General features: G+C 44.4%; 56 protein-coding genes and 1 tRNA gene. 12 read left to right on the top strand and 45 right to left on the bottom strand.

Going from position 1 to position 57,069, the window contains the following annotated elements:
* Positions 1 to 253: 253 nt before the first annotated feature.
* The 4 genes from modC to AB4133_RS07810 are packed head-to-tail and all read right to left on the bottom strand — an operon-like array spanning position 254 to position 4,337.
* On the bottom strand, positions 254 to 1,360 hold the full coding sequence (gene modC, locus AB4133_RS07825) for a molybdenum ABC transporter ATP-binding protein ModC (RefSeq protein WP_372224175.1): 1,107 nt from the start codon (positions 1,358 to 1,360) through the stop codon (positions 254 to 256).
* Entirely contained in the window at positions 1,357 to 2,055 is a 699-nt protein-coding gene (modB, locus tag AB4133_RS07820) for a molybdate ABC transporter permease subunit (protein WP_017060110.1), read from the bottom strand. Before modB ends, modC begins: the two co-directional genes overlap by 4 nt.
* Positions 2,056 to 2,814, bottom strand: coding sequence for a molybdate ABC transporter substrate-binding protein (gene modA, locus AB4133_RS07815; protein WP_372224174.1), 759 nt, complete (start codon positions 2,812 to 2,814; stop codon positions 2,056 to 2,058).
* 56 nt (positions 2,815 to 2,870) lie between these two features.
* A complete protein-coding gene (locus tag AB4133_RS07810) occupies positions 2,871 to 4,337 on the bottom strand; it encodes a cobyric acid synthase (protein ID WP_017069093.1) in 1,467 nt (488 codons plus the stop codon).
* Positions 4,338 to 4,615: 278 nt separating this feature from the next.
* On the opposite strand from AB4133_RS07810, the gene AB4133_RS07805 reads away from it, so the two are divergent.
* Positions 4,616 to 4,993, top strand: coding sequence for a YgiW/YdeI family stress tolerance OB fold protein (locus AB4133_RS07805; RefSeq protein ID WP_048608277.1), 378 nt, complete (start codon positions 4,616 to 4,618; stop codon positions 4,991 to 4,993).
* A 98-nt stretch (positions 4,994 to 5,091) separates the two neighbouring features.
* Complete coding sequence (locus AB4133_RS07800; protein ID WP_017060115.1) at positions 5,092 to 5,616, top strand: hypothetical protein; 525 nt, start codon at positions 5,092 to 5,094, stop codon at positions 5,614 to 5,616.
* Positions 5,617 to 5,753: 137 nt separating this feature from the next.
* On the opposite strand, the gene AB4133_RS07795 is transcribed toward AB4133_RS07800, so the two are convergent.
* The 4 genes from AB4133_RS07795 to AB4133_RS07780 all read right to left on the bottom strand — a co-directional run bounded on the left by AB4133_RS07795 (position 5,754) and on the right by AB4133_RS07780 (position 10,616).
* Positions 5,754 to 7,361, bottom strand: coding sequence for an ABC-F family ATPase (locus AB4133_RS07795; protein ID WP_080582218.1), 1,608 nt, complete (start codon positions 7,359 to 7,361; stop codon positions 5,754 to 5,756).
* A gap of 324 nt (positions 7,362 to 7,685) precedes the next feature.
* Positions 7,686 to 8,372, bottom strand: coding sequence for an ATP-dependent zinc protease (locus AB4133_RS07790; protein WP_017069095.1), 687 nt, complete (start codon positions 8,370 to 8,372; stop codon positions 7,686 to 7,688).
* Between the two features lie 11 nt (positions 8,373 to 8,383).
* On the bottom strand, positions 8,384 to 9,568 hold the full coding sequence (locus AB4133_RS07785) for an amino acid aminotransferase (RefSeq protein ID WP_017060118.1): 1,185 nt from the start codon (positions 9,566 to 9,568) through the stop codon (positions 8,384 to 8,386).
* 211 nt (positions 9,569 to 9,779) lie between these two features.
* Entirely contained in the window at positions 9,780 to 10,616 is an 837-nt protein-coding gene (locus AB4133_RS07780) for an AraC family transcriptional regulator (RefSeq protein WP_017070518.1), read from the bottom strand.
* A 169-nt stretch (positions 10,617 to 10,785) separates the two neighbouring features.
* Between AB4133_RS07780 and AB4133_RS07775 the strand changes: the two genes are divergently transcribed.
* Positions 10,786 to 12,213: an MATE family efflux transporter gene (locus tag AB4133_RS07775; protein ID WP_372224173.1), complete on the top strand. Its 1,428-nt coding sequence runs from the start codon at positions 10,786 to 10,788 to the stop codon at positions 12,211 to 12,213.
* Positions 12,214 to 12,342: 129 nt separating this feature from the next.
* Here AB4133_RS07775 and nrdG read toward each other — a convergent pair whose 3' ends face one another.
* Both nrdG and nrdD read right to left on the bottom strand, forming a co-directional pair.
* Positions 12,343 to 12,813, bottom strand: a complete 471-nt coding sequence (gene nrdG, locus AB4133_RS07770; protein WP_372224172.1) for an anaerobic ribonucleoside-triphosphate reductase-activating protein — start codon at positions 12,811 to 12,813, stop codon at positions 12,343 to 12,345.
* A gap of 155 nt (positions 12,814 to 12,968) precedes the next feature.
* Positions 12,969 to 15,089 carry an anaerobic ribonucleoside-triphosphate reductase gene (gene nrdD / locus AB4133_RS07765; RefSeq protein ID WP_102394372.1) on the bottom strand — a complete coding sequence of 707 codons (2,121 nt, stop codon included), beginning with the start codon at positions 15,087 to 15,089 and terminating at the stop codon, positions 12,969 to 12,971.
* Between the two features lie 303 nt (positions 15,090 to 15,392).
* Here nrdD and AB4133_RS07760 point away from each other — a divergent pair, with 303 nt between their 5' ends.
* Entirely contained in the window at positions 15,393 to 16,268 is an 876-nt protein-coding gene (locus AB4133_RS07760) for an endonuclease/exonuclease/phosphatase family protein (protein ID WP_017064569.1), read from the top strand.
* A gap of 163 nt (positions 16,269 to 16,431) precedes the next feature.
* Here AB4133_RS07760 and AB4133_RS07755 read toward each other — a convergent pair whose 3' ends face one another.
* The 5 genes from AB4133_RS07755 to AB4133_RS07735 all read right to left on the bottom strand — a co-directional run bounded on the left by AB4133_RS07755 (position 16,432) and on the right by AB4133_RS07735 (position 20,448).
* Complete coding sequence (locus AB4133_RS07755) at positions 16,432 to 16,863, bottom strand: DUF6691 family protein (protein WP_372224171.1); 432 nt, start codon at positions 16,861 to 16,863, stop codon at positions 16,432 to 16,434.
* Positions 16,863 to 17,324: a YeeE/YedE family protein gene (locus AB4133_RS07750; RefSeq protein ID WP_010429747.1), complete on the bottom strand. Its 462-nt coding sequence runs from the start codon at positions 17,322 to 17,324 to the stop codon at positions 16,863 to 16,865. The genes AB4133_RS07755 and AB4133_RS07750 overlap by 1 nt, the downstream gene beginning before the upstream one ends.
* Positions 17,325 to 17,533: 209 nt before the next feature.
* Positions 17,534 to 18,766, bottom strand: coding sequence for a glycosyltransferase (locus AB4133_RS07745; protein ID WP_371720924.1), 1,233 nt, complete (start codon positions 18,764 to 18,766; stop codon positions 17,534 to 17,536).
* Positions 18,767 to 18,863: 97 nt separating this feature from the next.
* Entirely contained in the window at positions 18,864 to 19,328 is a 465-nt protein-coding gene (locus tag AB4133_RS07740; protein ID WP_372224212.1) for a GNAT family N-acetyltransferase, read from the bottom strand.
* A gap of 22 nt (positions 19,329 to 19,350) precedes the next feature.
* Positions 19,351 to 20,448 carry a ketoacyl-ACP synthase III gene (locus AB4133_RS07735; protein ID WP_102333615.1) on the bottom strand — a complete coding sequence of 366 codons (1,098 nt, stop codon included), beginning with the start codon at positions 20,446 to 20,448 and terminating at the stop codon, positions 19,351 to 19,353.
* 122 nt (positions 20,449 to 20,570) lie between these two features.
* Between AB4133_RS07735 and trxC the strand changes: the two genes are divergently transcribed.
* Positions 20,571 to 21,005, top strand: a complete 435-nt coding sequence (trxC, locus tag AB4133_RS07730) for a thioredoxin TrxC (protein ID WP_017060125.1) — start codon at positions 20,571 to 20,573, stop codon at positions 21,003 to 21,005.
* Between the two features lie 102 nt (positions 21,006 to 21,107).
* Here trxC and AB4133_RS07725 read toward each other — a convergent pair whose 3' ends face one another.
* Both AB4133_RS07725 and AB4133_RS07720 read right to left on the bottom strand, forming a co-directional pair.
* Positions 21,108 to 22,787, bottom strand: coding sequence for a GMC family oxidoreductase (locus AB4133_RS07725; protein ID WP_136978230.1), 1,680 nt, complete (start codon positions 22,785 to 22,787; stop codon positions 21,108 to 21,110).
* Positions 22,780 to 24,384 carry a long-chain fatty acid--CoA ligase gene (locus tag AB4133_RS07720; protein ID WP_372224170.1) on the bottom strand — a complete coding sequence of 535 codons (1,605 nt, stop codon included), beginning with the start codon at positions 24,382 to 24,384 and terminating at the stop codon, positions 22,780 to 22,782. Before AB4133_RS07720 ends, AB4133_RS07725 begins: the two co-directional genes overlap by 8 nt.
* Before the next feature lie 369 nt (positions 24,385 to 24,753).
* On the opposite strand from AB4133_RS07720, the gene AB4133_RS07715 reads away from it, so the two are divergent.
* Positions 24,754 to 25,779, top strand: a complete 1,026-nt coding sequence (locus AB4133_RS07715) for an AraC family transcriptional regulator (RefSeq protein ID WP_372224169.1) — start codon at positions 24,754 to 24,756, stop codon at positions 25,777 to 25,779.
* A gap of 57 nt (positions 25,780 to 25,836) precedes the next feature.
* Here the strand turns inward: AB4133_RS07715 and AB4133_RS07710 are convergent, their stop codons facing one another.
* Positions 25,837 to 26,076, bottom strand: a complete 240-nt coding sequence (locus AB4133_RS07710; protein ID WP_017060129.1) for a hypothetical protein — start codon at positions 26,074 to 26,076, stop codon at positions 25,837 to 25,839.
* Here AB4133_RS07710 and AB4133_RS07705 point away from each other — a divergent pair.
* The gene (locus AB4133_RS07705; protein WP_029235229.1) at positions 26,048 to 27,199 is read left to right on the top strand and encodes an MFS transporter; all 1,152 of its coding nucleotides are present in this window, start codon (positions 26,048 to 26,050) and stop codon (positions 27,197 to 27,199) included. The two genes, AB4133_RS07710 and AB4133_RS07705, sit on opposite strands and share 29 nt — an antisense overlap.
* 136 nt (positions 27,200 to 27,335) lie before the next feature.
* Here the strand turns inward: AB4133_RS07705 and AB4133_RS07700 are convergent, their stop codons facing one another.
* Entirely contained in the window at positions 27,336 to 28,229 is an 894-nt protein-coding gene (locus AB4133_RS07700) for a helix-turn-helix domain-containing protein (RefSeq protein ID WP_136978232.1), read from the bottom strand.
* 50 nt (positions 28,230 to 28,279) lie between these two features.
* Here AB4133_RS07700 and AB4133_RS07695 point away from each other — a divergent pair, with 50 nt between their 5' ends.
* Entirely contained in the window at positions 28,280 to 29,677 is a 1,398-nt protein-coding gene (locus tag AB4133_RS07695; protein ID WP_372099386.1) for an MATE family efflux transporter, read from the top strand.
* Between the two features lie 108 nt (positions 29,678 to 29,785).
* On the opposite strand, the gene AB4133_RS07690 is transcribed toward AB4133_RS07695, so the two are convergent.
* Positions 29,786 to 30,181 carry a nitrous oxide-stimulated promoter family protein gene (locus AB4133_RS07690; RefSeq protein WP_017060975.1) on the bottom strand — a complete coding sequence of 132 codons (396 nt, stop codon included), beginning with the start codon at positions 30,179 to 30,181 and terminating at the stop codon, positions 29,786 to 29,788.
* A gap of 3 nt (positions 30,182 to 30,184) precedes the next feature.
* The gene (locus tag AB4133_RS07685; RefSeq protein WP_136978234.1) at positions 30,185 to 30,700 is read right to left on the bottom strand and encodes a GNAT family N-acetyltransferase; all 516 of its coding nucleotides are present in this window, start codon (positions 30,698 to 30,700) and stop codon (positions 30,185 to 30,187) included.
* 97 nt (positions 30,701 to 30,797) lie between these two features.
* Here AB4133_RS07685 and AB4133_RS07680 point away from each other — a divergent pair, with 97 nt between their 5' ends.
* A complete protein-coding gene (locus AB4133_RS07680; RefSeq protein WP_017060973.1) occupies positions 30,798 to 31,007 on the top strand; it encodes a DUF2986 domain-containing protein in 210 nt (69 codons plus the stop codon).
* Between the two features lie 138 nt (positions 31,008 to 31,145).
* Here the strand turns inward: AB4133_RS07680 and AB4133_RS07675 are convergent, their stop codons facing one another.
* The 9 genes from AB4133_RS07675 to AB4133_RS07635 form a co-directional block, all read right to left on the bottom strand.
* Positions 31,146 to 32,069, bottom strand: a complete 924-nt coding sequence (locus tag AB4133_RS07675) for an ABC transporter substrate-binding protein (protein WP_372224168.1) — start codon at positions 32,067 to 32,069, stop codon at positions 31,146 to 31,148.
* A gap of 2 nt (positions 32,070 to 32,071) precedes the next feature.
* Positions 32,072 to 32,947, bottom strand: coding sequence for a metal ABC transporter permease (locus AB4133_RS07670; protein WP_065206162.1), 876 nt, complete (start codon positions 32,945 to 32,947; stop codon positions 32,072 to 32,074).
* Complete coding sequence (locus tag AB4133_RS07665; RefSeq protein ID WP_017070975.1) at positions 32,947 to 33,681, bottom strand: metal ABC transporter ATP-binding protein; 735 nt, start codon at positions 33,679 to 33,681, stop codon at positions 32,947 to 32,949. Before AB4133_RS07665 ends, AB4133_RS07670 begins: the two co-directional genes overlap by 1 nt.
* Positions 33,681 to 34,616 (bottom strand): metal ABC transporter solute-binding protein, Zn/Mn family, encoded by a 936-nt coding sequence (locus tag AB4133_RS07660; protein WP_372224167.1) that lies wholly within the window; start codon positions 34,614 to 34,616, stop codon positions 33,681 to 33,683. Before AB4133_RS07660 ends, AB4133_RS07665 begins: the two co-directional genes overlap by 1 nt.
* Positions 34,617 to 34,656: 40 nt before the next feature.
* The gene (locus AB4133_RS07655; protein ID WP_372224166.1) at positions 34,657 to 35,211 is read right to left on the bottom strand and encodes a DUF6162 family protein; all 555 of its coding nucleotides are present in this window, start codon (positions 35,209 to 35,211) and stop codon (positions 34,657 to 34,659) included.
* On the bottom strand, positions 35,208 to 35,543 hold the full coding sequence (locus tag AB4133_RS07650; protein WP_017062543.1) for a hypothetical protein: 336 nt from the start codon (positions 35,541 to 35,543) through the stop codon (positions 35,208 to 35,210). The genes AB4133_RS07655 and AB4133_RS07650 overlap by 4 nt, the downstream gene beginning before the upstream one ends.
* A 116-nt stretch (positions 35,544 to 35,659) precedes the next feature.
* Entirely contained in the window at positions 35,660 to 36,496 is an 837-nt protein-coding gene (locus tag AB4133_RS07645; protein WP_017062544.1) for a DUF4198 domain-containing protein, read from the bottom strand.
* A gap of 118 nt (positions 36,497 to 36,614) precedes the next feature.
* On the bottom strand, positions 36,615 to 37,133 hold the full coding sequence (locus AB4133_RS07640; protein ID WP_017062545.1) for a DUF2271 domain-containing protein: 519 nt from the start codon (positions 37,131 to 37,133) through the stop codon (positions 36,615 to 36,617).
* Positions 37,134 to 37,204: 71 nt separating this feature from the next.
* On the bottom strand, positions 37,205 to 37,834 hold the full coding sequence (locus tag AB4133_RS07635) for a PepSY-associated TM helix domain-containing protein (protein ID WP_017062546.1): 630 nt from the start codon (positions 37,832 to 37,834) through the stop codon (positions 37,205 to 37,207).
* A gap of 343 nt (positions 37,835 to 38,177) precedes the next feature.
* Between AB4133_RS07635 and AB4133_RS07630 the strand changes: the two genes are divergently transcribed.
* Complete coding sequence (locus tag AB4133_RS07630) at positions 38,178 to 38,498, top strand: hypothetical protein (protein ID WP_372224165.1); 321 nt, start codon at positions 38,178 to 38,180, stop codon at positions 38,496 to 38,498.
* Between the two features lie 129 nt (positions 38,499 to 38,627).
* Here AB4133_RS07630 and AB4133_RS07625 read toward each other — a convergent pair whose 3' ends face one another.
* The 7 genes from AB4133_RS07625 to AB4133_RS07595 all read right to left on the bottom strand — a co-directional run bounded on the left by AB4133_RS07625 (position 38,628) and on the right by AB4133_RS07595 (position 45,838).
* Positions 38,628 to 39,806, bottom strand: a complete 1,179-nt coding sequence (locus AB4133_RS07625; RefSeq protein ID WP_372224164.1) for a tetratricopeptide repeat protein — start codon at positions 39,804 to 39,806, stop codon at positions 38,628 to 38,630.
* Positions 39,803 to 40,423 (bottom strand): energy transducer TonB, encoded by a 621-nt coding sequence (locus AB4133_RS07620; protein WP_008219721.1) that lies wholly within the window; start codon positions 40,421 to 40,423, stop codon positions 39,803 to 39,805. The genes AB4133_RS07625 and AB4133_RS07620 overlap by 4 nt, the downstream gene beginning before the upstream one ends.
* Before the next feature lie 19 nt (positions 40,424 to 40,442).
* On the bottom strand, positions 40,443 to 40,847 hold the full coding sequence (locus AB4133_RS07615) for a biopolymer transporter ExbD (RefSeq protein ID WP_004739212.1): 405 nt from the start codon (positions 40,845 to 40,847) through the stop codon (positions 40,443 to 40,445).
* Positions 40,844 to 41,404, bottom strand: a complete 561-nt coding sequence (locus tag AB4133_RS07610; protein ID WP_010429842.1) for a MotA/TolQ/ExbB proton channel family protein — start codon at positions 41,402 to 41,404, stop codon at positions 40,844 to 40,846. Before AB4133_RS07610 ends, AB4133_RS07615 begins: the two co-directional genes overlap by 4 nt.
* Positions 41,404 to 42,780 carry a MotA/TolQ/ExbB proton channel family protein gene (locus AB4133_RS07605; RefSeq protein WP_372224163.1) on the bottom strand — a complete coding sequence of 459 codons (1,377 nt, stop codon included), beginning with the start codon at positions 42,778 to 42,780 and terminating at the stop codon, positions 41,404 to 41,406. Before AB4133_RS07605 ends, AB4133_RS07610 begins: the two co-directional genes overlap by 1 nt.
* On the bottom strand, positions 42,780 to 43,547 hold the full coding sequence (locus AB4133_RS07600) for a DUF3450 domain-containing protein (protein ID WP_102333605.1): 768 nt from the start codon (positions 43,545 to 43,547) through the stop codon (positions 42,780 to 42,782). The genes AB4133_RS07605 and AB4133_RS07600 overlap by 1 nt, the downstream gene beginning before the upstream one ends.
* Positions 43,548 to 43,741: 194 nt before the next feature.
* Positions 43,742 to 45,838 carry a TonB-dependent siderophore receptor gene (locus AB4133_RS07595; protein ID WP_372224162.1) on the bottom strand — a complete coding sequence of 699 codons (2,097 nt, stop codon included), beginning with the start codon at positions 45,836 to 45,838 and terminating at the stop codon, positions 43,742 to 43,744.
* A 568-nt stretch (positions 45,839 to 46,406) separates the two neighbouring features.
* Here AB4133_RS07595 and AB4133_RS07590 point away from each other — a divergent pair.
* On the top strand, positions 46,407 to 47,711 hold the full coding sequence (locus tag AB4133_RS07590; RefSeq protein WP_017062553.1) for a dicarboxylate/amino acid:cation symporter: 1,305 nt from the start codon (positions 46,407 to 46,409) through the stop codon (positions 47,709 to 47,711).
* A 184-nt stretch (positions 47,712 to 47,895) separates the two neighbouring features.
* On the opposite strand, the gene AB4133_RS07585 is transcribed toward AB4133_RS07590, so the two are convergent.
* The 3 genes from AB4133_RS07585 to AB4133_RS07575 form a co-directional block, all read right to left on the bottom strand.
* Positions 47,896 to 49,281 (bottom strand): histidine kinase sensor domain-containing protein, encoded by a 1,386-nt coding sequence (locus tag AB4133_RS07585; protein ID WP_372224161.1) that lies wholly within the window; start codon positions 49,279 to 49,281, stop codon positions 47,896 to 47,898.
* Positions 49,278 to 49,943, bottom strand: coding sequence for a response regulator transcription factor (locus tag AB4133_RS07580; protein ID WP_017062555.1), 666 nt, complete (start codon positions 49,941 to 49,943; stop codon positions 49,278 to 49,280). Before AB4133_RS07580 ends, AB4133_RS07585 begins: the two co-directional genes overlap by 4 nt.
* Positions 49,944 to 50,023: 80 nt before the next feature.
* Positions 50,024 to 50,497 (bottom strand): NYN domain-containing protein, encoded by a 474-nt coding sequence (locus AB4133_RS07575; protein ID WP_010429860.1) that lies wholly within the window; start codon positions 50,495 to 50,497, stop codon positions 50,024 to 50,026.
* 323 nt (positions 50,498 to 50,820) lie between these two features.
* Here AB4133_RS07575 and AB4133_RS07570 point away from each other — a divergent pair, with 323 nt between their 5' ends.
* Entirely contained in the window at positions 50,821 to 51,318 is a 498-nt protein-coding gene (locus AB4133_RS07570; protein WP_050546503.1) for a DUF4174 domain-containing protein, read from the top strand.
* Between the two features lie 51 nt (positions 51,319 to 51,369).
* On the opposite strand, the gene cobA is transcribed toward AB4133_RS07570, so the two are convergent.
* The 5 genes from cobA to AB4133_RS07545 form a co-directional block, all read right to left on the bottom strand.
* A complete protein-coding gene (gene cobA / locus AB4133_RS07565) occupies positions 51,370 to 52,146 on the bottom strand; it encodes a uroporphyrinogen-III C-methyltransferase (protein ID WP_372072932.1) in 777 nt (258 codons plus the stop codon).
* A 328-nt stretch (positions 52,147 to 52,474) separates the two neighbouring features.
* Complete coding sequence (locus AB4133_RS07560) at positions 52,475 to 53,290, bottom strand: formate/nitrite transporter family protein (RefSeq protein ID WP_017062558.1); 816 nt, start codon at positions 53,288 to 53,290, stop codon at positions 52,475 to 52,477.
* A gap of 123 nt (positions 53,291 to 53,413) precedes the next feature.
* A complete protein-coding gene (nirD, locus tag AB4133_RS07555; protein ID WP_017062559.1) occupies positions 53,414 to 53,737 on the bottom strand; it encodes a nitrite reductase small subunit NirD in 324 nt (107 codons plus the stop codon).
* A gap of 14 nt (positions 53,738 to 53,751) precedes the next feature.
* The gene (gene nirB / locus AB4133_RS07550; protein WP_017062560.1) at positions 53,752 to 56,325 is read right to left on the bottom strand and encodes a nitrite reductase large subunit NirB; all 2,574 of its coding nucleotides are present in this window, start codon (positions 56,323 to 56,325) and stop codon (positions 53,752 to 53,754) included.
* A 616-nt stretch (positions 56,326 to 56,941) separates the two neighbouring features.
* Positions 56,942 to 57,015, bottom strand: a tRNA-Cys gene (locus tag AB4133_RS07545).
* Positions 57,016 to 57,069 lie beyond the last annotated feature (54 nt).

Raw genomic sequence — 57,069 nt, 5'->3', positions numbered from 1 at the left:
TGTTTCTTTAAACACGCGGCTTTTTTATATCCGCTATTTTCTGTTCGTCGATCGTTACGTCTGTATGTTCTTGTTGCTAATGTTCATATGATTCGACAAATCATATGCTTTAACACTCATATAGTGTGGCGCAAAACTGGCAGTTATACCGTATAAAAATGACGCATGTATCCATTCATGGAATCAAGACCGAATTTTCAGAACCTATAACAGGCAGTATCGCGGCAATATCGAAAAACTGACCTTGTCAGGTTTAATGCGTTACCGCGATATCTCTTTGAGCGACACTCACACCTTTAATTTGAGCGTAAACACGCTGCCCGATTTCTAGATTTAACTCATCCAGCGCCCACAATGTAATGGTTGCCCATAGGTAGCACCCAGACTCTAACTCTAGCTCGACCTGGACACTCTGCTTATTTGTGCCTTGTTGGTGCGTCTCTACGCTTTTAATGGTGACAGGAAGGATGTTACGTATAGAAGTCCCTTTCGGCCGTTCTAGCGTGATAGAGACATCATTTGCCCTAACTTGCAGCCTCACTGTCGTACCAAGCTCACTCGATACTTTCTGAACCCATAACGACGTCGACTTTCCTAGCATCAGGCGAGACAGCGCATAATCGTCATTGTGTTCCGCTAATGTCGCTTCAAACAACGAGCTTTGCTCTGAGAAAGATTGCCAAGGTTGCATGGCTCTCGATGCCCAAACCTCTTCCGTCACACCCGACGAAATCACTTTGCCTTGGTCAATAATCACAAGGTGATTTGCCAAGCGTAAAATTTCATTGAGGCTATGGGTGACATAGATGATCGGTATTTGGACGGTTTCGGATAAGTTTTCCAGAAATGGCATCACTTCGCGCTTACGAGGCAAGTCGAGAGACGCTAAAGGCTCATCCATCAACAAAATGCTCGGCTTTGATAACAAAGCGCGGCCAATCGCCACACGTTGCTTCTCACCGCCAGACAAACGAGCTGGGTATCGGTCAAGCAATGAACCCAAAGACAACAGCGAGACTATTTGCTCAAAGTGCGCTTGATCGACGCTTTTCATACCGTATTTAAGGTTCGCTGCCACCTTCATATGTGGAAACAATCGCGACTCTTGGAACACATAACCGACGTTGCGTTTGTGAGTCGGCAAATTAATGCCATTTTCACTATCGAACAGTGTGGTTCCAGATACGCTGATCAGACCTTTATCGGGCTGTTTAAGGCCACTGATTGCATTGATAAGTGAGGTTTTACCCGCGCCAGAACGACCAAAAATTGCCGTAATGCCGCGACTTGGTAATTCCAAGTCGATATCAAAGAACGTTTCACCAAGTTGTTGTTGATATTGGAGGATCAAAGCACTCATGCATTGCCTCCCAAGCGTTGTGCTGACTTTTTGTTGAGCCACTCAGATAGCATCAATGAACCCAGCGCTATCACAATAGAAATGACACACAAACGCGCGGCTTCCATTTCAGCGCCAGGGGTTTCAATAAAGGTATACATAGCCAAAGGAATGGTTTGAGTTTCACCGGGAATATTTGAAACGAAGCTGATGGTCGCGCCAAACTCCCCTAGGCTTCTTGCGAATGAAAGCATGGTGCCGGTAATGACCCCTGGGATCATCAAGGGTAAAGTGATCGTGAAAAACACACGAAGAGGTGAAGCGCCTAATGTAGCAGCCGCCTCTTCAAGCTTACTGTCTACGGTTTCTAGGCTCAATCTAATAGAGCGAACCATCAGCGGCAACGCCACAACCACACAAGCGAGTGCCGCGCCCTTCCAGCTAAAGCTGAATACAATACCAAACACGTCATTGAGCCACGAACCTATGATACCTTGCCTGCCCATCATCACTAGCAGTAAATAGCCAATAACTACAGGTGGAAGTACCAAAGGTAAATGGACAATACTCTCAACAATGCTCTTACCTACAAATTGTTTCTTAGCAAGTAGCCATGCTAAGCCAATACCGATAGGGATAAGCCATAAGATTGCAAACCCAGCGACTTTTAAGCTCAGCATTAAGGCTTGGTATTCGTATTCCGATAAATACATCATTTAACGCACTTCAAATCCAAAACTGTTCAAGGTGTCTTTCGCTTTTTCGCTCTTTAGGAAAGTATAGAACTCTTCTGCCACAACTTTATCACTCAACTTCGCTACAGGGTAACGTATTGGTGTGTGCAGATCTGATGGGAAGGTCGACACTAGGTTTACTTCTTTAGAAAGCAACGCATCCGTTTTGTAGACAATGCCAAGCTTAGCTTCACTGCGCTCGACTAAGGCTAAGGCCATACGAACATTGTTACTTGGTGCCAATCGAGTTTTCACATCGTCCCATACACCTAACGTTTCTAACGCTTCTTTTGCATAGATACCAGCAGGAACCGACATGGTGTTACCCACTGCAAGCCTTTCATTAGTAAGCAGTTTAGCCCATTGTTCACCTTTTGATAGGTCTAACGTTACCGATGTCTCTTTAGGAGCAATCAGCACCAGTTCGTTTTCACATAGGTTTGTGACATTGTCACTATAAATCAATTTACGATCGACTAAATGCGTCATCCATTTCTCATTTGCCGAGATAAAAATGTCTGCTGGTGCTCCTCTTTCGATTTGTCGCACCAAAGACGACGTACTCGCGTACACAGGAATCACATCGACAGAATGGTCTTTCTCAAACTCTTCAACCAACAGATTAACCGCATTGGTCATCGACGATGCAGCGTAAACTCGTAGCTTTTCCGCAGCAAAAAGATGACTAGAACTCAATGCCGAAGTTAAAGCCATGGTTAAAAGGAAGACTCGCTTTTTCATTGTTATCACTTATCTATTGTTCGTTTAAGTTCTTTAGCTAACTTCTAAATGGCGGCTTAAGCTGTTAACTCTGGCCAAAGCAGATCAAGATTTAAGTACTCTTCGATGGCATCAGCGATTCGATTAATACCCAGCTCTTTAAGCTGTTCGTGGTCAATCGCGGTCACATCGTTGGCTCCTGCCCATTCGCAAATAAGCGACAACGCATCACTGTTGTCGAATACGCCATGCAAGTAAGTACCAAAAATCGAGTTATCTTGATTCACAGCGCCATCTAGGCTGCCAGATTCTAACTGAACCGGTAAGGCTGTTTCTTTGACATCAGTCCTACCTACGTGGATTTCATACCCTTTTACTTGTGCTGTTTTGCCATCCAGCGTCATGGTGCCGCGTACGTTGGTTAAGGTTTTCTGCTGTGTAAGGGTCGTTTCAGTATCCAGATACCCTAACCCTTCGCTGCTGCCGGGTTCCCCTTCAACGCCATCAGGATCGTGGATGATGTTACCTAACATTTGGTAGCCACCGCAGATACCCATCACTTTGCCGCCTAAGCGCAGGTGGCGTTGAATATCTTTATCCCAGCCTTGTTCTTTTAGGTAATCCAAATCTGCTCTTACCGACTTTGTACCCGGCAAGATAATTAAATCAGCATTGTTTACACGTTCGCCTTTACCGACATAACGTAAATCAATCGAAGGATTCAATCTTAACGCGTCAAAGTCTGTATGGTTGCTGATTCGGGTTAGCACTGGCACCGCCACCTTAAGCTTAGCTTCTCCGTAAGACTCTTGAGCAGAGGTAATGGCATCTTCCGCTTCTAAGTTAAAACCATGCAGATATGGCAAAACACCAATGACTGGCTTGCCGGTTTTTTCCTCTAGCCAATCTAGGCCAGATTGAAGCAGTGCGATATCGCCTCTAAAACGATTTATCACAAAGCCTTTTACACGAGCTTGTTCAGATTCAGACAATAGAGCTAATGTCCCGTAGAGATGCGCAAAAACGCCACCACGGTCAATATCAGCAACGATGATCACAGGGATGTCCGCTTTCTCAGCAAATCCCATGTTAGCGATATCATTTTCACGAAGATTGATTTCGGCTGGGCTCCCCGCACCTTCAATCATCACGCTTTCATATTCTTCAGAAAGTCGGTCAAACGAATCGATAACTGTATCCATCGCCACTTTCTTGTAATCATGATAACCCGTCGCTTCCATGTTGCTCAGCGCTCGGCCTTGCAAAATCACTTGCGCGCCGGTATCTGAGTTGGGCTTTAGCAATACAGGGTTCATGTGAACGGTTGGCTCTATATTACAAGCTTGCGCCTGAACCGCTTGAGCACGGCCAATTTCGCCACCATCTTTTGTCACAGCACTGTTCAACGCCATGTTTTGTGGCTTAAAAGGTGCCACTTTGATTCCTTTCCTTGCCAAAACACGGCATAAACCTGCCACCAAAACACTTTTTCCGGCATCTGACGTTGTCCCTTGAACCATAAGGGCACTTAATGGTGCTCGCATTTGTACTTAAATCCTTAATTTCTTAATTTTCAATTTATAGCTGTGGGCAATATTTCTCTGCGACCATCTTAACGTCATTGCCGAGTAGATGCTCAATAAAATGAATGGAAAATGAATGTGTTACTCACTCTGGATTCAACCCCAGTGTTGTTTAATAGCTCCATCGAAACGAAGCTTGTGAACGATAACAGGCGCTTCAACAAAAAACGTACTAACGAAAAGAAACGTTTCAAATTCAGAAAAACGTTTCTACTAAAAACAACATTAAGGGATTCACCATGAAAAAAACTGTATTAGCTATCGCATCTACTATTATCCTTGCTCCTACTTTCGCAATGGCTAGTGACCACAACAGCAACAAGCACGAAAGCGCTATTGCTTATACTGGCCCAATTGAAACCGTTTCTGTTGCGACACTACTTGCCGACACAAGCATGTTCGCAGAGCAAGAAGCAATTGTGGATGGCAAGATCGTTCGTCAACTTAAGAATGACACGTTTGTCTTCTCTGATGGCCAGAGTGAAATTCAAATCGAACTTGATGATGATATCCGCCTAGCACAACCACTGACCGCTGATACAAAAGTTCGTATCTTCGGTGAATATGAAGGTGGTAAGACACCTGAAATCGAAGTGGACCACATCCAGGTTCTATAAGCGATTAATATAAAAACACCGACTTCAAATAATTGGCCTGCATATTGCAGGCTTTTTTGTATTATACTGCCGCAAAATACAATTTATATGGAGTCACCATGCTAGGTTGCACGAATAAGACTGTCCTTTTAGGACTCGCTGCACTGTGTTCATTCTCTGCGTCTGCAAACAACTTTAACTACAACACATTCGAGCTGCGCATGGGTACTAGCCCAAGTACTTTCGGTGGTGAAGTCACAACAATGTTCACTCAGAACTCTCATTTTGTTGCTCGTATCGATTCAGAATTTGAAAGTGATTGGGATGCAGCGGTAGGTATGGGATTCAACGGCCCAATCAGTCAATTTGCTGACGTTACTGGCCAAATGTTACTGCACAACATTGAACGGAATGACGATAACCACATCAAAACAGAAATTAACCTTGGCTTGAGAGCTTGGTTAATGGCAAACGTTGAAGTTAACGCACGCCTTGGTCAACTGATCGACAACGATGACACTCGTTCAATTTTGGGTATCGGTGCTCGTTTCCATTCAACTGATCAACTGTCTGTTGGTCTTGATATGCGCAATAACGGCACATATGGCCACCAAATCTTAATGTCGGCTCGATTCGGATTCTAATCTAGATTTCAATTACTGAGTAATAAATAGCTAAACGTATTACATAGAAAAGCCCCGAACATATTAATGTTCGGGGCTTTTTTGTTTGTTAGTTTCGCTGGCTTTTAGTCGTTCACGACCTGAGCCAGCGACTTGCTTTATAAGCTAACCATCAGCATCTTTTTCTGGTGATCTAAGTACTCTTCATAAGTACCTTGGAAGCTCACTAGCTGTTGATCTTTTACATCGATGATGTGTGTTGCTAATGAAGAAACGAACTCTCGGTCATGGCTTACGAAGATAAGCGTGCCAGTGTAAACCTTCAACGCGTCGTTCAGGGCTTGGATTGCTTCCATGTCCATGTGGTTGGTTGGTTCGTCCATTACAAGCACGTTGATGTCTTGCATCATTAGCTTGCCGAATAACAGACGGTTCTTCTCACCACCAGAACAGTTACGCGCTTTTTTGTTCGCATCGTCAGCAGTAAACAATAGGCGACCTAGAATGCCACGTACCATAAGGTCATCGTGCTTCACTGTGCGCCATTGTGAGATCCAATCGAAGATGCTCAGGTCGTTATCAAAGTCAGACGTACTATCTTGTGGGCAGTAGCCTACAGATGCGTTTTCAGACCATTTTACGATACCTTCGTTTTGCTCTAGCTCTTGAACTAGGCAACGTAGCAGCGTGGTTTTACCTACACCGTTCTCACCGATAACCGCAAGACGAGTACCCGCTTCAAGCAGCAAGTTACCACCGGCAAACAATGTTTCGCCATCGAAGCCGTGACCAAGGTCTTGAAGTTCAAGCGCTTGACGGTGTAGTTTCTTACCTTCGCCAAAATCAATAGATGGACTCATACGGCTCGATGATTTCACTTCATCAAGCGTGATCTTATCCATTTTCTTAGCGCGAGAGCTTGCTTGTTTTGCTTTAGATGCGTTAGCACCAAAACGGTTTACGAAATCTTGAAGCTCGCTGATTTCAGCCGCTTTCTTAGCGTTGCTTGCTAGAAGCTGTTCACGAATCAAGCCAGATGCTTCTAGGAAGTACTCGTAGTTACCAGGGTAAACACGTAGCTCACCGTAGTCGATGTCTGCCATGTGTGTACACACAGAGTTCAGGAAGTGTCTATCGTGCGAAATGATGATCATTGTACATTTACGCTGGTTTAGCTCTTCAGCAAGCCAGTTGATCGTGTGAATGTCCAAGTTGTTGGTTGGTTCATCAAGAAGCAGGATATCTGGGTTTGCAAACAGAGCTTGTGCCAATAGCACACGCAGTTTCCAACCTGGAGCTACTTGCTGCATCAAGCCGAAATGGAACTCTTCTTCAATACCCGCTTGAATTAGGATGTCGCCAGCACGGCTTTCTGCTGTGTAGCCATCCATTTCCGCGAATTCGCTTTCAAGCTCAGCGACTTTCATGCCATCGTCTTCGCTCATTTCTGGCAAAGAGTAAATGCGGTCACGTTCTTGTTTTACTTCCCACAGTTTTCTGTCACCCATGATCACAACGTCGATAACGCTGTACTGTTCGAAAGCGAACTGATCTTGGCTTAGCACACCCAGCTTTTCTCCTGGAGTGATAGAAACGTTGCCCGAGCTTGGCGTTAATGCGCCACTTAGGATTTTCATGAACGTTGATTTGCCGCAACCATTAGCGCCGATCAAACCATAACGGTTGCCGTTACCAAATTTAGCAGAGATGTTTTCAAACAGCGGCTCTGCGCCAAATTGCATTGTGATGTTCGCGGTAGATATCAAAGAACTAATTCCTAAGCGTGTACTGACAGATAATTATTAGGCTATTTCAAGAACCTAAATAAGAAGTACGAAAGTATGGATTAAACAAAAATCGAAGCGCGGATTATATAGAGATCTCGATCACGTTGTCGAGGCTAAACAGTAAACGAATAGTAAACATAGACCATTTAGATGCTTTTCATACGTTATGGGCTGTAAATAAAAAAATCCCCACCAGCAGAACTGGTAGGGATTTCATTTATCAACACTAAAAGTCTTTTAAGCCCGTCACCTTTGAAACTATAGCTCTTCAAAACGAAAAGCTTTGATGACGAGCAGAACTTGTTATTTAGTAATTTTCTTCTGAACGTATTTTTTGCTCACGTCGACAACCGCAACATCTCTAAAGAAGCTTCTACCCAACAGAAGTGGGAAAGAAAGATGCGTTCGGTCGGCTAGCGTAAATTCAGTTTTGTCTTTTAGATCGCCAATTTGAATCGAAGCTACAACCACAGCGCGTCGTTGTGTGCCTTCTGCGCTTGATTGCTTGATCTTAACCCAGCGTTCTACTGGTAAGCTGATCTCTTCAGTTGTAATTCCGTCGTGTTCAATCTTGAACTTAACCCAGTCTTTGCCGTCACGTTCAAAATCAACAATATCAACTGCACTGATTGAAGAGGTTGTTGCACCGGTATCGACACGTGCTTTAAACGCTTCTTTTAAACCAGGAACAAACACCCACTCTTCTTCACCAAGAATCAGTTTGCCGTCACTTGTTTTTCTAACCTTCTCTACTGGTTTTTCAACAGGTGCAGGTTTTACTTCCGGCTCAGTTGGTTTTACTTCTTCAGGCTTCTCAGTAGGTTCCGTTACTTTCTCGCCTTCTGTTGCGTCAGTTTTTGAAGAGTCATCCACAACAGGTTGTTCGATTTGAGGCTTTTGCTCTGGCTCAACAGGAGCTTGAGTTGTAGCCGAACAAGCAAACAGGCCACCACTTAGCATTAAAACTACAATCGCTTTCCAATTATACATTCAGTCACCTTCTATTTTGAAACGTTTGCTATCGCTTTTGCTACATAAGGAATATGAGATTCGGAAAGGCCTGCGATATTGATGCGTCCATCACCAACACCATAGACTCCATATTCTTCACGTAATTGATTCATTTGAGTTTCTTTAAAGCCTAGTACACTAAACATGCCTTTATGGCTTTCAATGAAGTCAAATTGTGACGTGTTATAAGTATTTCGCAATTCATCACATAAACTTTGGCGCAGATTTAACAAACGTTGCTGCATTTCACTCAATTCTTGCTTCCAAATCGAGGTTAGCTCTTGATTCTGAAGAATTGTTTTAACCAAAGCTGCACCATGATCTGGCGGCATTGTGTAAGTTGAACGAGCAAGCGTTAGAAGCTTACCTTTAGCATTGCCAACGTGTTCGCTGTTTTTGCCAATCACGATAGCGGCCCCCGTTCTTTCACGGTATAAACCGAAGTTCTTCGAGCAAGATGTCGTAATCAACATCTCTTCGACGTTGTTAGCCATGTGTTGAAGACCTTTTGCGTCTTCTTCTAAGCCATCACCAAAGCCTTGGTAAGCAATATCAACGAACGGCAAGAAGCCATTTTTCTGCGATAGTTTGGTAATTTCCTGCCACGCCTCAAAGTCGATATCCGCACCCGTTGGGTTATGACAGCAACCGTGCAGTAGTACCACATCTGATGGACCCGCTTTTGAAAGGTCATCCAACATTCTTGCAGTATCAACTTGCTTCGTTTCAGGACTGAAGTAATTGTAATATCGAACTTTTAAGCCTGCCGCTTCCATCACCGGTTTGTGGTTAACGTAGCTTGGGTTTGAAATCCAAACCGTGGTGTCTGGTTGAGAAACTTTCATTAAGTCACCCAACATGCGAAGTGCACCACTTGCACCCGGTGTTTGAATCGCAGCAACGCGATCCATTGCAGAAGTCCCTTTAAGCAGCAGATCAACCATGCTCTGGTTGAACTCTTCACAGCCTGCTAGGCCAACGTAAGCTTTGGTTTTCTGAGTCTCAACAACGATATCTTGAGCCATAGAAACGGCTTTCATGATCGGAGTTTCGCCTTGATCGTTTTTGTAAACGCCAATGCCTAAGTCGACTTTATCAGTACGAGTATCGCCGCGGTAAGCAACAGAAAGAGATAGAATTGGATCTAAAGTTGGTTTTGGTAGATGTGAAAACATGAAAGTCACAACCCTTTGAAATTCAAGTAATGAGTTTCACGTTAACATTATCGTAGACAAATCAGAAACATTTTTTAATAGAAGCGCTTAGTTAGAATAAGTAAACAGAGATTGGTCATTTTACGTCACAAAACAGCGTAAATTTCGAACACTTTTAGTGCTTTATCAAAAGAGCAGTAGCTTGTTTAAGAAGTACCTTGTTGATTCTCAGCTAAATGCCTTGTTTGAATTGCCTTGGTGTCATGCCCGACCAAGCTTTAAATCGAGTACTAAAGTTCGCTGCATTCGGGTACCCCACGATCTCGCCAATATGTTGAATCGACCAATCACTCGATTTCAACAAACGAGCAGCGTATTCCATTCTCATACGCATAATATGAGTCATCGGGCTATGAGAGTAATAACGTTGGCACAAACGATGGAAGTGCGGCTCTGAACAAGGAAATAGGTTTGCTAGCTCATGCACATTCCACTCTTTATGAAGCTGCTTTTGAACACTGTCGAACACACGTCTCAAGCGAATCAAATTTCGAGACTGTTGCTGCGGGACTGGTGCATTAATCATGAACTCTATTTGGGCTACGCTGTGAATGGCAATCGCTCCGCCTAAATCAATGGGCAAGGCAATACTTCTCAGCAAGGTATGAATACAAGACGAGACGACTTCGGCTGCAGGAGAGAGCGTATAACTCACTTCATCATTGACGACATTATCCCAATGCTTATCAGGCGATAGAAAGATCCACGCTATCTGCCATGTTTCTTCTTCAATCCCAAAGCCATTCTCAACGCCTGCAGGCACAGTAATGCACGACCCCGGCTCTAGAATATAGCGACACGCCCCACTTTCTAACCACCCTTTGCCCCTAACCGTGTAAAGCAGCATGTGTTTCTGTGGATTCTTCCGATGGACAGAAAAGAAATCTCGGCACGACGCCGTCCCACACTGAACGATACCCAATTCTTCGAATGCCAATACATGGCTTTGATCGACAAACTCTTGGTGTGTCTGATCAGAGATCTCGTACCGTTCGTGTTTCTCACTCATTTCACTGGTCGCTCATTAGGTTTGCCTGCAATTAAATCGCCACTTTAGTCATTCGATAGTTTTGGAATAGATGATTTTGAAAACAGATCGTTTTGACAAATAGACAGCTTTTGAAAATAGATAGTTTGGCAAAAGTTTGTGATGAACCTGAACAATACAGCCTAAACAAATGCCGATAAACTTCTCGCATATTAACCACAGGGGAAATGCGATGCGCTCGACATATCTTCATCTAGACAAAGATTTTTGGCAAAAGCTTTTACACATCGGTTTGCCTGTATCGCTACAAACCATGTTGTTTTCATTACTCGGCGTGGTCGATATTTTTATGGTTAACCAACTGGGTGACTCTGCAACTGCGGCGGTTGGTGTGGGTAACCGCATATTTTTCTTCAACTTGATCATGGTATCCGGGATTAGCGGCGCTGTCAGTGTGCTAGCTTCGCAATATTTCGGTGCGGGAGATTTCAACGGAATTAGACGCACATTAGCACAGTCATGGGCATTGTCTGTCTTTACCATCATCCCCTTTGTGTTGATTTATACATTGGCTCCTGAATCAGTCGTGTCTGTGGTGGCCTCAGACCCTGATTACGTCCGCTTGGCAACGGATTACCTTTGGATAACAGGAGCCAGCCTTTTTGGTACCGCGATCGTAGTGCCCTTAGAAAGCGCACTGCGATCGGTCGGCGAAGCCAAGCTACCCACCAAGATCAGTATTTGGGCAATCATCGTTAATGCGATTCTCAATGCATTGCTGATCTTTGGTTTGTTTGGATTTCCAGAACTGGGCGTAGTTGGTGCGGCTATTGGCACCACGGTGTCTCGATTCTTTCAGACGATAGCGCTGCTTATCAAGGCGAAGAAACACTACGCGCATCTATTCCCGACATTAAGTAATTGGCGAGAAGCGATATTACCGAAGCATAGAAATAAGTACTTCACGATAGCAATACCTATGTTGGTTCATGACACAGCATGGGCGGGCGGGATTCTTATTTATAACGTGATAGTTGGGCAAATGGGTGTTGGAGAGCTTGCGATCATTTCGCTGTTATCGCCAGTAGAAAGTATCTTGATCTCGGCGTTCATGGGGTTTGCGGTCGCCGCTTCGATCATTCTAGGCAACGAGATCGGCGCGAAGAACTATCAACGTGTTGAGAACACCGCATGGGGTTATGTATTGGTCAGCTGTGGGCTTGCGGCTATATTAGCCTTGGTGTGTTGGTTTGATAAACCCGCGATCGTATACATGATCGGCCTTACTCACTTAGAGCTCAAAGAGACAGCCGTTAACGTCACCTTAGTCATGGCACTCGGCATGATACTAAGAGTCTTCAATATGGTTGGTATTGGTGGCGTGCTGAAAAGTGGTGGAGACATCAACTACAGTATCTTCATCGACCTGTTTGGCCAATGGGCAATCGGTATTCCCCTTGCTTACTTTACTGCGCTGGTGTTGGGTTGGCCGCTAGAATGGGTGTTGATGATTGTGTTACTGGAGGAGTTAGCGAAGATCGCTTTAACTAGCCAGCGAATTCACTCTAAGAAATGGATCAACAATCTAATCGACGAGCCTGAGCACATTCCTATATAAACAGGCGATAAACTGACACTGACGTGCAGGCGATAGATTCAAAGAACTCACACCCAAGGGCTGATTTGTAGCATTGCGCTAACGATGAAGCCCTTTTTCGTTTACGAGTGTGCAAAGTCACGACAGCAGTTATATATCAGTAAATCGATGGATGATTTGGTTTGAACTACCACGCCAATCCAACATTGGATCCGCTTTATCTTGCTCAAAACGACCATCAATCAAAGTATCAACATATTCAAGTGCTTGCCTCTGCTTTTCGTCGAGTTCGTCGAGCTCGTAGCCCGTCCACATCCAGATGTCTTTGCCTTCACATTCTGCTTTTACACGCTGAACAAGCTTAAGCACTTCAGACACGTTTGCAGGATGCAGAGGATCGCCACCAGAAAGCGATAAGCCACGACGCTTGATTCGCGGATCATTGAGATCAGCGATAATTTGGTCTTGCAGTTCTTGAGTAAACAAATGCCCAGAGTCCAATCGTTGCGTTGATTGGTTATAACACCCGCGACACTGGTGTACACAACCCGACACAAACAAAGTGCAGCGTGTTCCAGGGCCATTTACAACGTCGATTGGGTGATATTGGTGATAATTCATAAGGCAGTATTGAAAACTCGTGATGGCTTAATGGTTTAACTCGAAAAGTAGCGAGAGTTGAAACAAATGAATTGGTATCGACATAGCGCCGATACCAAACATATTTCTTGAAACGTAGCTCTTCTAAGTAAGCTAGCTAATAATCTTAGAGCTTACTAAAGATGCTTCACGCGGCGTTTAACTTCTTCTTGCTTACCGAAGTTAAATGGTCGTGCATCTGGGCTACCAAGGTAACCACAAACACGGCGCGTCACCGATACTTTGGTTGAGTCATGGTTGCCACATTTAGGACACGTAAAGCCCTTACTTGTACAGTCGAACTCACCGTTGTAACCACATTCGTAACACTCATCAATCGGTGTGTTAGTGCCGTAGTAAGGAACACGTGTGTAGCTGTAATCCCATACGTTTTCTAGTGCTTCGATGTTCTTCTGCATGTTCGGGAATTCGCCGTAACAGATAAAACCACCGCTAGAAATTTCAGGATAAGGCATCTCGAAATCGATCTTGTCGTATGGGTTCACTGTCTTCTGCACATCTAAGTGGAAGCTGTTGGTGTAGTAACCACGGTCTGTCACACCATCAATCACACCAAATTCTTTGGTGTCGATGCTGCAGAAACGGCTACATAGGTTTTCACTTGGTGTGCCGTATAGGCTGAATGCGTAACCTGTCTCTTTCGTCCAAGATTCCACTTCACGCTTCATGTACTCCACCAACTCAAGCGCTTTAGCACGCATTTCGCCATCGTCGTACAGGTGAACGTCAGTACCGTAAAGTGCTGTCATCGCTTCGTGGATACCAATGTAACCAAGAGAAACAGACGCGCGGCCGTTCTTGAAGATATCGGCAATAGAGTCGTCTGCTTTCAAGCGAACGCCACATGCACCTTCCATGTATAGGATTGGAGCAACACGTGCTTTCACGTTTTCTAGACGAGAAATACGAGTTTCTAATGCACGACGAGCCAGCTTGAGTTTATCATCAAGCAGTTCGTAGAACTTAGCCATATCTTGTTTTGCGTTAATCGCAATACGTGGCAAGTTCAAGCTAACAACACCTAAGTTGTTACGGCCTTCGTGAATCAACTCACCATTTTCTTCATAAGTATTCAAGAAGCTACGACAACCCATAGGAGTTTTAAATGACCCTGTCACTTCTACTACTTTGTCGTAGTTAAGAATGTCTGGGTACATACGCTTAGACGCACACTCTAGCGCTAATTGCTTGATGTCGTAGTTTGGATCTTGCTTCTGGTGGTTCAAACCATCTTTGATCGCAAATACCAGTTTAGGGAACACGGCTGTTTTACGGTTCTTACCCAAACCTGCAATGCGGTTTTTCAAGATTGATTGCTGAATCAATTTCGAGCCCCAGCTTTCACCTAAACCAAAACCAAACGTCACGAATGGTGTTTGACCATTAGCGGTGTGCAGCGTGTTTACTTCGTACTCCAGAGATTGGAACGCGTCGTAACACTCTTTCTCTGTGCGAGAGATAGCAAAAGCTTCTGGGCTATGAATGTCCCACTCTTTCGCTAGCGATAAGTGCTTCTCGTAGCTCGCCATAACGTAAGGTTCAAGAACCTCATCGATGCGGTTAATCGTTGTGCCGCCGTAGATGTGACTCGCCACTTGCGCGATGATCTGCGCGGTTACCGCTGTCGCCGTAGAAATAGACTTAGGTGTGTCGATTTCCGCGTTACCCATCTTGAAGCCATGCGTTAACATGCCTTTCAGATCGATAAGCATGCAGTTAAACATTGGGAAGAACGGTGCGTAGTCTAGATCGTGGTAGTGAATATCACCACATTCGTGAGCATGTACGATATCACGTGGCAAAATGTGAGTTTTCGCATAGTGTTTAGCCACGATACCCGCCAGCAGGTCACGCTGAGTTGGGATTACTTTGCCATCTTTGTTCGCGTTTTCATTGATTAGATCAACGTTGCTTTCTTCGATCAAACCTTCGATCTCACGAGTTAAAGCGCTTTGCTTCTCACGGGCGATGTCGCGGTCATGACGATATTCAATGTAGGCACGAGCCAGAGACTTGTATGGTCCCTGCATTAGCTCGTTCTCGACCATGGTTTGAATTTCAGAGATATGAACTTCATCGTAGTCTTCGAGCTTCAACTCAACTGCTAATGCCACATTCAGTGCATAAATAGCAATTTCCTTATCGGCTTTGTCTGATGCTGCTTCCACTGCAGCTTGGATGCGATCTCTACTGAATGGAGCTCTTGAGCCATCACGCTTGATTACGATTGATTTCACCACTTCTCCTTACTCTTGAGGTATTCACAGACTTATCCACAAACACACTATATAGAGCGATTTATCGTTTAACTAACACTAGATATTGTGGCGTATTTAACGAGAACCACCAACTTTGAGTATTGATTTGGATCAATAAAAAGAGAACGCTGACTAAGATCAATTCAATATTATTACGCTAGTTCTCAAGTCGAAAAGAAACAATGTAACAATAAAAAAACTCCTAAAAAGAGTTGAATTTTTGGTAAGTGTTGTAGGATAACGGCTCATCAATATTGGCAGACAAAATTAGGGATATTTGGCATGAAACGACTTCAAAACTGGATAATGTTAGGCTGCTTACTCAGTAGCCAGACATTTGCTGAACCTTTGACCATATCCAGTTGGAATATCGAATGGTTATCAACCAACGAGGCTGTGAATAAGTTTTCTGACAAACGTGATCAAGCTGATTTCGACAAACTCGCAACTTATTTTCAATCCTTAGACGCAGACGTGGTTGCGTTTCAAGAAGTCGATAACGTAAATGCCATTCAGCGTGTGGCTGGTGATCAATACAAGATATTGATGTCTGACCGGGCGCTATCTAAGAACAGCAACCGCCAATTTAAAGAAGTGAACCAATACACGGGATTTGCAGTTCGTAAAGGAGTAGCCCTCACCGACTACGCTGACTTTCCGCTTGAAACCACATCCAACAGTAAACTTAGGTTTGCCAGCTATATCGTTGTAGAAACAAACTTTAAACCCATTCACATGTTGTCTGTGCATTTAAAGGCAGGTTGTAGCGGAGCGTATAAGTCCAACCGCGATTGCTCTCGTTTAAAAGAGCAAGCTCAGCAACTGAACAAGTGGATAAAGCAAAGAGAGCGCAATAACGAAGACTACGCCATTCTTGGCGACTTTAACCATAACCTCGCTTACTCACGAGATTGGATGTGGAAAGAGTTATCACAATATACTGATGCGCAGTTAGCGACACGAAAGACCCGTGCAGATTGTAAGGTACGCTCTAACCGCAACAATTATCGCACACATCAGTTCCGCTCTGTTATTGATCATATTGTGGTGAGTGAGTCGCTAAATGCTTCTCCTGCAAAGCAGAAGGTATTTGAAACACAAGATGTTCTGGACTACAAACTCAGTGACCACTGCCCAGTTTCAACGACTATTAAATAGTAGATTTTAGATAACAGCAGATTGTAGATAACTGAAAATAATAGAAACAGTAAATATAGAAAGAGGCTGACTGACTTTCGTGCTGAAAGCGAGTCAACCTCTATGCTTGGTCAGCTCAGAACGGATAACGTCAAAGCCAATGTAATCAGCTATAAGCTTGCTACTAACACGTTTTGTTCATACGATCCACCAGCCACATTCCCACCAGCATGCTTATCATAAACACCCACACCGTCGGGTTGCCGCCACTTAGGCTGGTTACCGCAGGGCCTGGGCAAAAGCCTGCAATCCCCCAGCCTAAGCCAAACGCTGTAGATCCAAGAATCAGCTTTCTGTCTATCAACGGATTGTTACGGCTATCTAACGGCTCGCCATTGATGGCTTTAGCGCGCTTTTTAATGACCAGATGATAAAACGGTGCAAAGACCAATAGCGCGCCACCCATGACGAATGCCAAACTAATGTCCCAGTTACCGGTAATGTCTAAGAAGCCGAGTACCTTCTCAGGATCAACCATCCCTGAGATGATCATGCCAGAGCCAAAAAGAATACCTGCGACCAAACCGATAACGATGGTAAATGAAGCGTTTTTCATTATGCCCCCAAGCCAGTCAGATTCTTGATAAACACGGTTACGATTGCCACACCCATAAATACACAGGTCGCAACAATAGAACGTTTAGATAAACGCGCCATTCCGACAATGCCATGCCCGCTAGTACAACCGTTCGCTGTTTTAGTACCAAAGCCCACCAGAAGGCCAGCAATAATCACTAAAGCGAGATTCATCTCTTCTAACTGCGGAAGTTGGTAGCCCGTCGGAATTAATAGCCAACCACTTGCGACCATTCCCACAACAAAGGCGATACGCCAGTGTTTTTCGGTGTTTGCTGTATCCGCATCTTTACGTTCTTTGTTGCTGGTGCCAGTTGGCAATAATCGGCTGACAATGCCACTAATGCCAGCAACTCGACCAATCCCCAACATTAAAACAATGGCCGACACGCCTAACAACATGCCGCCGAAAAAAGCATCCCAAGGAATCAAACTAAGCACAAACCTCTCCTATCCACAAACATCATAAACTCATAACAACCTATAAATTAGAGTTTACTAATAAATATAAATTAGTCAATGCTAATGTACTGCGAGTATGTGTCGTTTTGTAAGTCTGGAATTAACAAGCGCCCTGCATGAAAAAAGCCCCTAGGCGTTAACCTAAGGGCTTATGATTTAATTCGGTTGTATTGGTTGTATTATGTAAGCTACTTAGTCTTGTTCTTTTCAGCTATCCACTGGGACATATACTTCGTGCTCGCCATGCTGTGGTGTTTGAGCATCGAACCAAAGAAGTTATCCAGTCGATGAGATTCAAGATCCGACTCTAACGCAGTCAGTCGCTCGATCAATTTGTCGCCCAGTTGATTCTGTTCATAGTGCGCTTCAAGAATTGAATGACATTGGCTTTGAGCTTTAAGCCATTTCTTTTCATCTTTATAAAGAGCGACAGCTTGTTCAACAAACTCATCAATATCATCTGACACTGCGCCCGGCCATTGCAGTTCACCTTGCGGTAGCATGCCTTCACTGCCGATCTCGCTGGTTACATTCGGAGTCTGTAGCTTCATCGCATCAAGTAACTTGCCTTTAATGCCTGCGCCAAATCGTAAAGGTGCAACACACACACGAGCCTGCTCCATCACTTCTTGAGCGTCTTTCGCCCAACCTTTGATATGGAAGCCAGTTTTAGGGTTATGCAAAGCGGTTGCTTTTGGCGGCGGATACGATCCATAAATATGAAGTTCAGTGTCAGGTAACTGTTTACGAATCTTCGGCCAAATCTTCTGTAGCTGAAGTACGGCATCCCAGTTCGGTGCGTGTCTAAAGTTGCCTATCGTCATGAAATGCTTACGTTCTTCAAAGCTTTTCGTGCTTTCAGGAAGCGTATTAAGATCAACCATGAACGGCAGATGATGAAGCAGTTTGGGATCGATATTGAACTCAGATTGAAGCAGTTCCATCTCGTAACTTGAAATGATCAACGAAAGATCACAGCGCAAAATCGCGGCAATTTCACGTTTAGCCAAGTCACTGTACAAGTGTGCTTTGGTCAGATCTGTTTCTTTCTTAACCGCTTCGTGTCGAGCATTACGCAGAAACTGTAAGTCTTCCGTATCCAGTAACTTAAAGGCATTCGGGCATACTTTCTCGACACGCCAACCAAACTGTTCTTCCATCATAAAACGGTCAAACATCACAACATCGGGCTGCAGCTCTTCAATGTAATCGTCAAAGCTATCGCAATTTAACTGTATAGATTGGCTTGTGATGCCCTCTTCAGAGAGATCAATCATGTGCTCGGTTTCTTGAGCGGGTGTTGCAAATTCAACTGACCAACCTTGTCTTTTAAATAGACGTAAAAGAGACATCATATGGCTGCCAGCCGCCGATGAATTCGGTTCTGGCCAAACGTAGCCAATTGCTAAAACTTTCTTCAAAATACTTCCTAAGAAATAACAAAAGGGCCACAGAAGCCCCTAATAAAACGTTAATCGAGTTATGCCGCTGATAATAATGGTTCTAAGAACTCAGCGATCAGATTCGTTCACCTACATTGCGAGCTATCATAAGCACTTCATCGGCTGAGTAAAAGTTTGAAATCATGGTTTCGACTTGAGCGCCCAATGTCGACTGATAGAGCTTTTGTGCAAAGTTATCTGCTCTGGTGGTCACTAATACATGTTTTAGTGTCGAGCCCTGCTCTGATAGCTTCTGCTTCACTTGAGGCAAAGAGTCTAGAATCAACTTTTTGCCCAATACTTGCCCCTGAGCACTCGGTAACACAGCAAGTTGTTCTAGCTCCAAAACAGCTTCAGGCCTAAACCCACTCTTTTGAACCCAAATAATGTAGCCGACAATCTCGCCATCGCTTTCAGCAACAAAGTTAAGAAAGCGTGGCGCAGCATTTAAGTTACATTGTAACCAATTTTTTGAGTTTTGCTGTCGAACAAAAGTAGCTTGGTGAACTAAAGCCGCTCCATCGAGGTCGGCTTCTGTCATAAAACGAACTTGGGCCATGCTGCTACTCATTCTCAGAATTAGGACGCGTTTTACAGTGTAAAATGGCTCTCTCTAGAAGTTCTAATGCCGAGCTATCTGCTTCTGGAAGCTTAGCGTCCGATTGACCTAACGGTTCAACACGGCTACCCCACTTAATATGGCCTGCCCCCCAAGTTAAACCGGCACCGAATGCCGCCACAAGAATGTTTGAGTTAGGTTTAACAAAGCCTTGCTCTAACGATTCACACAATGCAATCGGCACAGTCGCAGCCGATGTGTTGCCGTAGTTTTGAATGTTCACAAACGCTTTCTCACGTTCAATGCCCGCCATATCACACAGAGTTTGAATAATTCGGATGTTCGCTTGGTGCGGAATCACAACATCGATGTTTTCAGTTGAGATGCCAGTGCGACTCAATACTGTATGTGCTGCAGCGCCCATTCCTTTCACTGCACGCTTGAAGATCTCTTTACCAACGAAATCAAAATCCCAGTAACCGTTATCAGCAGCAAAGCGGTCCATAGACGTACCGAATTTTGGTACTGCTAGAATGTCACGGCCCTCTGCGTCACAACCGATTTGAGCTTCTTGTAAACCCACTTGTTCTTCAGTACGCGATAAAACCACAGCGCCAGCGCCATCACCGAATAGAACCGCAGTATCACGCTTGGTCCAATCGATGAAGAATGAAAGACGCTCTGCACCCACAACGATCGCATTGCGGTAGTTGCCCGCTTGAATCAATCGAGTTGCTGTTTCAACACCGTAGATAAAGCCTGTACACGCTGCATTAAGGTCAAAAGCTGCTGCGCTCTTGATGCCTAAGTTCTGTTGAACTTTAGACGCGGTATTTGGAATAAGAGAGTCTGGACTGCACGTCGCTACGATCACAAGATCGATATCTTCGGCTGTTAAACCAGCACACGCCATTGCATGTTGAGCAGCAACGGTCGCTAGCTCAGAGGTATTTACATGACTGATACGACGATTTTCGATACCAGTTCGAGTACGAATCCACTCATCAGACGTATCAATGAAAGTGCTTAAATCATCATTGGATAGCACGGCTGGTGGCAGACACTTTCCCCAGCCCGTAATTTCAGCGTAAAATTTTGTCATCATTTACCTGTTTATTGTTTGTTTTTATTTGAGTATCTTATTCTTGTTTTAAACAGTATAAGCGTTCCGTACATGATTCGTAAATCGCGTTAGGCACGGAGACGCAATAAAAAGAGAAAGTTATGTCTACATTCAACACACGTTGCCCTTCTTGCGGTGGCGTAAACCGAGTTCCTTCAGAAAGAATTTCAGAAAGCCCTACTTGTGGTAAGTGCAAAAACGCGCTTCTAGACGGTGCACCAATCGAAGGTACGTCACTGAATTTCCAATCAATTTTGAACAGTTCACAGCCTGTCGTTGTCGATTTTTGGGCGACATGGTGCAACCCATGTGTAGGTTTCGCACCTGTATTTAGCGATGTCGCTAAAGAGCGCGCTGGCGATGTTCGATTTGTTAAAATTGATACCGAAGCTCAACAGCAACTGGCGGCTATGTATCAAATCAGAAGCATCCCAACGGTGATGGTGTTCAAGAACGGTCAACGTGTTGATACGATTAACGGTGCACTGCCAAAAGGTCAATTTGATCAGTGGCTTAATCAAGCACTAACTAAGTAATACTATTGGTTAAGCTATTGATTTAGCATTACTTAATTCTAAGTAAGCACACAAAAATAGGTTAGAGAGTCTTACCAAATCAAGACTATCTAACCTACTGTTTTATTTATGGTTATCACTTAACTTCTTGAATAAAACTACAGCTTCGCCTTTCGCTTGAATATTAGATTCTTGCTTGCCAAACCCGTATTGCTGTTTGATTTGATCTGCGACTTTCTCAGCAATCATAATGGTTGGTGCATTGGTGTTTGCCCCAATCAGTGTCGGCATCACAGAAGCATCAATGACTCTCAAATTATCCAATCCATAAACTTTGAGATCTTTATCTACCACAGCTAAAGAATCGCTACTAGGTCCCATTTTACAGGTCCCGATCGGGTGATACTGAGTGTCTGCACGATTGCGAATATCTTGCTCGATAGCCTTGTCATCACTGGCGTCCACAGGGTAGAAAGCATTGCCTCGGATATCATCAAACGCGGAACTCTCTAACATTTGATACTGCTTCTTCCAGCCCTTAATCATGATCTCCATGTCTTCAGGATGACTGAAAAACGCAGGATCGATCTTAGGCGGATCATAGGGATCATTACTATTGAGCGTTACGGTGCCGTAGCTCTTCGGTCGCAATAAGGTGACATGAGAGGTAAAGCCATGACTGGTATGAATTTTTCTAGCATGGTCATCTACAACAGCGACCACAAATACAAACTCTAAATCCGGTACAGCGATATGATCTTCGGAACAGAGAAAGCCTATTCCCTCTGCAAAATTACTGCTCATTTTACCGCGGCGTTCTTTGTGCCATAGTGGTAAGGCTTTGGTCATTTCAGAGGCCATTTGCAGCGAGATACCAAAAGTTTCACGCTTTTCACTGCATTTATACGAATGTACTAAGTCGATATGATCTTGAAGGTTCTTGCCCACTCCAGGTAATTCATGAACCTGTTCGATTCCATGTGTCTCTAGTTCAGTTTGAGCACCGACACCAGACAGTAACAGCAATTGGGGAGAACCAAACGCGCCAGCGGAAAGAATCACTTCTTTGTTGCATCGTATCTGATAACGCTTTCCGCTAGAACCATATTCAACACCAATCGCCTTCTTGCCTTCAAACAAAACCTTATGTGTGGTGGCTTTAGTCACGACCGTGAGATTCGATCGTGAAAGGTTTGGCGTTAAGTAAGCCTTGGCAGCACTGCATCGTTCACCATTCAGCTGTGTTACCTGCGTCGGCATCGCCCCAAACTGAGCAGCGCCGTTAATATCCTCATTGCGAGGTACACCTATCGATTCACACGCCGTTAAATAACGTTCCAACATAGGGCTTGGCGATCTAAGATTGGCCACATTAAGAGGACCACCTTGGCCATGGAACTCATCTTGGTGGACTTCGTTGTTTTCTGCTTTCTTAAAGTAAGGCAAACAGGATTCATAGTTCCAGCCAGCATTGCCCAAGCTTTCCCATCTATCGTAGTCATAGCGATGTCCACGAGCGTACATCATGGCATTGATAGAGCTAGAACCGCCAAGTGTCTTACCTCTAGGCTGATAGCCTTTACGACCGTTCAAACCCGGCTGTTCAACCGTTTCGAATGCCCAATTATTGAGTTTGGTTGGCATCATCGCCACCACGCCAACGGGTGTGTGAATGAATGGGCTGGTGTCTTTACCACCCGCTTCTAACAAGCAAACCATCACATCAGGATCTTCCGACAGCCGAGAAGCCATCACACACCCAGCTGAACCACCGCCAACAATAATAAAATCATAACTATCCATTTGCCATCTCCGCTATTTCTAGTGGGTCTAACTCACGCTTCAAGATTTTTCCGGTTGCTGTCATGGGTAAGGCTTTACGAATGAATACCTTACGCGGGTATTTGTAGTCGGCGAGTTGCTCACGACACCATGCTATCAAGGCGGCACTATCACATTGCGTATGTTCGTGAAGAACCACATGCGCGTGGATCTCCTCGCCTAAATGTTCATGATGCTCGCCTACCACCGCGACCATTTCGACATCGGGGTGACACATCAACACTTCTTCGACTTCACGTGGATAAACGTTGTACCCACCACGAATAATCATGTCTTTAACACGGTCAACAATGAACAAATTGCCATGCTCATCGACGCGACCGATATCTCCCGTTAAGAACCAACCATCACGAATAGATTCAGCTGTCGCCTCTGGCCTTTGATAATAGCCTTTCATCACACTTGGGCTTTTAATGCAGACTTCGCCGAGTTCACCCAGAGCGACAGAGTTGCCTTGTATATCAGTAATCTTGATGAGGTGGCCACATAAAGGCTGACCGACACTACCCGATAAACGATCGCCATCAATATGATTAAAGGTCGCAACCGGCGCCGTTTCCGAGAGCCCATAACCTTCTAAGACTGGTAATTCAAAACGAGATTCAAACTGTCGTATAACCTCAAGCGGCATAGAAGCACCGCCAGAAACACCTAACCTCAAGCTGTGTTTAACCTGTTCAGAGCGTTTGCTTGTGTTTTCTAAACTATCAGAAGACTCTTCTCCCGCCTTTAATAGCGCGATATACATAGTAGGAACACCCGCAAACACGCTGACTTTATGGCTAATGATCTGTTCAATAACCAATGACGGTTCAAAACGAGGAATCAACACCATGGTGGACCCTGTTAGCACACTCGCGTTCATCATCACCGTCTGACCGAAGCTATGGAATAAAGGCAGTGTAGCCATTGTGGTGTCGCTGTACTCCAATCTCATTAGATACTGTGACGACATCGCATTGGTTTGCATGTTGGTGTGGGAAAGCTCAGCCCCTTTTGGTTGACCCGTCGTGCCAGAGGTATAAAGGATCACAGCGGTATCATCGCCATGACAAGCCACAGACTCAAAAGGAGTAAAAGGTTGTGCCAACCAATCAGCGATTGATTCATGCTCCTCATTACTTTCTAAAGTAGTGTCTGTGTTTGTTGGGATAGGCATCTCGACAAAGTGTTCACAGTGGTTTGCCTGCTCAAAACCTTGTAAACCATAGCGACCAATTGGAAGCTCTTCACTGCCGTCAAAACATAAATAGGCCTTCGCGTTAGAGTCATTAAGGTGATAAGCGATCTCTCTGGCCTTGAATAGCACGTTCAAAGGCACGACTACACAACCCGCTTTTAGAATCCCGTAATAGGCTATCGGAAAGTAAGTCACGTTCGGGCATGACAACGCTACCTTATCTCCGTTCTGCAACCCAAGTCTTTTCAAGTTAGCAGCCACGTTTCCAGAAAGTTGTTCTAACTGAGAAAAACTGATTTCATCCGATCCCATACGCAGAGCGGCTTTAGTTGGAAAAAGCGAAGCGCTACGCTCCAAATTAACAGCAAGATTGTGCATCCATGATCTCCTTGTGCGGCTTAGACCTGTTTGTGACGGTCACCGTAGACGTTCTAATCGTTGTAATAAGTCTCTTTCTTGTCATCACGAGCCTGCACATTGGTGTGTCATGTAGATAAGAGTCGTTATTGAGCAAAATGTTTGAGACGCTCCAATGTGCAGCCCAATAAATTACAACATTTCGATAACATTTCGAACAGGTTTCAAAAAGACAAAAACCGGTGATATTCGGACACAGCCTGCGCTAGCCCAATAAAACCTTGCACACATAAACCAAAATTTGGAACAAGCTTGCGAAAGTGAGAACAAGCAACAGGCGTAAATGTTAAAAGTTCGGTTAAGATATCGATATTCAACAAGAGGCAGCTTATGGAATACACCGCAGTTTACGAACCCGACATGCAAGCATTCGGCATTCTGGATCTTCAGTTGCTGCATCGTTACCTGTCGCCTGTTCTCAGTATCGAAGAGTTGCTCGAAGGAAGTAACATCGATGCTCTCCAACTCAACACACCCGATACACACATCACTTTGGCGCAAAAGCTTGCTGTGTTCAGTAATGCGTTAGCGAATTCCAACGAAGACGGATTGGGGCTTAAAGTTGGCCAACAAGCGAGGTTCAGCGATTTCGGCGTGCTCGGTTATGCGGTGTTTAGCAGCGAAACACTACTCGATGCCTTTTTAATCGGGTTTAAGTATCTGCAACTTGCTGGCCCTGTCCTCAGGAAAACCATGTCTGTAGAAGACAACATTGGTTACTTTCGCGCAGAGCAACTTATCGAACTCGATTCTTTACTGCCCTTTTGTTGTGAATACTGGTTCTCGGCGATACACAGTTTGTGCGAAGAGGTCTTACAGCAGCCCTTTCCTTCTCAAGTGATCCGCTTCCCCTATCCAAAACCTGAATACGGCGATCTATACACAGAGATTTTCCGCTGCCCGGTTGAATTCAATAGTGACCGGCTTGAATGGGAGTTCGACGCAACCACCTTGTATTCATCTCTTCCTACCGCCAACCCCATCACTTTACAGATGTGCTTAAAATCGTGTGATGACATGTTGGCAAAAGTCAGTGCACCCAGTAGCCTCAAAGAGAAAGTCTCTCAGATGCTGATTGAAAGGCCAGGATGTTACCCTTCTATAGAATCCATTTCTTCAGAACTGGGCATGTCTTCTCGAACTCTGCGTCGTCACCTGAAAGCAGCCGATACCAGCTACCAGAAGATACTGGACCACGTTCGTTTTCACCTTTCTCGACACTACCTTTCTTCAACTCAAATGAGCATTGAAGAGATATCTGAGCGCGTTGGGTTTTCAGACAGCGCTAACTTTCGACATGCCTTTCGTAAGTGGAGTGGAAGCTCGCCACGTCAATACAGTAAAGAAACGGTCTAACACTTAAAATCCCACTCAATCCAAATCATAAAAAGACAATCACGCTGCAATCTTTTTCTAAATTAAACCACCAATGAACAACGGCTTAACGACTTTTTGCCCGCATAAAATCTCGCCAAACCACCAAATATCGCAACCGTATTTTAGTTTAGTTGGTCGATAAATTTCTTTTATCTTAACGACCATTTTTATTTGTTTTACCCAATTCAGTTTCTCCCCCATAGTCGCGGAAAATTCATCGTTTCTTTTACTATCAGAGGCTCCTGCATTGGACAACATCCAACCAACAACTCGCATAACTGTTCCTGTTATTGCATTGTCTTTTTACGCGATCGCTTCAGGCTACTTAATGAGTTCATTACCATTAATGCTGTCTGAGTATGGCTTAGACAAAGATCTATCGAGTTGGTTGGCGAGTGCATTCTATGCAGGTCTACTGGCTGGTACATTATTGATTGAACGTGCCATTGCGCGTGTTGGCCACAAAGATGCGTTCGTCATCGCATTGAGTGTGTTCATCGCAACGATCCTTGTATTGCCATTGATCCCACACCAAGCAGTATGGCTACTAGCTCGCTTTGTGGCTGGTGTGGCGGTTGCAGGTATCTTCGTGATTGTAGAGTCTTGGCTAATGAGCGGCGACGAGTCACAACGCGCAAAACGTCTCGCTATCTACATGTGTTCACTGTACGGCGGTTCTGCAGTCGGTCAGCTTGGTATCGGTTACCTAGGTATTACTGGTGGCGTACCTTTCATCGCAATGTTCACCCTTCTGTTTGGTGCGATCATTGTGCTGATGTACGGACAAGCAACTCCACCACAGATCCACGATGCGCAATCTTTGTCTTTAAAGCAGATCAGCAAATTAAGCCACAGCGCGCTAATTGGCTGCATTGTTTCCGGATTAACGCTAGGTGCGATTTACGGCTTGATGCCAGTTGAACTTGCTCAACGTAACATTGCACACGAAGACATTGGTGGTTTGATGGCTTTGGTTATCATGGGTGGTATGGCTGTACAGCCGATGGTGACTTGGTTATCTCACCACGTAGGACAAGTGTTATTAATGGCTCTGTTCTGCCTGCTAGGGGTTGCAAGCATTGGTGTGCTGACTATCAATCACGATTTCTACGTACTAGGCATGAGCTTGTTCGTATTAGGCATGGCCACATTTGCGCTATACCCAATCGCGATTAACTTAGGTTGCCGTAACCTTGACCCAAGCTACTTGGTGTCAGTGACTCAAATCATGCTACTTTGCTACAGCATCGGTTCTGTTGCGGGACCAATCGTTGCAGACAGCTTTATGGATTCACAAGCAGGATTGTTCACTTACCTGTTCGCGTCTCTACTTGCTACAACGATCTACATGTTGATTGCTAGCCTAAAGCGCTCTCACCTACAGATTGCAGGCGAGTAAACTTAAATAGACAGACACCAGATACGTGTCATTAGGGCTCCGAGTTAAGACTTCATGTCTAAGCGAAGGGCCCTTTTCAACTCATGCCTATATGTAACCTTCTTCTCCCACACTTCTCATTTCATCGTGCAAGATGCTAACCGCGACCTCGATGGCTTTTACGGTATTGGCTTGGTGATAAACCGAAATGCTTTTTGAAGCGATGCGAAAAGTTATAAGGATCTTTGTAGCCCAAGCGATTAGCAATCATAGAAACTGACCAATCTTGATATTTCAACAGGCTGGTGGCTTTATCCATGCGTAATTGAATCAATTTACTGCGTGGCGACAGGTTAAATAGCGTCTTGGTGACTCGATTGAGCTGCTCTTCACTGATGAACACTCTTTCGGCCATCCCTGCCACTGTCCATGGCTGGTGCAGACTACTTTCAATTTCGTTATAGAGCGCTTGAACACGTGCAGTGGTGCTGGTCGACTTAGGCTCAAACCCCGTCAACGTTCGAATAATCTCACTCAAGAGTAACTTACGGTAACTGGCTCTGCCGCCTATCTCAAAGTAAACCAAGTTCATTAATGACCAGATCTGCTCACACTCTCCAAAAGGCACAACCCCCTGACCTAAACTTGCAATGTGCTGCCACTGCTTAGTGTCAGGCGTCAACATCCACGCCATTTTCCAATAATTATATTGAGGATCGAGTTCAAAACGAAATGGGGTTTCAGCAGGAAGCACCACGAGTGTATAAGGCGTAATCGCTTTGACCGATGCTGCGGTTGTTAGAATCCCGCCACCTTCCATAGTGAAAATCAACGTATGAACATTAACGGATTCGCGCTCAACCCAGTAGCCATCATATAGCTTCGCCATGCCGCCCATATAGACACCAAAGCTTTTCATCTCTGGAATATCTTCAACGGTCAAAAAACGTTCTTTACACTGTTCAGCGAGAAAAACATCATCATGCCAAGTTGATTTTGGTCTCATTGAATCAATGACGGATTTGCACAGGTTTTGTTGTTTTTTAAACATGTTGTTACTTCGCTCAAATCACTATAGTTCTGCCATAAATCGGAGAACTTATGACAACTAACATCAACCCTAACTCATCTATGAATAACAAGCCAGAGAGCATCTTACCTCGTATCGTTAAACTTGGTTTGCCTGTTGCTTTGCAAAGTGCGCTTGTCGCTATTCTTGCCCTTGCTGACGTATTAATGGTCAGTGATTATGGTATGGAAGCAGCTGCGGCTGTGGGAATTGCATCAAAATGGCACTTCGTTGCTATTATGATTATGGCAGGGTTGGCCTCAGCAAATGGAACATTAGTCGCTCAATACTGGGGAAAGAATGACCGAAAAAGCGCGCGAACAGTATCATCTATCGCGATGGTGTTTGGCTTAAAAGTTCTGTTGCCTGTTACTGCAATCATCACTCTTGGTTCTCAGTTTTTAATGATGTTGCAGACCAGCGATCAAACCGTGATTGAACTTGGCGCGACTTACCTGTGGTATGGATTCCCTGTCCTTCTGCTGACTCACATTGTGGTCGTGGTAGAAGCAAGCATGCGCTCATCAGGTGACACCGTAACACCACTATTGCTTGGTGCGGTCACGATTGCCCTCAACATCGCACTTAACTTCGTACTCATTAAAGGTGCCTTCGGTATTCCAGCGATGGGCGTTGCAGGTGCGGCATTGGCAACCACTTTAGCGCGCTTGATTCAAGTGGGTTTGATGTATGGCTATATGCGCATGCGTAAACACTGGTTGTTAACCACGCCTAGCTCACCACATCGTCCGTCATTATGGTTGTCTTACCGTCGTATTGCTTTGCCACTAACGATGAATGCCGTGTTATGGGCAATGGGTACTATGGCATACCAAATGATCTTCGGTCACATGGGCACAACGGAACTTGCTGTGTTCTCTATGCTCGCGCCTTTTGAGTCGCTGTGTTACTCGATATTCTTTGGTATTTCTGTAGCGTGTTCCGTGTTGCTTGGTCACTCACTCGGTCGTGATGAGTTTGATGACGCTATGAGTATGGGTCTGACGTTCATCAAAGCCGTGGTTGGTTTTGGTGCGGTTGTAGGCTTGCTATTGTTTATGGGTAAAGAGCACGTTCTGTCATGGCTAAACCTGACCAAAGACGCTTTATACCCGCTTGCTTCACCTGCGATGATGATCATGTGCTTTGCGGTCGTGATTCGCATGCTCAACATGGTGATCATTAACGGTATTATTCGTGCTGGTGGTGATAATGCGTTCTGCCTTCGCATGGATTTCATCGCGATGTGGATGGTGGGCATTCCAGTATGTGTTTACGGCGCGTTTGTCGCTGGATGGGACTTTAAATACATCTATGGTCTAATGTTGGTAGAAGAAGTCGTGAAATTGACCATCTGTTCACACCGTTACTTGAGCCGACGCTGGATCAACAACCTAACGGTGACCTACGAAGAGCCTCAAGCGGCGTAAGTTTCAGTTACCTGGCTATATTCAAACTTAGATAAAACGTATCTACATAAAAAAGGTCTGAGAAATCAGACCTTTTGCATTTCTTTAGAAATTACTTTAAAGCGCCACTTACTTCTTGTTCATTCGGATATGGCGGTTCGACACATTCGGCAACGGCTTTTCAGGCACTTTCCGTTTCTCATGAATCAGATGTCGAATCGCTAATATCGGATGCTTAAGTAGCATTCTTGGCCCGGCATAGCGCATCACCAATCGCATTTGCTCTTTCGGGTCTGGTTTATAGCAATGAATCGGACACTTATTACAGGTCGGTTTTGCTTCGCCATAAGGACATCTATCCAGTCGTGTTTCGGCGTAACGCAACAGTTGCTCACACTCCTCACATAACGCGTTATTCTGACGAACTTCACCGTGGTGATCTTTGCAATAGATGTGCACCATCGCAATAACGGTTTTGTACTCCGTTGCGAGCTCACCTTGTAGAATATTGTTATGTTGGAACATGTTTTAATTACCTAATGAGAAACCGTACAGGTTGAGATTAACGCTTTCGCTTATCACATCTTCAACTCGCTCGAACACAAAGCCTAACTTAGTCAGTAGTGTGATACTTCGAATGTTATCAGAGGTAGTGATGGCAACTAAATGATCGATATCAGCATTCTGCTTAGCTTGTTCAATTATCGCCTCAGCGGCTTCTTGGGCAAAGCCTTGACCATAAAACTCAGGAGCAAACCCGTAGCCAATATCATGCGACGCTAAGGTGTCTCTTTTTATTAATCCGCAGATACCAATTGGCGTTGAAGTTTCTTTGATTTCAACCATCAACAAACAGACACCCTTCTCTTCATGCATCTTAAGAATGTTGTTTTCAATGTACTCGACAGCCTTTTCAGTGTTGTTGATTTCCTTATCACCAATGTAACGCAGGAAATCTTCTGAGCTGTATAGTCGTTGAATAAACGCCGCATCTTGAGGTGTGATCATTCTTAATCTTAAACGTTCGGTCTCGACTGACTGCATAGTGATATTTTCCTTGCTGAATACCATGTAAATATTGAGTTCTAGAGCTAAAATGATTATCCTCCACCGCCTAAACTAAATACAAGGCTATGCAGCAATGAACCGTAAGAAAAAAATCAATCAAATTCTAAAAAAGAAGCAGAAACAGGCGAATTCTAAACTGCATAGTAGCAACAAGCCTCGCTACATCTCTAAAGCTGACCGTGCAAAAATGGAAGCTGAAGAACAAGCGAAAGCAGCTCAAGAGCAAGCTGAAGGTTCAGTAGAAGCAACTGTTGAAGCTGAAGAGACAAAAGCTGCAGAGTAAGTTTATACTCGCAGTCCTCTTGTCTGACACTCTTTTCAGAGCCAACAGACAAGAACAAAAAAGCAGCCTCAAATTGGGCTGCTTTTTTGATCGTACTTTTTTCATTACGTGGTTTATTAGCTAACTTAATTTAGCCACTTAGCCTTTGAAAGGCTGAACTTCCCAGCGTGCAAACGGTGCTTGAGCATTAATCCCCGCTCGTCCCCAGCGGTCAACTGAATCAACCACTAAGATACGCTCGTTAGGTACTAGAGACTTAATTAAGTTAGTTGGCTTTTTCGCTGTGACTAACCATAGTGCATCGTCTTCTGAAAACATCGCTTTGAGTTTGGCTTTGTCCTGCTCTGTCCATTCCAGTTCAGCTTTGAACATGCGTTCTTCAACAAACAGTTGAGAACCTGAAGCGAAATCTTCCAAGCTTTCTGAAAGCAACAAAACTGAATCTACATCGTTATCCAATAACACCGCTTGTTGTTTGTTAATCAGTTCACGCACATCAAGCATTACACGCTGTAGGTTGCTATCAATGGTCTCTGCTTGCGCTGGCCACAATAACTTAAAGTCGTCAGCCACAATCGCCGCCATACGTGTTAAGTTGGTCGGGTTTAACCATGCGTATTTAGACACATCACCATTCGACAATGTAAGCGCAGCAACGCCTTGTGCACGCGGTGTAATCGCTTGAGCGGCATCAACCTCAACTAAACGGATATTGCTTTGTCTTGCGTATACAAACGTAGGGTCGGCTTGCCAGATCGATGACAACGTTACCGCAACGGTCGCCTTTTCACCCGATTGAAGCACTTTACTCGCACCCTTGGTACCAAACCAATTCGGCAGACGGTCAATACCGTAGCGCTTAGGTGGTAGATATTCGGTCGTAATGTCCGTGCCTTTGGTTAGCTCTGTCGCCAATGCATAAGTCACAGGTGTACTGGTTAGGATGTCTTCTGCATTCACGTTCAGTGACATCACAGAACCAGCCATTAATACACTACCAAGTACACTCACTTGAGCCGTTGCTTTTACTGAGCTAGCGATACGATTCATTAAACAAGTCATGATTACGCCTTTCTTACAATTCGGTATAGCGTTGCTGCTAGGAAAAACGTTGCAGAAACGATGATGATTGAAGCGCCCGATGGCACTGGCAGTTTGAGTTCCATAGGCAACACGGTTCCAACCAAACATGCGATGGTTGCGAGTAATGCCGACAAGAGAACAAAGCTCCCCATACGTTTAGTTAACAATCGAGCGGTCGCACCTGGAATCAACAATAACGCACCCACTAGAACTGCACCTACGATCTTCACGGCCGCAATTGTCACTAAGGTGATCATCATGACAAACAAGTAATCGTAAAAGCTGGTGTTGTAACCACGAACCTTAGCTATATCAGGGCTGATACAAGTCAGGAGAATGCGGTTGAATGTCGGTATCAAGAGCAAGATGATGATCGCGCAACTACCTGCGAGAATCGCTAAGTCTTGGTCTGTTACCGTAAGAATCGAGCCAAACAGTACGTTTTCAAGCATGTGGATATTGATCTTACGAGCAACATACATCAGTAACGCCGCACCCACAGCCAACGCTAGCGCAAGGAAAACACCCACTAAGGTATCGTATGGAACGTTGGTCCTGTTTCTTACAAAATGAAGAAGCAGAGCGAAGATCATACAGAAGCTAAACAAACCAATAATTGGGTTTTCTGGTGGCTCGCCAAGCAAAACACCAATAGCGATACCGGTTAACGCTGCGTGGCCGACGGCTTCTGAGAAGAAAGCCAAACGCTTGGCAATCACCAAAGTACCCAGACCACCTAACAGAGGACCAAGTAGTAACGCTGCAACCAAAGCATTGACCATGAAGGCATACATGAAACTGTCTGATAACCAGCCCGCTTCCACGCCACTAATGGCTAGTTGTCGTAACCAATCCATTACGCAACCTCCTTCGATTTGGTCATCGCAGAGCCACTGCTGTAGTGCTGGAACAGGCTCTCGATTTTACTTGGGTGTAAGACTTGTTCGTGTGGGCCACTATCAACCAAGAATCGATTCACAACATGTACGTTCGCTTCGAGTCGACGCACTGCCGTGACATCGTGGTGTACCGCAAGGATCGTACGACCTTCACTAACACATTCACGAATTAACGATTCAAGATAACGAACGCCCTGCTCGTCCATACCCGTGGTTGGTTCATCCAACACCAGTAGACTTGGGTTATCTAATAGCGCTTGGGCAAACAGCACGCGTTGCTGCTCACCACCCGATAACTGTCCCATGCGGCGGTCGCTACGAGTAGCCATACCAACGCGATCTAATTGTGCGAGTGCAAGATCCAATTGCTTAGACTTACGACGCCAAAATAGCGGAATTCGAGTTTGGTTAAGCAACACGAAATCCATGACCGTCAAAGGCAAGCTCGATTCGAAGGTCGCTTTTTGTGGAACATAACCGATACTTGGCTTTTCTGGCCAATGAATATTGATTTGCCCAGAGAAAGGCGTCAAACCAAGAACAGAGCGTAGCAGAGAGGTTTTACCACCGCCGTTTGGCCCCATGATTACATGGCACTCACCCGCTTTAAGTTCTAGTGAGATATCGTCAAGAATGACGTTGTTGTCATATTGCAGACCGAGTTGATTGATTGAAATCGATGGACCTAACATTATGCGTTCCCGCTTTTAGCTTGGTTCGCCGCCGCAAATTTCATTGCTTCGATTAATGTCTCGAGATTCTTCTGCATCTCAACTTCGACTTTGTCGTCTTCATATTCGCCATGCGTCATGTGAGAGAAACGGTAAAGCTGAACACCCGTTTCCGCTTCAATCGTGTCAACAAAACGGTTTGGCATGTTTAGCTCGTAGAACAACACGTCAATGCCCGATGCGCGGATCTTTTCGATCGTTCCTTGCAACTGGCTCGCACTTGGTTCAACACCGTGTGCAGGCTCAATCACCGCCGCAACATCCACACCAAATTCTTGAAGGATGTAGCCATACGCATTGTGCGTGGTCGCCACCTTCATACCTGAAGTATCTAACTCACCTAATGACAACATCGCATCGCGCTTCATAAAGCGAAATTGCTTTGCGTATTTACGTGCATTCTTACGATAAAAAGCCGCGTTGTCAGGGTCGAGCTTAGAGACCTCACTCGCGATGGTGTAAACCTTTTGAATTGTTGTCGAAAGCCCAACAAAGGTATGTGGGTTAACGGCACCTTGACCAACAGACTGACCAAGAGCAGGAAGTAGAGGCACTTCTTTGTTTGCTTCGATCACGACTAGGTCATCACGTTGCGCGGCTGAAATCACTTTAAGCGCGAAGTCATCGTGACCAATACCGTTTACTACGATTGCATCCATTTGGCTCAATCGTTTTAAATCATTGGGTTGTGGTAAGTAGTTATGTGGGTTGAAACCTGCGTCAACCAAAGGAAGAATGTTCACTTTGTCACCTACCACGGCTTTCACGTAGCTGTAGTAAGGTTGAAGTGTGATACCAATCGTCAGCTTGTTGCTGTCGATCTTATATTCTTTTGCCAATGCATTGGGTGCCATGAACACCGCTAATAACGACATGAACAGAGTCATAATTCGCATAGTAATTCTCTTATTATTAGTGAGCATCGCTTTCATGATGCTATTCAATTTCTGATTCGTTCACGACCATTTTCCAACCCGTAGACTCTAGCGTGTGTTGGTCAAAAGTAGCGGGCTGTTTCGCTACACCGCCCAAGAAGATCCAGATTTCAGGAGAAACGCTGTTCGCATTTAAAATAAAGGAATCCGCAAAACCATGATCGGTAGGCGTAGCTTGTTCACTTGGAGTAGAAAAGTAATAACCACGCTCGTCCAGTACCCAAGCATGAGAACCTTTGCGCTTCCAACTCTGATCTTCTACAAACGGGGCAACCCATTCATCTTTAAGTGATGCAACACTCGGCCATTCACCATCTGAGTCCATGCGCAGGTCACAGATTTCTTCATGCGCTAAACGCAGCTCTGATAGCATCGCCAAGTTTTCTTGTTCAACATCAGTCACTAGAATTTGATGATCAAGCACTGCTTTAACGTGGGATTCAGCCTGATGAAATGGGATTGCGACAGTTGCAAAGCAAAGGATGAACACAATGATCAGTCCTACCCATTTGCCCTCTCTGCCGCCCGTATCAGCACGTACGCTTTGAATCATCATTTTTCACTGATCTCTACAACATCAACTTCAACTGGAAACTCATGACCTGAATCGAACACAAGGTAGAACTCAGTGTCAGGATGTGGGAATTCAACGATAGAACGTTTATCTGTCATCTCTTTTGCAATCAAGTTGTCTTCGTAATCGTACATCTCAACTGCGTAATCAATCGCTTTGCTGCCATCCGAATAACCCGCTTCACAAGCAACAGTCTTACCTTCAAACCAGCAGCTCATCAGTGGAAAGTGTGCTTGCGCAGGTAATGCAGCGAAACCAAGTCCCAATGCTAAGCAAGGAGTCATTAAAGCGTTAAGTTTTGTTTTTATTGTCATGGTTCGTACCCTAGCCACAGTGCAAATTCTCAGAAGTAAACTGAGCGATAAAGGGCTCAAATGAGCCCTTAAGTTTTTTTGATTCTTAATCAGGGATCTAGCCCCGATATCACAGACTATTGAAGCAGCGCTTCGAACGTTAGGTGAACGTTCGCGCTTGCTTTGTCTGCCAGTGGGTTGTCAATCAACTCACCTTTGTAGTTCGCTTTCATTACGTAACGACCTGCTACGTCTGGAGTAAACGTGATTTCACCGTTCTCATCACTCACCACATCAATCTGCTCTTGGTGGTTGCGGTAAAGCGTACCTTCACGAGTAATCTCCGCTTTCACGTCTTTCTGGATTTCACCGTTGTAGAAGAACTGGAATGTCACAGGTTCGCCTTCAACGATATCTGAAGGGTGTGTCACAGGCTTCATTTCTAGAAGCTTGCCTTCAATTTTGAACACTGAATCCGTTGGCTTACCTACCGTGATGTAGCTTTCTGCACGAGTGAAGCTGATCTGCGTTACCACGTCACGTGATTTTTCAGGTAGAACTGAGTCACGCTCAGCTTTGTTTGCTTTAATCCACTTCACCGTGTCACGGCGACCCGCTTTGTATTGCGTGTAGTAAGACGGCTGGTTGTTGATCGCCACTTTGTGTGTACCTTCTTCTTCAAAATAGAAGTCGAAGATTGAACGACGCTTGCCACGAATAACGAAGTTAGGACGCTCGCTGCGGCCATCTGGCATGATGACATGAGCATTTTCGCTGCCAGCAGGCTTATCAAAAACAAACGTACCGTGAGACGCAGTAACATCGAACGTTAGCCAATCACCACCTTCTTTAGATACAGTAAAGTGAGATGGCAAAATCCAACGTGGGTGAGCTTGTGCCGTTGTCGTTGCTGCTAGGCCGAATGCCATCACACCCGCTAGAGCAAGTGCTTTGATTTTTGTCTGTTTCATCATGTTCAATTCCATTATTCATAATTGTTAGCCGTGTCGCTCTATCTGAGCCTACGATGACCACTGTCTATTCTGTTCAGCTTGGTTTTAGTTCGTACTTACTAGTTACTGTTCGCACTTACTATTTAGCGATGTAGTTCAGGGTGATTTCACCCGTCTCTTCCGTTGCTTTTAATTCGTAAGATATGTTTGAATCTGCGAGTGATACTTTTTGGCGAAGGTAATTACGGCCACCGTGTTCACGAACCACTTCGATATGAACCGTGTACTCGCCTTGTTCTAACGTTTCACCGCTGTCGCTCTTACCATCCCACACGAAACGGTACTGGCCAGCAGGACGTGTTGCAGACGTCACAGCATCAACCAGTTCACGATCGTAACGGCCAACCTTTCTCCACCAGCTGCGCAGATCCTTAAGCCATTCGTCTTTACCGACCCAAAGCTCGATGGTTTTCACTGACTTTCGTTCGCTATTCTCTACCCACACCGCCACATAAGGACGTGCATACATAGAGGTATCAATCTTTGGAAGCTCAAAGCTGACATCCAGTTTTGCCGTATCAGGAATCGCTTGTGCCATACCTAGGCTTGGCAAAAGAGATAAAGCAAGAAGCGCCTTGCTCCAGTTCATTTTTTTCATTTTTAACAACCTTTTAAATCCGTTTAACCTTAAGTTCGCTCTTCAATCCGATTCATCAATCGAATCAAGCGTTAAGGCACGGCGACAAAATAGATAACCAATGAGATTGCAGACCCAAACACCGTCCATTTGATGGAAGTATTAAGCGTCTTTTTCTTAGGTAACAGTAAGCACACGCCAGTAAGCACAAAGAAGATCATCAATAGCGCAGTGATATCGATAAACCATTTCCATACTTCACCGCTGTTACGACCTTTATGCAGATCGTTCAACAATGCGATAACGCCGTAATTAGTGGTTTCGACTTCTACAAACTCAGACGTAACGTCAACAAAAACGGAAGCGTTGTAGCCGGGTCCTTTGAAGTCCATAGATACCTCACCGATGAGCAACTCACCATCTTCAATCTCTGCATAGATGTCCAAACCAGAAGGAACGCCGGAGAGGTTGGCTTCTTCGAACAGAAACGTTTCAAAGGCTGTCTCGTCAGCTTTTAAACGTCCGTCTTGAACCGTAAATAAACTTGTAGGAAGCGTTAGCGTAGAGCGTTGGATATTGGGTTGGCTTGATTCAAATAACTCAGGTCGGTTCAGGGTGATACCGGTTACTGAGAAAAAAAGAACCACGAACAGAAGCGCCATAGAAATATAAACATGAAGTCGACGAGCCCATGACTGAACCGCCCTACTTTTTAACGACATACAAACCAATACCTATAAATTTTATGGCGACAATTTAGTTGATAATCATTCGTATTGGCATTCAATTTACATTGTTTACGTTTGCCGAGTGGCGTAAGGAAATTTACATAACATTACATGGGAAGTAATCGAACTGTATGCATATTCTTGCTAACGTGTACTAAAGGGATTTGATTCGTTTTATTAGAGGTTATTGATAACAGGGTCAAAGCTCAAAAAAGCTCAATCTCAACATGCTTGATTGAGATGGGTTTAAGGTAACAGTCGTAGCTTTAAGGATAGAAAGTTGGGACTATTTGATCACTGGTTTGATGATAGCTAATGAAGCTTAAAAGGATTTGAAATGCGTATTTTTGTTTTGGCTTTTACAGCGCTCGTAACAGCGTGTACCAGCCAAATAATCAGCACGGAAGAACATATTCAACAATACATCGGTTCAGACATAACCGATGTACAAGAACGTTATCTCACCGAACGGTCACGCCCTATCAGTTTTTGGGCGTCTCGAAACTATGCTTGGATTGAAACCAAGAAACCGTTAGACAATGGTTATACAGTACACGCATTCAAAAACCCTTATCGTGACTGCACCATTAATTGGGTTGCTGATACCAGCGGCGTGATTCAAAGTGCTACGTCCAGCGGCACGATGTGCGAGCCTTAACTGCCGCATTGGAACGATAAAGTTCAAAAAGCTTTAACCGCCAAAATTAAAAAGGGTGTCATTTGAACCATCAAATGACACCCTTTTCTCTATATTACTTTCTCTTGTCTTCTGTTGTGCTATTCGCAGTTAGACGTTGCCGTTATCACTCACTGTTCTTAGCTGAGTCAGATATTTAATCCAACCTTTTGCCTCAGAAGAAGGCTCAATGTTGTTCGCACGTTTCGCTTGAGCAAGAGCATTATCAAGATTCTTTAGCTTGTACCATGAACGTACTTTCGCTAAAGCAACATCAGCTTGCTTGTTCTTGTCTTTCACTTTATCCAAAACAACCAGAGCACGATCGTAGTAACCTTGCTGAACCAGTAATTGAGCCACATTCCAATGATATTGCGTGTCCTTTTTAGACGCTAACGTCCATACTTCAATAGCACTGTCCCACTCTTTCGCTAACTGCCAGTAGGTTGCTTGCTCAGCCAGGAGTTGAACATCGCTGTTCGCATCATCTAACTTAGCGATCTCTTGTGCTGCACGCTCTGGAATACCACGTTTAGCATAAAGCTGAGCCAGTAATCGGCGGTCTGAGTTTTTCAGCTCGACCCCTTGAAGATCAGCCAACGCTAGTGTGTTCAATGCATCGCGGTTACGCTCTAGTCTTAACTGAATACCCACAAGTTGACGCCACCAGTTGTCTTTTTCTGGCTGAAGTTCAATCAGGCTTTCCAGTGTTGGAATAGATTGCTTCCATTGCTTTAACTGTAGTTGTGCACCCAATTTTAGCGAAAGAGGCGACAGTTCTGATTTCGCATTGAACTTGTCGCGATTACCAATAGCAACCAGTACTTTTGACCAGTTTTCGATTTGGTATTCCGCTTGTGCAATTCGCATCCAAAGCACGTCTTTCTTTTCTGCCTCTGCCGCTGTTTTTACTAACTCGTAGTAATGTGGAAGCGCGTTTTTGAACTGTTGATCGTTTAATAACAGATCCGCAAGCATACGCTTCGTTATCCAAGCTTGTTCATCCACCAGCAAATTGGTATCGACGGCGTATGTAAGCTGCTTAATCGCCTTATCGGTTTTGCCATCTTGCCAGTAAAAAACACCTAGCATACGAGCTACGTACGCTTTGTCGTAGCCCTTAGAAAGCTCTAAACCTGCTAGTACGTCAATGGCCTGTTTAACCTGTTCATCTTGAGCAAGCTTATGCGCCTTTTGAACACGAATAGCAGTATATTGGGTTAGCTCTTGTGCCTGTGTTGTAAGGGGCATTAACAACAAGCCCACTAATATCCATATATGTTTCATCATTTTGCCAACTTAAACTCTAGTTTCACGGTTTGACCAACCTGAGCTATCGCTTTTCCATCGACGACTTTCGGTTGATATTTCCATTTTTTAAGTGCTCTCATCGCTTCACGTTCAAACATACGACGTGGGTTTGCGTCAGTGACTTGAATGTCAATTGGACGTCCCGTTTCATCGATAGTAAAAGACATAATCACATGGCCTTCAGCTCCACGCTTAAGCGCTTTCGCTGGATAACGAGGCTCTACTCGATACAAAGGCATTGCTTGTTGGTTTGACCCAAAATCAGAGAATGTCGGTGCGTTAATCGCTAAGCCATCAATGGATGTGTTCAAATCCAATGAAGGCAAAGAAGACATCGAATTCAGAGGCGTAACTTCAGCTTGTGACTGAGACGTTTGCGCTTCCGGTGGCGGCTCTGGCATTTCTGGTTTTTCAGGGACTGCGCGTTGTCTTCTTTGAACTTCTTGTTCTTGTTCCACCATTACCATGTTGAAACTTAACGTCTCGCTATCGTCTGGTGAACGTTGGTGGCCATTATCGACCATCCAAGCCATGAAAGAAAACAGCGCTAAGCCCAACGCGCCCGCTAGCGGTAAAGCAAGAAATAGGCGAATCATTTATGAAGATCCTCCAAGATCATCGCTTATCAGCAGCAAGCGCAATGTTTTTAACACCTGCACCTTTCGCGGCATCCATCACTTTAACAACAGTACCGTTGTAAGCGTGTTCATCCGCTTGAATAACCAAAGAAGCATCAGGTTGTTCTAGCAACAAGTGCTCTAACGTCGCTTGGACACGTTCAACATCTACGACACGCTTGTCGATGAAAATGTCGTTTGCAGAAGTAATCGCAACAAAGATGCCTGCATCCTTTTGGCTTACTACGTTAGAAGCTTGTGGGCGATTGACTTCCACCCCTGACTCACGAACAAATGAACTGGTCACAATAAAGAAAATAAGCATGATAAAGACAATATCAAGCATCGAAGTAAGGTCTATTTGAGCCTCTTCGTTTTTAGAATGACGTCGACCGAGTCTCATCGTTGACTCCTTAAAGATTTTTCTAATTTCAATTCTAAGCGGTTACATACTTTCGCTAAGCGAGCGTGAACGAACATGCCCGCTAACGCTGCAACCATGCCTGCCATGGTTGGCAGTGTTGCTAACGAGATACCTGAAGCCATCAATTTAGGGTCACTGCTGCCTTGTGTCGCCATAACATCAAAAACAGAGATCATACCGGTTACAGTGCCTAGCAAGCCCAACATCGGGCAAATAGCGACTAACAGCTTAATAAAATTCAAGTTTTGGTTAAGCAAGATACTCGCTTGCCCTAACCAACCTTCACGAATGGCTTTGGCATGCCAAGAAGAGTGATCTTCTCTTTCATGCCATTTCGCTATCCAAGCTTGGCGTTGCTTAGGAAAGTAGAACGCAAGATAAAGCACACGTTCTACCACAAGCACCCAATACACTAGGACGACAGCCGCTAGCCACCACAGGACGAAGCCGCCCTGTTCCATAAAGCTTGATAAAGACAGCAGCCAGTCACTCGTTAACCAACTCGCTGGTAATAGAGAACCCGACAAAATATCCATTACGCAGCAGTCCCAACTGGTGAAACAACAGGTTTTGATTCAACCGTCTTTTCTGCCTGTTCAGCAACAAGGCCAATCCCTTGTTTCTCAAGAATATTACGAATGTTTTCAGCCTGAGTGCTAAGAATGTTATGTGCCAGTAGTAGTGGCATTGCAGCAACAAGACCAAGTACGGTTGTTACAAGCGCCATCGAAATACCACCCGCCATCACTTTAGGGTCGCCATTGCCAAACTGTGTAATCACTTGGAATGTTTCGATCATGCCGGTTACGGTACCCAACAAGCCAAGCATAGGTGCGAGCGCTGCTAGAAGTTTCAGCATCGACAAACCTTTCTCTAGGTGAGTCTGTTCATCAACGACCGCTTCTAAAAGACGTAGCTCAAGTGCTTCAACCGTTTGGTTTTGTTCTTTGTTGTAAACCGCAAGAACGCGACCCAGAGGGTTATCACCCGCTTGTTCAGGGTTCTTAAGTTGTGCGCGAATTTTCTGACGAGCGATAGCCAAAGAAATACCACGAACCAATGCGATGATTAAACCAATTGCCAACAAGCCAAGAATCACTTTACCGACAACACCACCCGCTTGAAGGCGGTCAGTTAGGCTTGGTTCCAAAGCTAATTGTTCTAACATGAATCCGCGTGAGGGATCGACGACTACATTAGATACTTCACCATCCACAAGTGAAGAAAGCGATGCCAACGTTGGGCCATTTGATGGTTGCTTAAGGTAAGCGATCGCATCTTCACGCTGAGTGTTCCAGCTAACATAGCCTTGGTCTGTCACAAGACCAATCGAACCTAGTCGGTAAGCGTCAACCTTATTTGTATTGCCTTCACCATTAATGAATGCAATTTGAGATTTGCTAAGCTCAGAACTCGCTTGAATCTGCTCAACCATGCTCATCCACAAACCAGAAAGCTGTGGCATTGATGGCAGGGATTTAGCATCGATAATTTGCTCAACGGTTGCTGTGTGCTCAGCGCGATCAACGCTGTTTACTGTTGAGCTAAGCTCTGCGCCTAGTTCTTTCGCGTTTTGACGAACGACACCGAACAACTCACCAAGACTACCCGTTTCTAAACGCAGTTTTTCTTCTAAACGAGCAAGTTTGTTTTCGTTATCGCTGAAGGTTTGAGTAAGAACGTCTGTTGCGTTTTGAACCGATGTACGTTTCGCTTCAAGCTCTGCTTTGATCGCTTTAAGCTCTTGTTCAGTCTTTTTGAAGTCAGCTTCACGAACAACGTTGTGAGAAGCTTGAGTACGGTTTTCTGATTTTGCTTTGTTAACGAGCTGAGCCGTTGAGTCTGAAGCTGAGAAAGCAGAAAATGAAAGTGATGTAATGCAAAGCAATGCTGCTAATGATTTTAAGTTCATTACTTAACCTCCGCAACAATTAAAGAAACAGGTAAAGTAATCAAGCTTGGGGCAGCTTGTTGGCCAGCAATATCGTACGCTTTATCTAGCTCAGACTTCATAGAAGAATCAAGTTCTTGCCATTGAGCTTCTGTTTGATTCCAAGCCCAGTATTGGCTGCCATTTAGGTTACGAGCCACCAAAGAGATACGACCTAAGTGCAGAACATCTGCCTCGATTGTTTTATCACTCGCCAATGCGACACGACCTTGGTAAACACCCAACTTAATGCCGTAGTCCATCTCGATTTGGTATGCCTCTAGGATACGGCGGTATTTCTCAGCGTCACTTACGTCAGCACGAGTCATCATTGCTTGTAGCTTTTCTACTCTTTCTAGACGCTGTTCTTTCTTAATCGGCACGTCTTTCTCTACCAACTGTTCAAGACCATCGATCATTTGATACATCAATGGCACAACACCTTGGCGTGTGTATTTGATTTCTTCGATCTGCTCTTCAATGCTTTGAGCTTCTTGGTTTTGGCTCTCAACTAATGCAGCAAGGTGATCGTGATAGATTTCTAGGTTTTTAACTTCTTCTTGCAGACGCTCAATCTCAGCTTGCAGCATTAAAGTCGCTTGTGAGCTTTTATCAATAACCTTTTGACTCGAAGCCGACGCGTTATTGGTCTTGTTTTGAATTGATTGAGCTTGATCCAAGCTATTTGCCATAGAAGACGTTGCAACCAAACTGATGGCAAGCGCTAGGCTAGTTTTTAAAAGATTCATAATTGTAGTCATTTACTATAGAAGAAGGTCAAATACATTTTATTGATAAATACTATTATTGATAAGCACTCTCATTATCATTAAAAGTCACTCGCATTACTAGGGATATTTTTACTGAATAGCAGAATCACGAAAGGGGAAAGCCGAAACTTTCCCCTTAGCATTTAGGCTACCAATAGTACCCTACTAACAAATTAGTATTTTACCTGTAAAGTCGCCATGTAGTTGCGGCCCTCGCCGATTACTAAGTCTTTTGCAAATTGGTGTTTTGAAGAAGTTGAACCACCACCCGCTAGGTATTCTTTGTCAAATACGTTCTCTACTGTTAGACGAGCAACGAAGTCTAAAGAATCGTCGTACTTAAGCGTGTATGCTGCACCCATATCGACACGTGCATAGCCATCTTTCTTGAAAGTGTTCGCACTGTCACCGTAACGAGAACCTTCGTAGATAAGACCTAGGTTCACATCAACTTCGTTTGTTGCTGCATAGGTAGACCAAACGCTTGCTGCAAACTCAGGTACGTCTACTGGACGGTTACCTTCATATGTTTCATGGTTCGTGATTTCAGCATCTAAGTACATTGCAGAACCAGACATAGAGAATTTTTCTGAGATAAAGCCTTGCGCTGCTAACTCAGCGCCACGGTGAACTTGTTCGCCACCTTGTGTCTTCGTCCAATCGCCTGATGAAGTGTCTTCTACATCCATTGAGATGTTTTCTTGGGTAATATCAAATACCGCACCAGAAACGAATAGACGTTCGTCCATCAGCTCCCACTTAGTACCGACTTCGTAAGAAACACCCGTCGCGGCATCAAGAAGTTCGCCATCGTTGGTGTAGTTACGGCTACCGCTAGAGACAACACCTTGTGGTTCGAAACTTTCAGAGTAAGAAGCGTAGATACTACCGTTTGATGCTGGGTGGTAAATCAGGCCAAGCTTAGGCGCTACATTTTCTTCTGCTACGCCATCACTTACTTTACGGTCGAAACGAGCACCCGCAAGAACTTGCCATTCATCATTAATAGTAATCAAATCTTGGATGTAGAAGCCCCAAGTATCGTAAGTACTCATCTTACCTAGCGATGTTGGACCCACTGACGGCGCTGGTACTGTTGCATCTGGTGCGTATTCAGCGCTGCTGAAGCGATCCATACCACGGTAATAGCTGTAGCCTAACCAGTTAGCACCGAATAATAGTTGGTGCTCTGTGCCCGCAAGATCAGCGGTTGTTGTTAGATCAACGTAAGCCGTTCTGAAACGCCATTTATCATGACGGTAGTTACCGCCTTGAGTCACGGTGCCCGTACCATCAGGATTCATATTTGAAAAGCTTGGGTAGCTTTCCATATCAATACGTTCGAAATCTTGGTAGTTGAAACCTGTTTTTAATGACCATGTATCAGTCAGGTTAGCAGCAATATCAAAACCAACGTTCTCAACATCATTCTCGATCTGTGACCACTGTGCATCCCAGATGTGCTTGTCGCTACCTACTCGGTTGCCGTCTAGCGTGTATAAAGCGCCAGAATCTACGCTACCTTCGTCGTTAGTTTTGTCGTAATGAACAGAAACTGTCACGTCTTCAGTTACATCGTAATCAACGAATACACCACCAACAAAACGTTCTGTTTGTGGTTCAGTTCCGTCACCATAAGTTCTCCAAGAGCCGTAGCTTTCTTTAGATAGAATCGCGCGACCACGTAGAGTTTCAGCGTCGTTCAAAGCGCCACTTACGTCTACCGTTGTACGAGAATGGTCATTAGAACCAATATCTTGGCTAACACTTACTTGCGTATCGTAAGTTGGCTTTTTGCTTACCATGTTGATCAAACCACCTGGTGCAGAAATACCGTAAAGAAGACCAGAAGGTCCTTTTAGTACTTCAACACGCTCTAGCAGTTCGATTGGTTGACGGTAGTGAGACCAATGTTGCTGGCCATTTTTAAGGAAGCCCGAAGAGCTTTCTACCGAGAAACCACGTAGAGAGAAACGTTCACGGTTACGGCTTGTACCGCCAGCACTTACACTCGCGTCATTCTTAAGCACGTCACCAAGCGTTGTTGCACGCTGTTCATCGATGATTTGCTCATCGATTACTAAAACTTGTCCCGGAGTCTCTAATTGAGTCGCCTCCATGCGCATTGCTGTTGTGTTCGTGTCGGCTTTATAACCGTAGTCACGACCTTCAACAACCATATGCTCGTCTGTTTTTACTGTTTCTGCCAATACTGCTGGTGAAGCTAATACTGCGCCGATCACTAAAGCCAATGGGCTCTTTGAAAACATGTCCTTTACTCCGCTTTTATTCTTTTAGACGAACACTTTGTTATTTATTCGATGTGTTCGCTGAACCGTTGCCGGTACCACTGAATTATTTCGGGAGTGAATATAAGTGATAACTATTACCATTTGCATTAAATTTACATTCTTTGCATTCTTTGCATTCGTAAAGTTTTGTAAAGGCCTGTCGGTGAGTCATATTTGAGGAGTTCAACAAAACCATTCAATACAAATAGTTAAGGCTCATGGACGTAAATCGACTGGTTATCTTCACCGAATTTTTTGAAACAACGGTATTTGTTCAGTCAATTGAAGACGTGAAGATTGATAAGAAAATCATCTCTTCTTATTTACTACCTTTGAAACGACAAATTTATGTATAAAACCCTCGATAGATGTAAATTAATAGTGAATTATTTTGTTTTTATTTGTTTAATTTACACAATTATCAGTGATTTTGATCACATCTATAATTCCAAACTCATTTTTTGTTTTTCGAATTGATTATCCGACTGCTAATCTCCTGCTCACTTTGAAAAGGTATCAAAGTTATAAATAATAAGGAGTGTTCTAAATGAATACCAAGAAACCTATGTCTCTGACTGGTCGAGTAATCCTCGGTATGGTCGTAGGTATATTAACGGGATTCGCCATTCAATCCCTTTTTGCAGACAACGGATTTGTTAACAACTACATCGTTAACGGACTCTTTGAAGTGGGCGGACAAATCTTTGTCGCCAGTTTAAAAATGCTTGTTGTGCCTCTAGTCTTCGTTTCACTAGTGTGCGGTACAAGTTCTCTTAAAGACTTATCAACTCTTGGCCGTATGGGTGGCAAAACGCTTGCACTTTATATCGGTACTACTGCCGTTGCCATCACTCTAGCATTAACTATCGGTAACCTGTTCCAACCTGGAGCTGGTGCGGATCTTACTGCTGCGAGCTCTTTCAAATCAGCGGATGCCCCTTCTCTGGGCCAAGTAATCATCGACATGTTCCCAACCAACCCTATTCAGGCGATGGCTGAGGGCAAAACGTTACAAGTTATCGTATTTGCAGTGTTGTTTGGTATCGCAATCAGTGCAGCGGGCAAACCCGGTGAACGTATCGCTGCAGTTTTCTCTGATCTAAACGAAGTGATCATGAAGCTAGTTGCGCTACTAATGAACCTTGCTCCTTACGGCGTATTCTTCTTGATGGCGAAACTGTTCTCTGGCCTTGGCTTAGGTGCAATTTGGAACCTAGCAGAATACTTCTTAGTGCTTGCTGGTACCCTGCTGTTGCATGGCTTGGTGACTTACAGTGCGATGCTTAAAGGATTCACAGGTCTTAGTCCGATTACGTTCCTACGTAAGATGGAAGATGCAATCATGTTTGCATTCTCAACAGCATCTTCGAACGCAACAATTCCAGTAACTATGGAAACGGCTAAGAACCGTATGGGCGTAGACAACAAAGTCGCTTCTTTCACAGTACCACTAGGTGCAACTGTGAACATGGACGGCACTGCAATCATGCAAGGTGTTGCGACGGCGTTTATCGCGCAAGCGTACAACATCGACCTTTCAATGGGTGATTACCTAATGGTTATCCTAACGGCGACACTGGCGTCTGTTGGTACTGCAGGTGTCCCTGGTGTTGGTCTTGTTATGCTAGCGATGGTATTGAACCAAGTTGGCCTGCCGCTTGAAGGTATTGCTCTAATCATGGGTGTTGACCGCCTTCTTGATATGATTCGTACCGCTGTAAACATCACAGGTGATAGTGCCGTATCTATCATCGTTGCTAAGTCTGAAGGCGCTCTAGACGAGTCTCGCTTCAACGACCCAGCAGCAGGTGAGAAAGAAGAAGAAGTTAAGCTAGCTCGCCAACAGGCATAGTCTCGCTTATCTTATGCTCTTGTCTTCAAGCTCAGGCGTAATTAATGGCTACGCCTAGCCCATACCAAAGCGCATAAAGAAAAACGCCACTGCAGATGCAGTGGCGTTTTTATTGGGTATCGCTTAAGTCAGTACTACTGAGTTGGGACAGTTATCAATTTAAGGTAATTATCAATAGGGAAAGCTAATCACCGATTGGGAACATCAAGTTCACTCTCAGCCCCCCACCTTCTCTATTCTCAGCAGTTACATGTCCATTCATCACACCCATCGCTTCTTTAACAATCGCAAGGCCCAGACCGTAGCCACCAGACCGTTTGTCTCTTGCTGATTCAATACGAGTAAACGGGTCGAATATACCTGCAATCTTGTTATCAGGAATACCATCACCGTCATCTTCTACAGATATTACACTGTAACGTCTATCCATTACCTGTTCGTATGTCGTCACGACCACATGAGCGTTCTCACCCGCGTATTTAATGGCATTCCCGACCAAGTTACCAATGACTCGAAGCAGTAGCCTCTCATCAACGTTCACCATTGATATCGGCGTCTCTAGGGAACCAATCAAAGTTTGATTCGGTTTTAAATCGTTTTGCATCTGCGCGATCAACATTGAACAATAGTGCTCAAGGTGCATTAAACTTAACTTGGAGTCATAGCGAGAGGTTTCTAAGCGGCTAAATTCAAGTATCTCACCCACCAGCTTATTCATCTCTTCTGTTTCATTTTCCATTCGTTCTAGCAAACCAATGCTTTTATCATCAACCTTGCTGCGCAGCAGGTGTAGTGCGAGGTTTTGCCTTGCTAATGGTGTTCTTAACTCGTGTGAGACATCACGAATCAAACAACGTTGCTTTTGAGCCAGAGATTTAATCTCAAAGGTCATATAATCAAAATCGTGTGCAAGCTCGTTGAATTCACGCGTGGTGGAGTTCAACTCCGACACCACACTGACCGTGAAGTCACCTTGAGCCAGTCTGCGGCTCGCTTCTCTCAATCTATCCAACGGTTGCTGAAGGCTTTTGGCCATGATAATCGAGAACAGAGACAATACGACCAATGCAATCAATGCTTTAAGCATATAGGAATATGGCGCAAAAGATTTTGCGGGATGAAACTGGTGCGGTAGTTGGATAACCAGTGTTTTACCGTTATCCAGTGGTAGGCCGAAGATCGGCTTACTCACACGATCACTAAGTTGGTGATCTAACGTTCTTAAGTATTTGAGCTTAAATTCAAAATGTGGGTGCATGTGACGATGCGTGATCGGACGATTGTCTTTGTCGATGACGAACAGATAATACTGCTGAGCATTACCCCAGTCCGCGAGTTCATCCATGTCCCCTTCTTCAATCAACACATTCGCTTGGTAAGCAAGGTCGAGCATCTCCGCTTTAACCGATTCTGGCACTTTAAGCAGCGCTTTCATCAAGGCTCTTTCAGCGACACCTTGCAGGATCAAAATACTCACCAAAATGACGGTCAGGTAACTGAACAGTTGGAAAGTGAGTCCGTCTTTACGCTTAGCAATAAAATCAGGGCAACGCAGCAGTTTTTTACTCATGCTCCGACCGACTCTAGGTAACTGTAACCTTTACCACGAACGGTTTTTATATGTTGTTTAGACAAACCTGCCTGAACGAGCTTTCTACGTATATTGCTGATATGCATATCTAAATTACGATCGAAGGGACACAATTCTTTCTTGAGTACATGGATTTGCAGATCAGATTTTGAGACGACAATACCGTCATTTTTGACCAAATAATCAAGCAAGTCTTTTTCAGTGCCAGTTAATGGCAAACGAGAGAGTTGTTCACACAAGCCGTGATTAGAGGAAGCTAAAGATTGTCTTTGGCGTTCAAAACCCACTCGGCGCAAGATCACCTTAATACGGGTTAAGAGTTCAGGAACATTGAAAGGTTTAGCGATGTACTGGTCGGCGCCTGCTTGGTAGCCATCGAGCATTGAGGCATCGTCGTTAAGCGCGGTTAGCATAAGAATGGGAGTAGCAAAACGCTGACAAATACGTCTTGCTACTTGAATGCCGCTTAGGTTCGGAAGCATTACATCGAGTAGAACCAAATCGACAGGGTGAGATTGAATAAACTCAAGCGCGGATTCACCGCAATGAACAGTATCAACGTGATACCCCTCATTTTCTAACACTTCACCCAGTAATTCACACAACTGAATATCATCATCAACAACTAAAACGCGAGACATTACACATACCGACAAATAAGAACTGTTTGCATTCTAATTATCGTTATTATTGATTTCAATTATAAAGTGCCCGATTTCCTCTATAGAAGAAAATCTTTTTCAATCGGTACAAATTTTGATGCAGAATCGATAAGATTTTGAGCAGTTAACCCGGGAACACCATACACTTCAACAGGCTTGCCAAAGCGCTCTTTGATTCGCTCTACAAGGATTTCGAAATCACCGTCTCCTGATACCAAAACAATCGTATCAACCGTCTCAGCAAGTTCTATCGCGTCTAACGCAATACCCACATCCCAATCGCCTTTTGCACTGCCATCTCGACGCTGAATAAACGGCTTTAACTTCACATTAAAGCCCACACCACGAAGGATATGATGAAATTGACGCTGCTTTGGATCTTGGCTTGAGATTGCGTAAGCATTAGCTGCAATAACGTTACGCCCTTCCGTGGCAACATACCAAAACTGGTTATAGTCGAAGTTAGAACGGTATTTGTCGCGCGTCGTGTAGTAAACGTTCTGAACGTCGACCAAAATTGCTATGTTTTCCATAAATTCATACCTTTAGATTTTCCGTATACCCTATTCTATTCAATTGTAAAATGCGAGTCGCTTTACTCAATAAAAATGAACCTGCCAGCTATCGTTAACGTAAATCTAATATCTTTAGCGTAAAGCTAAGTGTCTTTACGTAATCCTAACTATGCTTATTGTAAGTGGATTTGTTTTGAGCGTTTCTTAGGTGGTTCTGATCTTCACCTTCTTCTTTACGTAGCGTTCAAATCGTACTCAGGCTTAGAGTTTTTAAAGGGAGGTTGGCAATGCTGCACCGACAAACACACAATTCGATCGTAAGCATCGACACAACCAAAGCGATGCAAACTTTAAATCAACCATCAAACTCTGGTAGCTGGTTTAGTTTGCTTAAACTACTGACCATCAGCACGGTAATAATCATGAGCTTAACCATCAATTCAGTACTCGCCTACCCCGCTTATTCTCACTCAAAGCCTTTGCCACACCGCAGTGTGATTTATTTCGCTCCAAAGGAAGATTCAATCGTTAAAGAGTTTCTGAATGAAGTGTTGCTCAATAACTGTCAATTGGACGAACGAGATGTCGTCATTATGGTTATTGCTGAGAGTGGTTACACAGTCCCAACTTGGTTAGAAGAAGAGTTTAACTTAGAAGCAGTCACCAGTATTTACGAGATCCCGAAAGGATCACATACCGCTGTTTTGATTGGTAAAGACGGGAAAGAGAAGCACCGATGGAGTGGCAAAACAGATTGGAAACAGATCACCAATATCATTGACGAAATGCCGATGCGCCAACAAGAAATGCAGCGACAAGGCAGCCGCTGCAGTATTTGATTCTTGATGGACTCAGTAGTGGCTTAGAGATCCAATTAGAAGGTCAAACGATCAAGCTTGTTTGTTAAACCAAGCAAGTTTTTCATGGAGCTGAGCCACGCTGCCTACAACAATCAGCGCTGGGCTCTTTGCGACGCTCGCAAGGTCAGCTAAATCACGTAACCCACCTCTAAACACCTTTTGTTCTTGGCGTGTACCGTTTTCGATGATCGCAACTGGCATGTCAGCTCGCATACCATTATCGAGTAGATTCTTCTGAATGTTCGGACTCTCTTTCAAGCCCATGTAAAACACGATGGTATGGTTGTGCTGAGCAAGAGATTGCCAGTCAATATCTTCGCCATCTTTCTTCAAGTGACCTGTAATAAACTGCACGCTTTGTGCATGATCACGGTGCGTCAACGGAATGCCCGCATAAGCCGTTGCTCCGGCAGCAGCTGTGATGCCCGGAATCACTTCAAATCTCACGTCATTCTCAGCTAGCGTTTCACACTCTTCACCACCACGACCAAAGATAAACGAGTCACCACCTTTTAGGCGTACTACGTGCTTGTTCTCTTGCGCTTTGGTCACTAATAGTTGGTTGATCTGATCTTGCGGTACACAGTGATGATCAAGCTTTTTGCCCACATACAGCATTTCTGCTTCTGGATTAGCCATCGCCAAAATATCTTTTGATACCAAGCGGTCATAAACCAACACGTCTGCTTGTTGAATCACTCGTGCGGCTTTTAGCGTAAGTAAGTCTGGGTCGCCCGGACCTGCACCTACCAATGAAACAAATCCTTTGTTTACTTCTTTAACATTCGATGGCGATACTTCTGACATGCTTTGCTCCGAAAGTTAGCTTGTTATATTTCAAGCTTAATTCTGTATGACGATTCATCGTTGTATGAATCACCAATATCCCTACTTCTTAGACTATCAGTTGTTGCCATAAAACTTTACGATTAATTCTAATCAAGATAGAAGTTTATATAACAAAACAATCTATTACGTTGGAAAACCCTGACATTTGCACCATCATCAAGCACACATTGCTCGCCTTAGGTGCACGGTTATCAAAGTAGAGAGTGTTAAGATCAAAAAAGCCCCAAATCAACAGCTTGGGGCTTAACACACATTATTAGTTGCTCATTAACCTAGAACTATCTAATTACTTAGCGCCTAGAGAAGGAGCTGTTTTAGCATGAGTTAGGTATAGAGGAACACACGTCATTAATAGACCACCAACGATGTTACCTAGGATTGTTGGGATAAGGTTGAAGTTCAACCATGTCGCGATACCAAAATCAGCGCCAAGAATCATACCTAGTGGGAATAGGAACATGTTTACCACTGTGTGCTCAAATACGAGTGCGAAGAAGATGAAGATTGGGAACCACATCATTGCTACACGGCCAGATACTGTGCGTGCAGTCATGTTGCCAATCACACCTAGACATACCATAAGGTTACAGAAGATACCGCGTACGAAACACGTGATCCATCCGTCCATACCCATGTTTTCAAAACCTAGGCTACGACCTGTAGAAACAGCAATGAACTTTTGAGCAACAGCGTTTGGTTCTAAAGAGAAGTTACCCGTTAGTGATACTGCAACAAGGAAAGCAACAATCAAAGAACCGATAAGGTTACCAAGACCAACAATACCCCAACAACGTAGGATACGACCCCAAGTAATACCTGGGCGGTTGTCGAATTTCGCTAAAGGTGCAAGGCCGAATACGCCAGTTACTAGGTCATAACCCATTACACTTAGAATGACGAAGCCAACTGGGAACACAAGTGCGCCAACAAGGCCAATACCGGTTTGAACCATTGCTGTAATAGCAACAACAACCGCTAGAGAAAGGATGATACCAGCCATAGTGCTTCGAATCAGAAGATCGCGAGTACTTGTTTTCGTTTTCGCTTCACCCACATCAATCATCGTTTGAACGAATTCAGCTGGTTTGTAATCAGGAGACATAAGGTTGTCCTTAAAAAGTTTAAATTAAAAGTTAAAATTGGATAGGAAAAGGCTCTAGTTGCCGAGTTAAGGCAATATCGAGAACTAGAACCCTTGAACTATCAAATCTTACTCATCCGAAGATTAAGCAGAGATTTCTACAGCGCCTTTGGCAACACGAGCTTTGTACGCTTTCACGTTGAAGTTCTCGTCTTCCATGCACACACCTGTTGCTAGGTTAAAGCGTTGCTTCTTAAGTGGGCTTGCTACCCAAAGCTCTTCTTTGTGCTCAACAATCAAACCACGTGATAGCACGTTAGATTGGAAGTATGGGTCTGTGTTGCTAATCGCGAATACTTCTTCAGCCTCAGTTGGGCGGAAGATAGCCACTTGCTCACCACTAACCAACGCACAAACACCTGTACCTGGGATAATGTCTTCGATCTTACAAACTTTGGTAAATGCCATGATGTCGTCTCCCCTTAAACAGATTCTACGTGAATGATGTCGCCCTGATGCTTTGAAGTAATGGCTTCAGGGTGTTTCTCAGTGAATGTCGCAGGACGGTGTTGTTCACGACCATCTTCAACAAACACAACGTTATCATCGCGGTCATCAGCATTGATGAAGTGTGCAAAGCGCTTAAGTTGAGCTTCGTCGTTGATTGTATCTGTCCATTCACAAGCGAAGTTATCAACTAGGCCAGCAATGTCAGTTTCAAGTTGGTCATTGATACCAAGCTTGTTGTCTACAATCACTTCACGTAGGTAATCAACACCACCTTCTAGGTTGTCCATCCATACCGAAGTACGTTGTAGTGGCGCAGCCGTGCGGATGTAGAACATCATGAAACGGTCGATGTACTTGATTAGCGTTTCTTGGTCTAGGTCGCTTGCCAGTAAGTCTGCGTGACGAGGTTTCATACCACCGTTACCACATACATACATGTTCCAACCTGCGTCAGTCGCAATAATACCTAAATCTTTACCTTGAGCTTCAGCACACTCACGAGTACAGCCAGACACACCAAACTTCATCTTATGAGGAGTACGGATGCCTTTGTAACGGTTCTCGATCATCACGCCTAGGCCAACTGAATCTTGAACGCCGTAACGACACCAAGTAGAACCTACACATGTTTTCGCCATGCGAAGTGCTTTTGCGTAAGCTTGACCCGTTTCGTAACCTGCAGCGATTAACTTCTTCCAGATTGCTGGTAAGTCATCTTTCTGAGCACCAAATAGGCCGATACGTTGTGCACCTGTGATCTTGGTGTACAAGTTGTATTCAGCAGCAACATCAGCAAGAACGCTTAGTGCTTGAGGTGTTACTTCACCACCCGCCATACGAGGGATTACAGAGTAAGTACCGTCTTTTTGCATGTTACCTAGGAAGTTGTCGTTGGTATCGTGCAGCTTCACTAATTCAGGCTTAAGGATGTGTTCACCCCAGCAAGAAGCAAGGATAGAACCTGCTAGAGGCTTACATACTTCACAGCCGTAGCCTTTACCGTATTTCTCTAATAGCTCATCGAACGTTTTGATTTCTTCGATGCGAATTAGGTGGAAAAGCTCTTGGCGAGAGTATGCAAAGTGCTCACACACGTCGTTCTTCACTTCAACACCAGCTTTAGCAAGTTCAGCGTTTAGTACTGAAGTCACTAGTGGAATACAACCACCACAACCAGTACCTGCGCCTGTTACTGCTTTGATATCACCGATTGTGTGGTGACCTTCAGCAACCGCTTGAGCGATCTTGCCTTTAGTCACATCGAAACAAGAACAGATAACAGCAGACTCAGGAAGAGAATCCGCGCCAAGTGTTGGCTTTTCAGCACCAGCATGAGCAGGAAGAATCAATGCATCTGGGTGTTCTGGTAGGTCGATTTCGTTCAGCATAAGCTGTAGAAGATCACCGTAGTCAGACGTGTCACCAACCATTACTGCACCAAGCAGCTTCTTGTTGTCTTCAGAAACGATTAGACGCTTGTAAACTTCTTGTTCTTCGTTTTGGTAAACGTAGCTCTTACAGCCAGGAGTACGACCGTTCGCATCGCCGATAGAGCCTACTTTCACGCCCAAAAGCTTAAGCTTCGCAGACATGTCAGCACCTTCAAATGTGCTTTCGTTACCAACAACGTGGTCAACCGCTACCGTTGCCATTTTGTAACCAGGAGCCACTAGGCCGTAGAACGTTTGGTTCCAAGACGCACACTCACCGATTGCGTAGATGTCTTTGTCTGTCGTTTGACAGTGATCATTAATCTCGATACCGCCACGTGGTGCAATACCCAGCCCCATTTGACGAGCAAGTTTGTCTTGTGGGCGAATACCAGCAGAGAATACGATGAAATCAGTTTCTAGCTCTGTACCGTCTGCAAAGCGCATTACGTTACGAGCTTCAGTGCCTTCAGGAGCAATCTCAAGCGTGTTCTTACTTGTATGTACGTTAACGCCCATACGTTCGATTTTTTGACGAAGTTGGTTACCACCCGCTTGGTCAAGCTGCTCAGCCATTAGCTTTGGAGCAAACTCAACAACGTGCGTGGTTACACCAAGAGCTTTTAGTGCGCCTGCAGCTTCAAGACCAAGCAAACCACCACCAACAACCACACCAGATTTAGAATTCTTAGCGGTTGCTTCGATAGCTTTCAAGTCTTCGATTGTGCGGTAAACGAAACAGTCTTTACCTTCGTTACCTTTGATTGGCGGAACGAATGGGTATGAACCTGTAGCAAGGATTAGCTTGTCGTATTGAATTTCACGACCAGTACTTGAGTAAACTGTTTTCTTTTCACGGTTAACGTTAATAGCACGCTCACCGATCAGCATGTTGATGCCGTGTTTCTCGTAGAAGCCTTCTTTAACTAAAGAAAGTTCGTCCGCAGTATGGTGTGAAAAGTAAGAAGAAAGGTGTACACGATCATAGGCTACGCGAGGCTCTTCACAGAAGACTGTGATGTCCATGTTAGCAACGTCTGTCTTCTCGACTAAATCTTCGATATAGCGATGGCCGACCATCCCGTTACCGATTACGACTAGCTTCATCTTGCTCATAAGAATTCCTGAAGGTTATATATTTCTTAACTGAGCGAATAATGAATTATGAAAGAAAATGATAATATGATGTAAATCAATTACGAAATCGAACTACCCTAAAGGGGTAGGACAAAAGAGGTAGATCTGCTGATTTATCATACGAAGCAAACGAATAACCGTAGGTTTAATAAGGTTTAGCGGGGTTTTATATACACTTTCGTGCATTAGATAAGATGTTGTAAAGTTTCACAATAGGTTAGCAGTAACACAAGTAAATGACAATCATTTTCATTTGTGGTCATAATAAGTGTAATAACTCATGAAAGCGTTACAGGATCATGAGCAACTATGTATAAATATGAAGAATTTAATGACGCAAAAGACAGTCGCCCTTTTCCATTCCCCACTCATTCCACTCACAAACGGCGCAATTGGTTAACAGATGCTGTTGGTTGTTTAGCAAATGATAGGTTTACATAAGGAAAAGACCGGCACAAAAGTGATCTGATATAGCTTGTTCCTAGTGGTGCTACTGATTAGAGAGCATACGTGGAAGTTTGAACATAGCATGAGGGTTTAGAATTTCAGATAGCAAAAAGGCCAGCATTTCTGCTGGCCTTTCAACTTTGAATAGTGGAGGCGCCTCCCGGAGTCGAACCGAGGTCCACGGATTTGCAATCCGCTGCATAGCCACTCTGCCAAGGCGCCTTCAATAGTGTTTTAAGAGAACAACTCTTTTGATTAATACCAAGCGAGGTAATA

Source organism: Vibrio sp. 10N.286.52.F8 (assembly GCF_041468745.1).
GTDB lineage: Bacteria > Pseudomonadota > Gammaproteobacteria > Enterobacterales > Vibrionaceae > Vibrio > Vibrio crassostreae_C.
The sequence above is the reverse complement of the archived record's forward strand: the minus strand, read 5'-3'. Positions and strand labels throughout refer to the sequence as shown.

What these genes read in the sequence shown, in the direction of transcription:
- modC (WP_372224175.1), bottom strand. Translation starts at nt 1,360, where the DNA reads ATGAGTGCTTTGATCCTCCAATATCAACAACAACTTGGTGAAACGTTC.
- modB (WP_017060110.1), bottom strand. Translation starts at nt 2,055, where the DNA reads ATGATGTATTTATCGGAATACGAATACCAAGCCTTAATGCTGAGCTTA.
- modA (WP_372224174.1), bottom strand. Translation starts at nt 2,814, where the DNA reads ATGAAAAAGCGAGTCTTCCTTTTAACCATGGCTTTAACTTCGGCATTG.
- AB4133_RS07810 (WP_017069093.1), bottom strand. Translation starts at nt 4,337, where the DNA reads ATGCGAGCACCATTAAGTGCCCTTATGGTTCAAGGGACAACGTCAGAT.
- AB4133_RS07805 (WP_048608277.1), top strand. Translation starts at nt 4,616, where the DNA reads ATGAAAAAAACTGTATTAGCTATCGCATCTACTATTATCCTTGCTCCT.
- AB4133_RS07800 (WP_017060115.1), top strand. Translation starts at nt 5,092, where the DNA reads ATGCTAGGTTGCACGAATAAGACTGTCCTTTTAGGACTCGCTGCACTG.
- AB4133_RS07790 (WP_017069095.1), bottom strand. Translation starts at nt 8,372, where the DNA reads ATGTATAATTGGAAAGCGATTGTAGTTTTAATGCTAAGTGGTGGCCTG.
- AB4133_RS07785 (WP_017060118.1), bottom strand. Translation starts at nt 9,568, where the DNA reads ATGTTTTCACATCTACCAAAACCAACTTTAGATCCAATTCTATCTCTT.
- AB4133_RS07780 (WP_017070518.1), bottom strand. Translation starts at nt 10,616, where the DNA reads ATGAGTGAGAAACACGAACGGTACGAGATCTCTGATCAGACACACCAA.
- AB4133_RS07775 (WP_372224173.1), top strand. Translation starts at nt 10,786, where the DNA reads ATGCCGATAAACTTCTCGCATATTAACCACAGGGGAAATGCGATGCGC.
- nrdG (WP_372224172.1), bottom strand. Translation starts at nt 12,813, where the DNA reads ATGAATTATCACCAATATCACCCAATCGACGTTGTAAATGGCCCTGGA.
- AB4133_RS07760 (WP_017064569.1), top strand. Translation starts at nt 15,393, where the DNA reads ATGAAACGACTTCAAAACTGGATAATGTTAGGCTGCTTACTCAGTAGC.
- AB4133_RS07755 (WP_372224171.1), bottom strand. Translation starts at nt 16,863, where the DNA reads ATGAAAAACGCTTCATTTACCATCGTTATCGGTTTGGTCGCAGGTATT.
- AB4133_RS07740 (WP_372224212.1), bottom strand. Translation starts at nt 19,328, where the DNA reads ATGACAGAAGCCGACCTCGATGGAGCGGCTTTAGTTCACCAAGCTACT.
- AB4133_RS07735 (WP_102333615.1), bottom strand. Translation starts at nt 20,448, where the DNA reads ATGACAAAATTTTACGCTGAAATTACGGGCTGGGGAAAGTGTCTGCCA.
- trxC (WP_017060125.1), top strand. Translation starts at nt 20,571, where the DNA reads ATGTCTACATTCAACACACGTTGCCCTTCTTGCGGTGGCGTAAACCGA.
- AB4133_RS07725 (WP_136978230.1), bottom strand. Translation starts at nt 22,787, where the DNA reads ATGGATAGTTATGATTTTATTATTGTTGGCGGTGGTTCAGCTGGGTGT.
- AB4133_RS07720 (WP_372224170.1), bottom strand. Translation starts at nt 24,384, where the DNA reads ATGCACAATCTTGCTGTTAATTTGGAGCGTAGCGCTTCGCTTTTTCCA.
- AB4133_RS07715 (WP_372224169.1), top strand. Translation starts at nt 24,754, where the DNA reads ATGGAATACACCGCAGTTTACGAACCCGACATGCAAGCATTCGGCATT.
- AB4133_RS07710 (WP_017060129.1), bottom strand. Translation starts at nt 26,076, where the DNA reads ATGCGAGTTGTTGGTTGGATGTTGTCCAATGCAGGAGCCTCTGATAGT.
- AB4133_RS07700 (WP_136978232.1), bottom strand. Translation starts at nt 28,229, where the DNA reads ATGTTTAAAAAACAACAAAACCTGTGCAAATCCGTCATTGATTCAATG.
- AB4133_RS07695 (WP_372099386.1), top strand. Translation starts at nt 28,280, where the DNA reads ATGACAACTAACATCAACCCTAACTCATCTATGAATAACAAGCCAGAG.
- AB4133_RS07690 (WP_017060975.1), bottom strand. Translation starts at nt 30,181, where the DNA reads ATGTTCCAACATAACAATATTCTACAAGGTGAGCTCGCAACGGAGTAC.
- AB4133_RS07685 (WP_136978234.1), bottom strand. Translation starts at nt 30,700, where the DNA reads ATGCAGTCAGTCGAGACCGAACGTTTAAGATTAAGAATGATCACACCT.
- AB4133_RS07680 (WP_017060973.1), top strand. Translation starts at nt 30,798, where the DNA reads ATGAACCGTAAGAAAAAAATCAATCAAATTCTAAAAAAGAAGCAGAAA.
- AB4133_RS07675 (WP_372224168.1), bottom strand. Translation starts at nt 32,069, where the DNA reads ATGACTTGTTTAATGAATCGTATCGCTAGCTCAGTAAAAGCAACGGCT.
- AB4133_RS07670 (WP_065206162.1), bottom strand. Translation starts at nt 32,947, where the DNA reads ATGGATTGGTTACGACAACTAGCCATTAGTGGCGTGGAAGCGGGCTGG.
- AB4133_RS07665 (WP_017070975.1), bottom strand. Translation starts at nt 33,681, where the DNA reads ATGTTAGGTCCATCGATTTCAATCAATCAACTCGGTCTGCAATATGAC.
- AB4133_RS07660 (WP_372224167.1), bottom strand. Translation starts at nt 34,616, where the DNA reads ATGCGAATTATGACTCTGTTCATGTCGTTATTAGCGGTGTTCATGGCA.
- AB4133_RS07655 (WP_372224166.1), bottom strand. Translation starts at nt 35,211, where the DNA reads ATGATGATTCAAAGCGTACGTGCTGATACGGGCGGCAGAGAGGGCAAA.
- AB4133_RS07650 (WP_017062543.1), bottom strand. Translation starts at nt 35,543, where the DNA reads ATGACAATAAAAACAAAACTTAACGCTTTAATGACTCCTTGCTTAGCA.
- AB4133_RS07645 (WP_017062544.1), bottom strand. Translation starts at nt 36,496, where the DNA reads ATGATGAAACAGACAAAAATCAAAGCACTTGCTCTAGCGGGTGTGATG.
- AB4133_RS07640 (WP_017062545.1), bottom strand. Translation starts at nt 37,133, where the DNA reads ATGAAAAAAATGAACTGGAGCAAGGCGCTTCTTGCTTTATCTCTTTTG.
- AB4133_RS07635 (WP_017062546.1), bottom strand. Translation starts at nt 37,834, where the DNA reads ATGTCGTTAAAAAGTAGGGCGGTTCAGTCATGGGCTCGTCGACTTCAT.
- AB4133_RS07630 (WP_372224165.1), top strand. Translation starts at nt 38,178, where the DNA reads ATGCGTATTTTTGTTTTGGCTTTTACAGCGCTCGTAACAGCGTGTACC.
- AB4133_RS07625 (WP_372224164.1), bottom strand. Translation starts at nt 39,806, where the DNA reads ATGATGAAACATATATGGATATTAGTGGGCTTGTTGTTAATGCCCCTT.
- AB4133_RS07620 (WP_008219721.1), bottom strand. Translation starts at nt 40,423, where the DNA reads ATGATTCGCCTATTTCTTGCTTTACCGCTAGCGGGCGCGTTGGGCTTA.
- AB4133_RS07615 (WP_004739212.1), bottom strand. Translation starts at nt 40,847, where the DNA reads ATGAGACTCGGTCGACGTCATTCTAAAAACGAAGAGGCTCAAATAGAC.
- AB4133_RS07610 (WP_010429842.1), bottom strand. Translation starts at nt 41,404, where the DNA reads ATGGATATTTTGTCGGGTTCTCTATTACCAGCGAGTTGGTTAACGAGT.
- AB4133_RS07605 (WP_372224163.1), bottom strand. Translation starts at nt 42,780, where the DNA reads ATGAACTTAAAATCATTAGCAGCATTGCTTTGCATTACATCACTTTCA.
- AB4133_RS07600 (WP_102333605.1), bottom strand. Translation starts at nt 43,547, where the DNA reads ATGAATCTTTTAAAAACTAGCCTAGCGCTTGCCATCAGTTTGGTTGCA.
- AB4133_RS07595 (WP_372224162.1), bottom strand. Translation starts at nt 45,838, where the DNA reads ATGTTTTCAAAGAGCCCATTGGCTTTAGTGATCGGCGCAGTATTAGCT.
- AB4133_RS07590 (WP_017062553.1), top strand. Translation starts at nt 46,407, where the DNA reads ATGAATACCAAGAAACCTATGTCTCTGACTGGTCGAGTAATCCTCGGT.
- AB4133_RS07585 (WP_372224161.1), bottom strand. Translation starts at nt 49,281, where the DNA reads ATGAGTAAAAAACTGCTGCGTTGCCCTGATTTTATTGCTAAGCGTAAA.
- AB4133_RS07580 (WP_017062555.1), bottom strand. Translation starts at nt 49,943, where the DNA reads ATGTCTCGCGTTTTAGTTGTTGATGATGATATTCAGTTGTGTGAATTA.
- AB4133_RS07575 (WP_010429860.1), bottom strand. Translation starts at nt 50,497, where the DNA reads ATGGAAAACATAGCAATTTTGGTCGACGTTCAGAACGTTTACTACACG.
- AB4133_RS07570 (WP_050546503.1), top strand. Translation starts at nt 50,821, where the DNA reads ATGCAAACTTTAAATCAACCATCAAACTCTGGTAGCTGGTTTAGTTTG.
- cobA (WP_372072932.1), bottom strand. Translation starts at nt 52,146, where the DNA reads ATGTCAGAAGTATCGCCATCGAATGTTAAAGAAGTAAACAAAGGATTT.
- AB4133_RS07560 (WP_017062558.1), bottom strand. Translation starts at nt 53,290, where the DNA reads ATGTCTCCTGATTACAAACCAGCTGAATTCGTTCAAACGATGATTGAT.
- nirD (WP_017062559.1), bottom strand. Translation starts at nt 53,737, where the DNA reads ATGGCATTTACCAAAGTTTGTAAGATCGAAGACATTATCCCAGGTACA.
- nirB (WP_017062560.1), bottom strand. Translation starts at nt 56,325, where the DNA reads ATGAGCAAGATGAAGCTAGTCGTAATCGGTAACGGGATGGTCGGCCAT.